The 52,267-nt window shown below is 69.4% G+C and carries 46 protein-coding genes; 25 read left to right on the plus strand and 21 right to left on the minus strand.

Translation table 11 applies throughout. The features are described from left to right. Positions 1-368: 368 nt before the first annotated feature. From L880_RS0130365 to L880_RS0130400, 8 genes are all read right to left on the minus strand, one after another. The gene (locus tag L880_RS0130365) at positions 369-3,446 is read right to left on the minus strand and encodes an MdtB/MuxB family multidrug efflux RND transporter permease subunit (protein WP_027478804.1); all 3,078 of its coding nucleotides are present in this window, start codon (positions 3,444-3,446) and stop codon (positions 369-371) included. Positions 3,447-3,499: 53 nt separating this feature from the next. Then, positions 3,500-5,131, minus strand: coding sequence for an MdtA/MuxA family multidrug efflux RND transporter periplasmic adaptor subunit (locus tag L880_RS0130370; protein ID WP_027478805.1), 1,632 nt, complete (start codon positions 5,129-5,131; stop codon positions 3,500-3,502). 100 nt (positions 5,132-5,231) lie between these two features. Then, positions 5,232-5,705 (minus strand): MarR family winged helix-turn-helix transcriptional regulator, encoded by a 474-nt coding sequence (locus L880_RS0130375; RefSeq protein WP_027478806.1) that lies wholly within the window; start codon positions 5,703-5,705, stop codon positions 5,232-5,234. A gap of 177 nt (positions 5,706-5,882) precedes the next feature. Next, positions 5,883-6,077 (minus strand): DUF2905 domain-containing protein, encoded by a 195-nt coding sequence (locus L880_RS0130380; RefSeq protein WP_019575982.1) that lies wholly within the window; start codon positions 6,075-6,077, stop codon positions 5,883-5,885. Next, on the minus strand, positions 6,074-6,898 hold the full coding sequence (locus L880_RS0130385) for a sterol desaturase family protein (protein WP_051443707.1): 825 nt from the start codon (positions 6,896-6,898) through the stop codon (positions 6,074-6,076). The genes L880_RS0130380 and L880_RS0130385 overlap by 4 nt, the downstream gene beginning before the upstream one ends. Positions 6,899-7,008: 110 nt before the next feature. After that, positions 7,009-8,427, minus strand: coding sequence for an ATP-binding protein (locus tag L880_RS0130390; RefSeq protein WP_027478808.1), 1,419 nt, complete (start codon positions 8,425-8,427; stop codon positions 7,009-7,011). 3 nt (positions 8,428-8,430) lie between these two features. Beyond that, entirely contained in the window at positions 8,431-9,087 is a 657-nt protein-coding gene (locus tag L880_RS0130395; protein ID WP_027478809.1) for a response regulator, read from the minus strand. 63 nt (positions 9,088-9,150) lie between these two features. Further along, positions 9,151-10,275 (minus strand): class I SAM-dependent methyltransferase, encoded by a 1,125-nt coding sequence (locus L880_RS0130400; RefSeq protein ID WP_425389220.1) that lies wholly within the window; start codon positions 10,273-10,275, stop codon positions 9,151-9,153. A gap of 94 nt (positions 10,276-10,369) precedes the next feature. Here L880_RS0130400 and L880_RS0130405 point away from each other — a divergent pair, with 94 nt between their 5' ends. The 8 genes from L880_RS0130405 to L880_RS0130440 all read left to right on the plus strand — a co-directional run bounded on the left by L880_RS0130405 (position 10,370) and on the right by L880_RS0130440 (position 19,294). Then, positions 10,370-11,152 carry an SDR family oxidoreductase gene (locus L880_RS0130405; protein ID WP_027478811.1) on the plus strand — a complete coding sequence of 261 codons (783 nt, stop codon included), beginning with the start codon at positions 10,370-10,372 and terminating at the stop codon, positions 11,150-11,152. A 26-nt stretch (positions 11,153-11,178) separates the two neighbouring features. After that, entirely contained in the window at positions 11,179-11,553 is a 375-nt protein-coding gene (locus L880_RS0130410) for a dihydroneopterin aldolase (protein WP_019575988.1), read from the plus strand. Between the two features lie 60 nt (positions 11,554-11,613). Further along, positions 11,614-12,558 carry a tRNA 2-thiocytidine(32) synthetase TtcA gene (ttcA, locus tag L880_RS0130415; protein ID WP_027478812.1) on the plus strand — a complete coding sequence of 315 codons (945 nt, stop codon included), beginning with the start codon at positions 11,614-11,616 and terminating at the stop codon, positions 12,556-12,558. A gap of 40 nt (positions 12,559-12,598) precedes the next feature. Beyond that, positions 12,599-13,249 (plus strand): DUF4136 domain-containing protein, encoded by a 651-nt coding sequence (locus L880_RS0130420; protein WP_051443708.1) that lies wholly within the window; start codon positions 12,599-12,601, stop codon positions 13,247-13,249. Positions 13,250-13,290: 41 nt separating this feature from the next. Next, complete coding sequence (locus L880_RS0130425) at positions 13,291-13,929, plus strand: histidine phosphatase family protein (protein WP_027478814.1); 639 nt, start codon at positions 13,291-13,293, stop codon at positions 13,927-13,929. After that, complete coding sequence (locus L880_RS0130430; RefSeq protein ID WP_027478815.1) at positions 13,913-15,076, plus strand: DSD1 family PLP-dependent enzyme; 1,164 nt, start codon at positions 13,913-13,915, stop codon at positions 15,074-15,076. Before L880_RS0130425 ends, L880_RS0130430 begins: the two co-directional genes overlap by 17 nt. A 66-nt stretch (positions 15,077-15,142) precedes the next feature. Then, on the plus strand, positions 15,143-16,852 hold the full coding sequence (locus tag L880_RS34005; RefSeq protein ID WP_051443723.1) for a lysoplasmalogenase family protein: 1,710 nt from the start codon (positions 15,143-15,145) through the stop codon (positions 16,850-16,852). 96 nt (positions 16,853-16,948) lie between these two features. Next, positions 16,949-19,294 (plus strand): hypothetical protein, encoded by a 2,346-nt coding sequence (locus L880_RS0130440; protein ID WP_157463124.1) that lies wholly within the window; start codon positions 16,949-16,951, stop codon positions 19,292-19,294. 35 nt (positions 19,295-19,329) lie between these two features. Here the strand turns inward: L880_RS0130440 and ruvB are convergent, their stop codons facing one another. After that, a complete protein-coding gene (ruvB, locus tag L880_RS0130445; protein ID WP_027478817.1) occupies positions 19,330-20,394 on the minus strand; it encodes a Holliday junction branch migration DNA helicase RuvB in 1,065 nt (354 codons plus the stop codon). A 246-nt stretch (positions 20,395-20,640) separates the two neighbouring features. On the opposite strand from ruvB, the gene L880_RS34670 reads away from it, so the two are divergent. After that, positions 20,641-21,780 (plus strand): carbonic anhydrase family protein, encoded by a 1,140-nt coding sequence (locus L880_RS34670; protein ID WP_169737822.1) that lies wholly within the window; start codon positions 20,641-20,643, stop codon positions 21,778-21,780. Between the two features lie 556 nt (positions 21,781-22,336). On the opposite strand, the gene L880_RS0130455 is transcribed toward L880_RS34670, so the two are convergent. Together L880_RS0130455 and L880_RS0130460 are read right to left on the minus strand one after the other, a co-directional pair. Further along, positions 22,337-23,944 carry a sensor domain-containing diguanylate cyclase gene (locus L880_RS0130455; protein WP_027478818.1) on the minus strand — a complete coding sequence of 536 codons (1,608 nt, stop codon included), beginning with the start codon at positions 23,942-23,944 and terminating at the stop codon, positions 22,337-22,339. Between the two features lie 77 nt (positions 23,945-24,021). Continuing rightward, complete coding sequence (locus L880_RS0130460) at positions 24,022-24,882, minus strand: LysR substrate-binding domain-containing protein (protein ID WP_027478819.1); 861 nt, start codon at positions 24,880-24,882, stop codon at positions 24,022-24,024. A gap of 176 nt (positions 24,883-25,058) precedes the next feature. Here L880_RS0130460 and L880_RS0130465 point away from each other — a divergent pair, with 176 nt between their 5' ends. From L880_RS0130465 to phnX, 5 genes are all read left to right on the plus strand, one after another. Further along, positions 25,059-26,099: a putative 2-aminoethylphosphonate ABC transporter substrate-binding protein gene (locus tag L880_RS0130465; RefSeq protein ID WP_027478820.1), complete on the plus strand. Its 1,041-nt coding sequence runs from the start codon at positions 25,059-25,061 to the stop codon at positions 26,097-26,099. Positions 26,100-26,139: 40 nt separating this feature from the next. Further along, the gene (locus L880_RS0130470) at positions 26,140-27,225 is read left to right on the plus strand and encodes an ABC transporter ATP-binding protein (protein WP_027478821.1); all 1,086 of its coding nucleotides are present in this window, start codon (positions 26,140-26,142) and stop codon (positions 27,223-27,225) included. Next, positions 27,222-28,931, plus strand: a complete 1,710-nt coding sequence (locus L880_RS0130475; RefSeq protein WP_027478822.1) for a putative 2-aminoethylphosphonate ABC transporter permease subunit — start codon at positions 27,222-27,224, stop codon at positions 28,929-28,931. The genes L880_RS0130470 and L880_RS0130475 overlap by 4 nt, the downstream gene beginning before the upstream one ends. Positions 28,932-29,092: 161 nt before the next feature. Beyond that, positions 29,093-30,220, plus strand: a complete 1,128-nt coding sequence (locus L880_RS0130480; protein WP_027478823.1) for a TIGR03364 family FAD-dependent oxidoreductase — start codon at positions 29,093-29,095, stop codon at positions 30,218-30,220. A 19-nt stretch (positions 30,221-30,239) separates the two neighbouring features. After that, the gene (gene phnX / locus L880_RS0130485) at positions 30,240-31,058 is read left to right on the plus strand and encodes a phosphonoacetaldehyde hydrolase (RefSeq protein ID WP_027478824.1); all 819 of its coding nucleotides are present in this window, start codon (positions 30,240-30,242) and stop codon (positions 31,056-31,058) included. A gap of 23 nt (positions 31,059-31,081) precedes the next feature. On the opposite strand, the gene L880_RS34015 is transcribed toward phnX, so the two are convergent. From L880_RS34015 to L880_RS0130500, 3 genes are read right to left on the minus strand one after another with little or no spacing between them, the layout of a single operon-like run. Next, the gene (locus L880_RS34015) at positions 31,082-31,984 is read right to left on the minus strand and encodes an ABC transporter substrate-binding protein (RefSeq protein WP_051443710.1); all 903 of its coding nucleotides are present in this window, start codon (positions 31,982-31,984) and stop codon (positions 31,082-31,084) included. A 4-nt stretch (positions 31,985-31,988) separates the two neighbouring features. After that, on the minus strand, positions 31,989-32,618 hold the full coding sequence (locus tag L880_RS0130495; RefSeq protein ID WP_051443711.1) for a c-type cytochrome: 630 nt from the start codon (positions 32,616-32,618) through the stop codon (positions 31,989-31,991). A gap of 14 nt (positions 32,619-32,632) precedes the next feature. Continuing rightward, positions 32,633-34,006, minus strand: a complete 1,374-nt coding sequence (locus L880_RS0130500; protein WP_027478826.1) for a hypothetical protein — start codon at positions 34,004-34,006, stop codon at positions 32,633-32,635. A 272-nt stretch (positions 34,007-34,278) separates the two neighbouring features. Here L880_RS0130500 and L880_RS0130505 point away from each other — a divergent pair, with 272 nt between their 5' ends. From L880_RS0130505 to L880_RS0130520, 4 genes are all read left to right on the plus strand, one after another. Beyond that, positions 34,279-34,740 carry a (2Fe-2S)-binding protein gene (locus L880_RS0130505; protein WP_027478827.1) on the plus strand — a complete coding sequence of 154 codons (462 nt, stop codon included), beginning with the start codon at positions 34,279-34,281 and terminating at the stop codon, positions 34,738-34,740. After that, positions 34,737-37,037, plus strand: coding sequence for a xanthine dehydrogenase family protein molybdopterin-binding subunit (locus tag L880_RS0130510; protein ID WP_043331152.1), 2,301 nt, complete (start codon positions 34,737-34,739; stop codon positions 37,035-37,037). Before L880_RS0130505 ends, L880_RS0130510 begins: the two co-directional genes overlap by 4 nt. Before the next feature lie 45 nt (positions 37,038-37,082). Then, positions 37,083-37,514 carry a MarR family transcriptional regulator gene (locus tag L880_RS0130515; protein ID WP_043331155.1) on the plus strand — a complete coding sequence of 144 codons (432 nt, stop codon included), beginning with the start codon at positions 37,083-37,085 and terminating at the stop codon, positions 37,512-37,514. 271 nt (positions 37,515-37,785) lie between these two features. Beyond that, the gene (locus L880_RS0130520; RefSeq protein WP_157463126.1) at positions 37,786-38,580 is read left to right on the plus strand and encodes a Crp/Fnr family transcriptional regulator; all 795 of its coding nucleotides are present in this window, start codon (positions 37,786-37,788) and stop codon (positions 38,578-38,580) included. A 26-nt stretch (positions 38,581-38,606) separates the two neighbouring features. Here L880_RS0130520 and ruvA read toward each other — a convergent pair whose 3' ends face one another. Further along, the gene (gene ruvA / locus L880_RS0130525) at positions 38,607-39,182 is read right to left on the minus strand and encodes a Holliday junction branch migration protein RuvA (protein ID WP_027478831.1); all 576 of its coding nucleotides are present in this window, start codon (positions 39,180-39,182) and stop codon (positions 38,607-38,609) included. A 49-nt stretch (positions 39,183-39,231) separates the two neighbouring features. Here ruvA and L880_RS0130530 point away from each other — a divergent pair, with 49 nt between their 5' ends. The 3 genes from L880_RS0130530 to L880_RS0130540 all read left to right on the plus strand — a co-directional run bounded on the left by L880_RS0130530 (position 39,232) and on the right by L880_RS0130540 (position 42,477). Further along, positions 39,232-40,194 carry a PhoH family protein gene (locus L880_RS0130530; protein ID WP_027478832.1) on the plus strand — a complete coding sequence of 321 codons (963 nt, stop codon included), beginning with the start codon at positions 39,232-39,234 and terminating at the stop codon, positions 40,192-40,194. Positions 40,195-40,244: 50 nt separating this feature from the next. After that, positions 40,245-40,697 carry an rRNA maturation RNase YbeY gene (ybeY, locus tag L880_RS0130535; RefSeq protein WP_027478833.1) on the plus strand — a complete coding sequence of 151 codons (453 nt, stop codon included), beginning with the start codon at positions 40,245-40,247 and terminating at the stop codon, positions 40,695-40,697. 88 nt (positions 40,698-40,785) lie between these two features. Continuing rightward, complete coding sequence (locus L880_RS0130540; protein WP_211245375.1) at positions 40,786-42,477, plus strand: SulP family inorganic anion transporter; 1,692 nt, start codon at positions 40,786-40,788, stop codon at positions 42,475-42,477. 1 nt (position 42,478) lies between these two features. Here the strand turns inward: L880_RS0130540 and dtd are convergent, their stop codons facing one another. Further along, on the minus strand, positions 42,479-42,934 hold the full coding sequence (gene dtd / locus L880_RS0130545; RefSeq protein WP_027478835.1) for a D-aminoacyl-tRNA deacylase: 456 nt from the start codon (positions 42,932-42,934) through the stop codon (positions 42,479-42,481). 168 nt (positions 42,935-43,102) lie between these two features. Between dtd and L880_RS0130550 the strand changes: the two genes are divergently transcribed. Together L880_RS0130550 and L880_RS0130555 are read left to right on the plus strand one after the other, a co-directional pair. Next, a complete protein-coding gene (locus L880_RS0130550) occupies positions 43,103-43,642 on the plus strand; it encodes a FecR family protein (protein WP_084461783.1) in 540 nt (179 codons plus the stop codon). Continuing rightward, complete coding sequence (locus tag L880_RS0130555; RefSeq protein ID WP_027478837.1) at positions 43,639-44,262, plus strand: OmpA family protein; 624 nt, start codon at positions 43,639-43,641, stop codon at positions 44,260-44,262. The genes L880_RS0130550 and L880_RS0130555 overlap by 4 nt, the downstream gene beginning before the upstream one ends. Positions 44,263-44,266: 4 nt before the next feature. Here L880_RS0130555 and L880_RS0130560 read toward each other — a convergent pair whose 3' ends face one another. The 3 genes from L880_RS0130560 to L880_RS0130570 are packed head-to-tail and all read right to left on the minus strand — an operon-like array spanning position 44,267 to position 46,939. Then, positions 44,267-45,103: an amidohydrolase family protein gene (locus L880_RS0130560; RefSeq protein ID WP_043331158.1), complete on the minus strand. Its 837-nt coding sequence runs from the start codon at positions 45,101-45,103 to the stop codon at positions 44,267-44,269. 29 nt (positions 45,104-45,132) lie between these two features. Further along, positions 45,133-46,143 (minus strand): tripartite tricarboxylate transporter substrate binding protein, encoded by a 1,011-nt coding sequence (locus L880_RS0130565; protein ID WP_027478839.1) that lies wholly within the window; start codon positions 46,141-46,143, stop codon positions 45,133-45,135. A 31-nt stretch (positions 46,144-46,174) separates the two neighbouring features. Further along, a complete protein-coding gene (locus L880_RS0130570; protein WP_027478840.1) occupies positions 46,175-46,939 on the minus strand; it encodes a GntR family transcriptional regulator in 765 nt (254 codons plus the stop codon). A gap of 164 nt (positions 46,940-47,103) precedes the next feature. On the opposite strand from L880_RS0130570, the gene L880_RS0130575 reads away from it, so the two are divergent. After that, positions 47,104-48,498: a CoA transferase gene (locus L880_RS0130575; RefSeq protein ID WP_051443726.1), complete on the plus strand. Its 1,395-nt coding sequence runs from the start codon at positions 47,104-47,106 to the stop codon at positions 48,496-48,498. A gap of 23 nt (positions 48,499-48,521) precedes the next feature. Beyond that, on the plus strand, positions 48,522-49,766 hold the full coding sequence (locus L880_RS34020) for a citrate synthase (RefSeq protein WP_043331159.1): 1,245 nt from the start codon (positions 48,522-48,524) through the stop codon (positions 49,764-49,766). 23 nt (positions 49,767-49,789) lie between these two features. Here L880_RS34020 and L880_RS0130585 read toward each other — a convergent pair whose 3' ends face one another. Then, on the minus strand, positions 49,790-50,554 hold the full coding sequence (locus L880_RS0130585; RefSeq protein WP_084461785.1) for an SDR family NAD(P)-dependent oxidoreductase: 765 nt from the start codon (positions 50,552-50,554) through the stop codon (positions 49,790-49,792). Beyond that, entirely contained in the window at positions 50,551-51,966 is a 1,416-nt protein-coding gene (gene dbpA, locus L880_RS0130590; protein ID WP_027478843.1) for an ATP-dependent RNA helicase DbpA, read from the minus strand. The genes L880_RS0130585 and dbpA overlap by 4 nt, the downstream gene beginning before the upstream one ends. Positions 51,967-52,267 lie beyond the last annotated feature (301 nt).

The following is a 52,267-nucleotide window of genomic DNA, read 5'->3' on the forward strand; positions in this document are numbered from 1 at the left end:
TGAAACACAGAGCTGGAGCATCAGAGCGAAGCGATAACCCTGATTCACATCAGCATCAGCTGACGCCGCTGCGCAGCAGCAGCCGTCGGTTCCCGCTCCCCACCTCCCGTCGGGCACGGCGAGCAGCGCAGACTTGGGCGGATAAAGGGCTCGCGTCTGTTTGAGCGCAGCGAGTTTAGCGAGACCCCGCCCAAGTTGAGCAGCGCAGCGGACCCTGCGCAGCAGGGCGTGCACGTCGGGTCGCCTTTTTTTGCTTACTTTTTTTGGCGAAGCAAAAAAAGTGAGGCGCCCGCCGGGGCGCAATCCCGGCCTCCGACCTTCAACAAGGCATGCGCCTAAAAGAGCGCAGCGGCGCAAACGAACAGCGCTCATGCCGACGCCCCCCGCCACCGCCGAGCCAACCCTGCAAACGCCAGATAAATCACCGGCGTGGTGAACAAGGTCAGCATCTGACTGACGATCAGCCCCCCCACCATCGTGACCCCCAACGGATGCCGCAGCTCACTCCCGGTGCCCGTGCCCAACATCAGGGGCAAGGCGCCCAACAAGGCGGCCAGGGTGGTCATCAGGATGGGCCGGAAGCGCAGCAGGCAGGCCTGGTAGATGGCCTCACGCGGGGCCAGGCCCTGCTCGCGCTCGGCCTCCAGGGCGAAGTCGATCATCATGATCGCGTTCTTCTTCACGATGCCGATCAGGAGCACGATGCCGATGATGGCGATGATGCCCAGGTCCAGCCGGGCCGCCAGCAGGGCCAGCAGCGCCCCCACCCCGGCCGAGGGCAGGGTCGACAGGATGGTCACCGGGTGGATGTAGCTCTCATACAGCACGCCCAGCACGATGTACATCGTCACCACCGCGGCCAGGATCAGCAGCAAGGTGTTGGTCAGCGAGGCCTGGAAGGCCAGGGCCGCGCCCTGGAAGCCGCTTTCCACACTGGCCGGCAAATCCATGGCCGCCTGCTCGGCCTTGATCGCCTCCACCGCCTCGCCCAGCGAGGCCCCGGGCCCGGCGTTGAACGAGATCGTCACCGAGGGGATCTGCCCCGCGTGGTTGACCGCCAGCGACACCGGGCGCTCGCTCACCCGCGCCACCGTGCTCAGCGGCACCACCCCGCCCGCACTGGTGGGCACGTACAGGCGCGACAGCGCCTGCGGGCCCAGCTTGTCGGCCGGTTTGACCTCCAGCACCACACGGTACTGCGTGGTCTGGGTGAAGATGGTCGAAATCAGGCGCTGGCCGTAGGCGTCGTACAGCACGGCATCGATGCTGGCCACCGTCACGCCCAGGCGGCCGGCCGCGTCGCGGTCGATGTCGACCCAGGCCTGCAGGCCCTGGTCCTGCAGGTCGGTGGCCACGTCGGCCAGCTCGGGGCGCTTTTTCAGGCGCGCCACCAGATCGCGGGCCACGCGGGTCAGCTCGTCGATGTTGGGCGACGACAGCATGAACTGGTACTGCGTGCGGGCCACCCGGTCTTCGATGGTCAGGTCCTGCACCGGCTGCATGTACAACGCGATGCCGGGCACGGCCTTCAGGTTCGCCGTCAGACGCCGGATCACCTCGCTGGCTGTCACATCGCGCTCTTCACGCGGCTTCAGGTTGATCAGCATGCGGCCCGCATTGAGCGTGGCATTGGCCCCGTCCACCCCGATGAAGGACGACAGGCTGGCCACCGCCGGGTCTTTCAGCACCTGCTCGGCCAGGGCCTGCTGGCGCTCGGCCATGGCAGCGAACGAGGTGTCTTGCGAGGCCTCGGTGATGCCCTGGATGACCCCGGTGTCCTGCACCGGGAAAAAGCCCTTGGGCACCCACAGGTAGAGCAGCGCGGTCAGGCCCAGCGTGGCGGCAAAGGCCAGCAGGGTCAGGGCCTGGCGGTCCAACACCCAGCCCAGCATGCGGCCGTAGCCGGCGATCATGCGGTCGAAGAAACGGCCCGTGGCCTGGTACAGGCGGCCATGGCTTTCCTCGGGGGTGTGGCGCAGCACGCGGGCGCACAGCATGGGCGTGAGCGTGAGCGAGACCACGGCCGAGATCAGGATGGACACCGCCAGCGTGATGGCAAATTCATGGAACAGGCGCCCCACCACATCGGCCATGAACAAGAGCGGGATCAGCACCGCGATCAGCGAGATGGTCAGCGAGATGATGGTGAAGCCGATCTGCTTGCTGCCCTTCAGGGCCGCCTCCAGCGGGCTCTCGCCCTCTTCGACATAGCGTGCGATGTTCTCGATCATCACGATGGCGTCGTCCACCACAAAGCCGGTGGCGATCGTGAGCGCCATCAGCGTGAGGTTGTTGATCGAAAAGCCGGCCAGGTACATCACCCCGAAGGTGCCCACCAGCGACAGCGGCACCGCCACCGCCGGGATCAGGGTGGCCGACACGCTGCGCAGGAACACGAAGATCACCATCACCACCAGGGCCACGGCCAGGGCCAGCTCGAACTGAACGTCCTCGACCGAAGCGCGGATGGTGGTGGTGCGGTCGGTCAGCACCTGCACCTCGACCGAGGCGGGCAGTGTGGCCTTGAGCTGCGGCAGCAGGGCCTTGATGCGGTCCACCGTCTCGATCACGTTGGCGCCGGGCTGGCGCTGCACGTTCAGGATCACGCCGGGCTGCAGATCGGCCCAGGCGGCCAGGCGCAGGTTTTCGGCGTCGTCGACCACGGCGGCGATGTCCTTGAGGCGGATCGGGTTGCCGTTCTTGTAGGCCAGGATCAGCTGGGCGTACTCACGCGCTGATTTGAGCTGGTCGTTGGCGTCCACAGTCGAAGCACGCGAGTAGCCGTCGAAGCTGCCCTTGGCCTGGTTCACGTTGGCCGCGGTGATGGTGGTGCGCACATCTTCCAGCGTGAGGCCGGCCGCGGCCAGCACCGCCGGGTCGGCCTGGATGCGCACGGCCGGGCGGCGCCCGCCCGCGATGCCCACCATGCCCACGCCGGCCACCTGCGAGATCTTCTGCGCCACGCGCGACTCGACCAGGTCGTGCACCCGGATCACCGGCAGCGTGGGCGAGGTGATGGCCAGGGTCAGGATGGGGGCGTCGGCCGGGTTCACCTTGCTGTAGGTGGGTGGCATGGGCAGGTCGCTGGGCAGCAGGTTGCTGCCGGCATTGATGGCCGCCTGCACCTGCTGCTCGGCCACGTCCAGCGTGACATCGAGCGTGAAGCGCAGCGTGATCACCGAGGCGCCGCCCGAGCTGGTGGACGACATCTGCGACAGCCCCGGCATCTGGCCGAACTGGCGCTCCAGCGGCGCGGTGATGGACGAGGTGACCACATCGGGGCTGGCGCCCGGGTACAGGGTGGTGACCTGGATGGTGGGGTAGTCGACCTCGGGCAGGGCTGACAGCGGCAGCAGGCGGTAGGCCAGCAGACCGACCAGCAACAGGGCCACCATCAGCAAGGAGGTGGCCACCGGCCGCAGGATGAAAAGGCGCGACAGGTTCATGCGGCGGCGCTCCACCGAAATGCCGGCTCAGGCGGGACGAGGCGGTTCATGACTCAGCCCCCGCTTTCGCGCTGCTGGCGACGCTCACGCAGCTTTTGCAGGTAGGCGCGACGCTCTTCGGGCGGCATGGCCTTGAGCTTTTCGACCAGCTCGGGCGGCAAGGCGTCCATCCAGCGCGGGCGGGCTTCGCCTTCGGCGCTGGCCCCTGCTGAGGGGGCGGAGGATGCGGCTGCCGATGCTGTGGCCGGGGCGGCTGCCTCAGCCTTGGGGGATGCAGCGGGGGCACCGGTCTTGCCCTGGGCCGGGGCTGCCGCAGGCTTCCCAGCACCCGCCTCAGGGCTCGCGGCGGCACCTGCTGGGGCCCCAGAGGGCGCGCCGGCACCGGGCCGGTTGCCGCGCTTGGCTTCGATGACCTCGACCTTGGCCCCCTCGCGCAGGCGGTCGGCGCCGTCGGTGACCAGGCGATCGCCCGGCTCGACCTCGCCCTCGATGGCCACCCAGTCGCCATCGACCGCGCCGGTCGTGACCTTGCGCAGGGTGACGCTGCCGTCCTCCTTCACCAGGTACACAAAGGTGCCCATGCTGCCGCGCTGGATGGCGTTGTTGGGCGCCACCAGGGCGTTGGGCAGGGTGTCGAGCTGCAGCCGGATGTTGACGAACTGGTTCGGGAACAGCGTGCCGTCGGCATTGGGGAACTCGGCCTTGAGCTTGATGGTGCCGGTGGTGGTGTCGATCGCGTTGTCGGTTGTCAGCACCCGGCCCTGGGCCAGGCGTTTGCGTTGCTCGCGGTCCCAGGCCTCCACACCCAGCACGCCGCCCTTGGCCTGCAGGCGCTGGTTGATCTGCGGCAGGTAGGCCTCGGGCACGGCAAACACCACGGCGATCGGCTGGGTCTGGGTGATGGTGACCAGGCCGGTGGTGTCACTGGCGTGCACGATGTTGCCCAGGTCGACCTGACGCAGGCCCAGGCGGCCGCTGATGGGCGCCGTCACCCGGGTGTACGAGAGTTGCAGCCGGGCGTTGTCCACCTGGGCCTGGTCCGACAACACCGTGCCCTTGAGCTGGCCCACCAGGGCTTCCTGGGTGTCCACCTGCTGCTTGGCGATCGAGTCCTTGGCCAGCAGGTCGCGGTAGCGCGCCAGGTCCAGCTCGGCATTCTTCAGCTGCGCGGCATCGCGCTGCAGCTGGCCCTGCATCTGGGCCAGCGCCACCTCGTAGGCACGCGGATCGATCTCGGCCAGCAGATCACCGGCCTTCACCTGCTGCCCCTCGCGGAACAGGATGCGGCGCAGCTCACCGTCGACCCGCGCCCGCACCGTGGCGGTGTTGAGCGCCGTGATGGTGCCGATGGCATTCACCGACACCCGCAGGTCCTGCCGCTTGGCCGCCCGGGCCGACACCGGCTGAGGGCGGTTGCCAGCCCCGAAGCGGCGCGCACCGGCGCCAGCCGCGCCTGGCGCGCCAGGGGCGGCCCCCTCGGCCGCGCCCTCCGGGGGCGTTGCGCCCTGCTTCTTCCAGTACCAGGCGCCGCCGGCACCCAGGCCCAGCAGCAGGATCAGCAAGCCGACCAGCCCGGCGCGGGAGCGGCGCCGCGGTGGTGACAGGCTGGCGGCCGGGGTCGGCAAAGGGGCGGCAGACACGGGTGACAGGGCGCTGGGTTCGGAGTGGGCGTTGGGGTCGGTCATGGAAGATCAGCCAAGATTCGGGGCAGGCCCGGTGCAAAAGGGAATGAAAGCCATGCCGCCCAACGGAGGCACAGACAGCAAGTGGGGATGACGCCGGCGCTCATTCGCTGAGTTGGGCACGAAAGCCTCCGGTGGCGCTGAGCGCGTGTTCCAGCTGGTCCAGCAGGCCGCAGGCGCGCTGCAGCAAGACCAGCTCATCGGCGGGCAGGTCCTGCAGGTGGGCGGCCATGGCCTGCTCAGCCGCCTCCACCGCGGCCCGCAGGCCCGCCGCGCCTTGCCGGGTGAGGGCCAGCAGCGAGCGGCGCCCGTCGGCCGGGTCGTCGGAGCGGCGCACCCAGCCCTCGGCCTCCAGCTCGGCGATCAGGCGGGTCAGCGACTGCAGGCGCACGCCTTCGCCACGGGCCAGCTCGGTCGGGCTCATGGCGCCCTGGCGGCCCAGCCGGCTGAGCACGCTGAGCTTGAGCGTGCCCATGCCTTCGGCCTCCAGCCCGGGGCGCAGACGGCGCGCCAGCTGCAGCACGCTGGCACGCAGTTGGACCGCACATTGAAGAGGAGACAGGACAGGGGAACTCATGCCAACACCCGCGAACACCTTGATTACCAAGCTTTGACTTGGCAATTATGGTAAGCGTTTTCTTACAAACACAAGTCAGAGAAACCCCGCAGAAGCTGCAAGGCCGAGCGCGCATCTTAGGGAAAGGGCCCCGGCCGATGGGCAGGGGCGAGGCTCTTTTACGCGGAATTTACCTGCTCAAAGCCAGCGTGCCGCAACGCTGAGCGCCAGGCTCAGCACCACGGTCGAGGCGAGCGGAATCGACCATTCGCGGCCGAACAGGCGAAAGCGGAAGTCGCCCGGCAGGCGACCGAAACCCAGGCGCTGCAACCAGGGCGTGATGCCGCTGATGAGCACCAGCACCAGAAAGACGACGATGAACCAGCGGATCATGCCGCTGAGTGTAGGGCCTGTTCCGTGTCTCCCTCGGGTCGGGCGGCAGTCACCGCGTCAAAACGGGCCAGGTAGTGCGCTTGTTCTGTGCCGCACCAGCGGTCCCACCAGGTGAACCACAGCCCGTAATTGCCACGGCCGTTCTCGTGGTGCATGTGATGGTGGGTGGTGGTGGTGAAGTGCCTGCCCAGCCAGTGACGGGCAAAACCCCGAGGCAGGGTCTCGATCGAGAGATGCCCGTGCGCGTTGCGGATGATCTGGTGCAGCGAAAACACCAGCAGCACCCCGCCGTGCACGGGCACCGCCCACAGGATCAGGGGGGTGACCAAGCCATTGATCAAGGCCTCGACCGGGTGGAAGGCATAGGCCGCCCAGGGCGAGGGGTTGCGCGAGCGGTGGTGCACCCCGTGAAAGCGGCGAAACAGCCAGCGCGAATGCAGCAGCCGATGCGTCCAGTAGAAGTAGGCATCATGGATCACCAGCATCAGCGGCAGGCTGAGCCAGAACCAGGCCCAGCCGTATTGGCCGGGCTGCCGGTACACGACGAACTGGCCGTTCCAGATCAGGGCCACCACGCCCAGGCTGACGCCGGCGAACACCGCCATCGACAGCAGCGAGTAGCCGATCTCGCGCCTCAGATCGGCGCTGCGCGGCCAGCCTGAGATGACGCGGTGCGCCAGGCGTCGGCGCAGCAGGCCGTGCACCCCGCCCCACAGCAGCAAGGCCACAAGCAAGTAGCGCCCGGCTTCCATCAGGTAGCTGCCACTCCACACTTGCAGCAGCAGGCGGCTGCTGTCGGCATCCATGCCCGGAAAATTCATATCGGCTCCTTGTTCAGCGTGTCATGCGGCGGTCTGCGAAGGCTTGAGCCCCACCAGCGCCACCGGTCTGAATCAATTCTGCCCAGCGCCACCTTGGGCCCAGCTGAAGATCAGACCTGGCGTGGCAACGCCGGCAAACGAACCTCAAAGCCGACGCCCGCCCCCGCCAGACCCGGCCCCAGGCGGGCGTCGCCGCCCAGCGAGCGCGCCGCCTGGCGCACGATGGCCAGGCCCAGGCCGGCCCCGCCCGCGCCCCCGGCCTGCTGGCCCCGGCCCCGCACAAAGCGCTCGAAGATCTGGGCCTGCTCGGCCTGTGCGATGCCCGGCCCGTCGTCGCGCACCGCTAGGCCCAGCGCGCCGTCCGCTTGCAGGGCCAACGTGACCTGCACCCGCCCGCCATGGCGCGCGCCATAGCGCAAGGCGTTGTCCAGCAGGTTGTCGAGCATCGATTGCCAGGCGCTGGCCGGCAGCGGCCAGGCCAGGCTGTCGGGGCTGTCCAGGTCCAGCTCCACCCCGGCGGCCAGGGCACGCGGGCTGAAGGCGGCCAGGCTCTGCCGGCACAACTCGGCCACATCGACCCGTGCCGCATCGGGCGCCGGCTGGGACTCATCCAGGGCGGCCAGCACCAGCAGTTGCTGGGTCAGGTGCGAGGCGCGCTCGATGGCCTGCTGCAAACCCGCGTGCGCGGCCTGGCGCTCGGCCTCGCTGTCGGCTTGCAGCAGCCAATGGGCCTGGGCAGCCATCACGGCCATCGGGGTGCGCAATTCGTGGGCCGTGTCCTGCAGGCGGGCGCGCTCCAGGGCCAGGCGCTCACGCAGGCGGCCCAGCACCGCGTTGAAGGCCACGCCCACGGTGCGGATCTCGGTGTAGCGATCGTCCACCACCAGGGGCGAGAGGTCATCCCCCCGGGCTTGCTGCAGCTGGGCGCTGAGCTGGCTCAAGGGCCGCAGGCCGCGCCACACCACCAGCACCACGGGCAGCAGGGCAAACGGAAAAGCGATCAGCAGGTTGGGCAGCAGGTCGCTGGCGATCCAGGCCAAGGCCGTGCTGTCGGCCAGGCCCACCGTGGCCAGGCGCAGCGACCAGCGCGCGTCGTCCACCTGGGCCACCCAGTACAGGCGGCCCTGCAAGGTCTGCTCCTGCACCCGGCCGGGCTGGCCCAGCAGGGCCTGCTCGCCGAGGGCCGCGCTGGCATACAGGCGCTGCCCGCCCTCGCGGGCGCGCAGCTCCAGCCACAGCGGCGCCAGCGCGTGGCCCTGGTTGCTGGCCGGGTCGGCGCGTGAGGCGTTCAGCATGATGTCGGCCGTGGCCGCCACGGTGGCGGCGTCGGCCGGCTGCTCGATGATGCGCAGGCCCTGCACCATCACCTGGGCCAATTTGAGCAAGGCCGCATGGTCGCTGACCGAGTGTTTGAAGCGGGCGTAGTTGTAGCCCGTGAGCACCAGTTGCACCAGCACAAAGGCCAGGCCCAGGGCCACCATCAGGCGGCGCATCAGGGAGACGGGCTGGGTGGGTCGGCGCGTGCCCACGGCTCAGGCCTTCAGCAGGTAGCCCACGCCGCGCACGGTGTGGATGCGCTCCGGCCCCAGCTTGCGGCGCAGGTTGAACACATGCACCTCCAGCGCATTGAAGTCGATGGCCTCGCCCAGCGGCTCCAGGCGCTGGGCCAGAAAACCCTTGGGCACCACCGCGCCGGGCTCGCGGGCCAGTTCGAGCAGCAGCTTGAACTCGCGCGGGGTCAGCTCCAGCGGCTGACCGGCCAGGCGGGCCACATGGGCCCGCGGCTCCAGGGTGAGCTGCCCCACGGTCCAGACCTCGCTGGCTTGGCGGGCGTAGCGGCGCAGCACCGCGCGGATGCGCGAGATCAGCTCGGCCGGGGCAAAGGGCTTGACCAGAAAGTCGTCGGCGCCGCCGTCCAGGCCTTCGAGCCGGTCTTGCAGGGCCGAGCGCGCCGTGATCACGATCACCGGTACCGCACTGGCCTGGCGCCGCCACTGCGCCAGCAACTGCAGGCCGTCGCCATCGGGCAGGCTGAGGTCCAGCAGCACGCAGTCGACCCAGGCGTGGTCGACCACCGCAGGCGCATCGGCCACGCGGCGCAACCACTCGCAGCTGAAACCTTCCAGCTTGAGTGCCGCCTGCAGGGCACGCCCCAGGTCCAGGTCATCTTCGATCAGCAGCAGGTGCATGGCGGCAAGGGTGACACAGACAAGCTTGGCGCTGGCTTAAGACCAAGAAGACCCTTGAGAGCCTCAGAGCCGGTGCGTGCGGTCGCCCCGGGCAAAGCCCAGCGGCTGCCAGTCGGCCCCACGCCCCAGGGCGATGACTTTGAAGAACTCGCCCATCTCGTGCTCGGTGATGAGCTTGATCGTCATGCTGCGCAGGCCCAGGTCGTCGGCCGGCATCAGCTCCAGCAGGCCGCAGTTGATCAGGAAGTGCGCCTGGGTGGTGTAGCCCAGCACGTCCAGCCCCGACTCCTGCGCCGCCAGCGCGATGCCCGTGAAGTTGACGTGGGCGGTGATGTCCTTCAGGCCCGGGTCGGCCAGGGGGTCGCTGTCGGCGCGGTGGCCGCGGTGGCACATCACCGTGCCCATGTGGCGCTGCGGGTGGTAGTACTCGCTCTCGCCAAAGCCGTAGTCGATCAAGAAGATCGCGCCGCGCTCCAGGTGGTCCGACAGGGTGCGCACAAAGGCCTCGCCCTGGGGGTGGATCTCGGTCAGGTAGTCGTGCGGGCCCTCGATGTCCAGCGGAGGGCGCAGTTCGGTCGGGCGGTCGGCCCACACCAGCTGGCCTTGCTGCACCGCCACGCCGCGCTCATGCCAGGCCCCGCCCACGCGGGCCAGCAGCTGCACCGGCATGGCGTCCAGCACCTCATTGCCCACCACCACGCCGCTGAAGCGCTCGGGCAGTTCGGTGGCCCAGTGCACCCGGTCGCCAAAGGCGGCCAGGGCTTGCCGTTGGCGCTCGCGCAGGCTGCCCGACAGGTCGACGATGGTGTAGCGGCGCACCCGCTCGCCCAAGGCAGTCAACAGCTGCAGCGCCAGCGCGCCCGAGCCGGCGCCGAACTCCCACAGTTCATCGGTGCCGGTGGCGTCGAGTGCCTGCGCCAGTTGGGCGGCCAGGGCCTGGCCGAACAGCGGCGACATCTCGGGCGCGGTGACAAAGTCGCTGCCCGAGCCCGGCAGGGTGCCGAACTTGCGGCTGTCGTTGGCGTAGTAGCCCAGGCCGGGGGTGTAGAGGGCGGCCGCCATGAAGGCGTCAAAGCCCAGCCAGCCGCCGGCCGCCTCGATGTCGCGCTGCAGGCGGCTCAGCAAGGGGTTGTGGGTCGGCACATCGGCTGCTGCGTGGGAATCGGTGGGGGAATCGGTGGGGGACATGGGGTTCGTGCTCACCCGCCTATTGTCCACGTTCGCTCTAGCCCAATGGCCTTGGCCCGTGCGCGGTGGGGCGGCGCCGTGGACAATCGCCCCCATGACCGAAGCAAGTGTTGAATCCGTCGAACTGCCGCGCACCGTGCTGATCACGGGCGCCGCCCGGCGCCTGGGCCGCGAAATGGCGCTGGACCTGGCCCGCCACGGCTGGCGCGTGGCCGTGCACTACCGCCACTCGCGCACCGATGCCGAGGCCACCGCGCAGGACTGCGCCGCCCTCACCCCAGGGGCCACCGCCTTCGCCGCCGACCTGCAGGACGAGGCCGCCGTGCGCGACCTGGTGCCGCGCGTGGTGGCGGCCCTGGGGCGGCTCGACGCGGTGGTCAACAGCGCCTCGCTGTTCGAGCACGATGACGTGGGCACCTTCAGCTTTGCCGCCCTGGAGCAGCACCTGCGCAGCAATGCCGGCGCCCCCATCCTGCTGGCCCAGGCCCTGCATCAACATTTGCAAACGCGCCAGGCCCAGGGGGCGGTGGTCAACCTGCTGGACCAGAAGCTCTGGAACCAGAACCCCGACTTCCTCAGCTACACCTTGTCCAAAGCCGCGCTGGAGGCCGCCAACACCATGCTGGCGCACGCGCTGGCCCCGCGCCTGCGCCTGGTGGGCGTGGCCCCCGGGCTGACCCTGACCAGCCACATGCTGAGCGACGAAAAATTTCAGCAACTGCACAGGCTGTCGCCGCTGGGGCGATCGTCCTCCAGTGCCGACGTGGCCGCCACGGTACGATTCGCGCTGGAAAACGCCTCCATCACCGGCACCACGCTGCTGGTGGACGGCGGCCAGCACCTGATGCGCTTCGAGCGCGACTTTTCGCTCATGTGAATGAGCCCTTACATCGCCTGTTCACCATGAGCTACAACACCAAAGGCACCCAGATCCTGACCCTGAGCGGCCTGCGCTTCGACGCCAACCTGGGCATCCTGGAGCACGAAAAGACCAGCCCCCAGCCGATCCAGGTCGATGCCGAACTCAACCTGGGCACCCAGCCCCTGCTGCCCACCGACGACGACATCCACCATGTGCTCGACTACCGCAAGGTGCGCCAGATCATCATCAACGAGTGCACGGCCGAACACGTCAACCTGCTGGAGAGCCTGATCGGCAAGCTGGCCCACCGCCTGATGCAACTGCCCGGCGTGCTGGGCGTGCGCGTGAAGATCGCCAAGCTGGAGATCTTCGAGGACTGCGAAGTGGCGATCCGGGTGGAGACGGGGCATTGGTGAGCCCTGCCTGCGTCAACCTGAAACAGAGCCGCTTTCGGCTCCAATGCGACAATAAGCCCCATGAATGCCGTTTGGATTGACCCCGAAAACACCGCCTCCACCGAGGAGGCGGACGCCCAGAAGCGCGAGCTGAAGATCGAGCGCGAGACCCACAAGCTGGAAAAGCGCCTGTGCCGCCAGGTGGGCCAGGCCATCGTCGACTTCAACATGATCGAAGCCGGTGACCGCATCATGGTGTGCATGTCGGGCGGCAAGGACAGCTACGGCATGCTCGACATCCTGCTCAAGCTCAAGGCGCGTGCGCCGATCAGCTTCGAGCTGGTGGCCGTCAACCTCGACCAGAAGCAGCCGGGGTTTCCCGACCACATCCTGCCCGAGTACCTGGCCGGCCTGGGCATTCCCTTCCACATCGAGACCCAGGACACCTACTCCATCGTCAAGGAGAAGGTGCCCGAAGGCAAGACCATGTGCAGCCTGTGCAGCCGGCTGCGCCGCGGCATCCTGTACCGCGTGGCGCGCGAGCTCAAATGCAACAAACTGGCCCTGGGCCACCACCGCGACGACATGCTTCAGACCTTCTTCCTGAACATGTTCTTTGGCGGCAAGCTCAAGGGCATGCCGCCGAAACTCGTCAGCGACAACGGCGAGTTCACCGTGATCCGCCCCCTGGCCAATGTGGCCGAGAAAGACCTGATCCGCTGGGCCGAACACCGCCAGTTCCCCATCATCCCCTGCACCCTGTGTGGCAGCCAGGAGAACCTGCAGCGCAAGCAGGTCGGCAACATGATCCGCGACTGGGAAAAAAAATACCCTGGCCGCATCGAGAACATGTTCACCGCGCTGCAGAACGTGGTGCCCTCGCACCTGATGGACGGCAAACTGCACGACTTCAAGAACCTGCGCCCCACCGGCATCGCCGACGACGAGGGCGACAAGGCCTTTGACCACGAAGAGTTTTCCACCAGCAGCCCGGCCCTGAATGGCCTGCAGGTGGTGCAACTCTGAGGTTCAGGCATCCCACACCCACCGGGGTCAGGAGATCCACATGACGAGCAAACGCGCAACAACCCGCTGGCCTCTGCTGCTCTGGCTGGGCCTTCTGGGCCTGCTGCTGAGCGGCTGTGCCAGCACGCACTGGCAAGTCGAGAGCGACGTCGAAACCTATGCCAGCACCCCGGTGGTGGCGCCGGGCAGCCGCTTCCGCTTCGAGCGCCTGCCCTCGCAGGAGCAGGCCACCCCGCCTGAAACCCAGGCCCGCATCGAGGCCCTGGCCCAGAAGGCGCTTGAAAAGGTGGGCCTGCAGCGCGATGACGCCAACGCCCAGTTCAGCGTGCAGGTGGGCGTGCGCACCACCACCGTCACCGATCCGTTTGCGCCCTACCCCTTCGGCGGCTGGCCCGGCTATGGCTGGTCGGGCCGGGTGTGGGCCGGACGCGGCATGTACTACGGCTCGGGCACGCGCGGCCTCTGGGGCGGCATGCCCTATGCGCCGCCGCGGGTGCTGCGCGAGGTGGCCCTGCTGATCCGCAGCCACACCGATGGCAAGCCGGTGTACGAGACCCATGCCGCCAGCGATGGCCTCACCCGCAGCGAAGAAGTCACCCTGGGCGCGCTGTTCGAGGCCTCGCTGCAAGGCTTTCCGACCCCGCCCAAAGGCCTCAGGCGCGTCAACATCGACGTGATGATGCCGCCCTGAATGCAGGCTCTGGCTCCAGCCCGGGGCCTAGAATCGCCGCCATGGACGTCACCCGAATCATTGCCATCCGACATGGCGAAACCGCCTGGAACGTGGACACCCGCATCCAGGGCCAACTCGACATTCCCCTCAACGACCAGGGCCTGTGGCAGGCGCGCCGCGTGGGCGCCGCCCTGGCCTCGGAGTCGCTGCACGCCATCTATGCCAGCGATCTGACCCGGGCCTGGCAGACGGCCGGCCAGATCAGCGAGCACACCGGCCTCAGCGTCACCCCGCACACCGGCCTGCGTGAACGCGGCTTCGGCACCTTCGAGGGCCGCACCTTCGCCGAGATCGAAACTGAACTGCCCGACCAGGCCTACAAATGGCGCACCCGCGACCCCGAATTCGCACCCGAGGGCGGCGAATCGCTGCTGAGCTTTCGCCAGCGCGTGGTCAGCACCGCGGCCGAGCTGGCCGAGCGCCACGCTGGCGAGCAGATCGTGCTGGTGGCCCACGGCGGCGTGATGGACGTCCTGTACCGTGCCGCCACCGGCCAGGAACTCCAGGCCCCGCGCACCTGGGCCCTGGGCAATGCCGCCATCAACCGACTGCTCTGGACCCCCCAGGGCTTCACCCTGGTGGGCTGGTCCGACACCCAACACCTACAAGACGAGTCCCTGGATGAAAGCACCCCCTGAGGCGCTGCTGGCCCTGCGCGGCCAAGGCGTCGACGCGATAGACACCCCGGCCCTGGTGGTCGACCTCGACGCCATGGACCGCAACATCCAGCGCATGGTCGATTTCAGCGCAAAGCACCAGATCCAGTGGCGCCCGCACGCCAAGATGCACAAGAGTGCCGAGCTGGCCCGCCTGCTGATCAGCGCCGGCGCCACCGGCTGCTGCGTGCAAAAGACCAGCGAGGCCGAGGCCCTGGCCGCCGGCGGCGTGAACGACATCTACATCAGCAACCAGGTGATCGCGCCCGCCAAATTGGCCCGCGTCGCCGCCTTGGCGCAAACCCTGGCCACGCGTGGCGGCTGGCTGACGCTGGCGGTGGACAGCGCGCTCGGCATCGAGCGCCTGGACCAGGCCCTGGCGCTCAGCAGCGCCCGCGTGCGCGTGCTGGTCGAGATCGACGTGGGCCAGGGCCGCTGCGGTGTGGCGCCGGGCGAAGCCGCCGTGGCGCTGGTGCGCGACATCAAGGGCCGGCCACGCCTGCAGTTCGGCGGCCTGCACGCCTACCACGGCGGGGCCCAGCACCTGCGCAGCGCCAGCGAACGCCGGCTCACCATTGCCAACGCCGTGCAGGCCGTGAATCGAACCTGCGAGGCCTTGCAGAGCGCCGGCTTCCAGATCCCCCTGATCACCGGCGCCGGCACGGGCACCCTGGTGCTGGAGGCCGCCAGCGGCGTGTACGGCGAGTTGCAGGCCGGCTCCTTTCTGTTCATGGACGCCGACTACGCCCTCAACGAACGCGACCCGGCACAACCCCAGTTCGAACACGCCCTGTTCATCAAGACCCAGGTCATCAGCGCCCGACACAGCCATGCGGTGTGCGACGCCGGCCACAAGAGCCATGCCGTCGACAGCGGCATGCCCCGCGTGCACACGCCCCCCGGGGCCGAGCCGCTGGTGTTCAGCAACGGCGGCGACGAGCACGGCCTGCTGACCACCGTGCGCCCCGCCGCCGCGCTGCCGGCGGTGGGCCAGACCCTGTGGCTGATCCCCGGCCATTGCGACCCCACCGTCAACCTGCATGACCACCTGGTGGGCGTGCGCGGCGGGCTGGAGCACGGCGTGGTCGAACGCATCATCACGGTGGATGCGCGCGGCGCACTGACCTGAAGCCGGGGGCCTGCCCCCGGGTTGATGCGGAGCCGCCCGACGGACGGCAGCGCCAACAATGCGGGCATGAACGCCACCCAGATCATCGTCCTGGCCACCCCCGTGTTCTTCGCGCTGATGGCGCTGGAATACGCCTGGGGCCGGCACACCGGCCGCAACACCTACCGCCTGCACGACACCCTGAGCAGCCTGGCCCTGGGCGTGCTCAGCCAGCTGAGCGCCGTGTTCATGGTGGGCCTGACGCTGGGCCTGTACACCTGGGCCTGGCGGCATGCGGCCCTGTGGCGCGTCAATGACTTCTGGCTCAGCCTGCCCGGCTGGGGGCTGGCCCTGCTGTTCTACGATTTCTGCTACTACTGGCTGCACCGCATGGGCCATGAGGTGGCCCTGCTGTGGGCCGCGCACGTGGTGCACCACCAGAGCCAGCACTACAACCTGTCGACCGCGCTGCGCCAGACCAGCAGCGGCCCCCTGCTGGCCTGGTTGTTCTACCTGCCGATGGCGCTGGCCGGCGTGCCGCCCCAGCAGTTTGCCGTGGTGGCGCTGATCGACCTGCTCTACCAGTTCTGGATCCACACCGAGCATGTGCCGCGCCTGGGCTGGTTTGACAGGGTCTTTGCCTCGCCCTCCAACCACCGCGTGCACCACGCCGTCAACGACGCGTACCTGGACCGCAATTACGGCGGCATCCTGATCCTGTGGGACCGGCTGTTCGGCACCTTCCGTGAAGAGACCGAGCCCTGCGTGTACGGCACCCGCAGCCCCTTGAACAGCTGCAACCCGTTGTGGGCCAATGCCGAGGTCTATGCCGGCCTGCTGCGCTCCAGCGCACTCACCCCGCGCTGGGGCGACAAGCTGCGCCTGTGGTTCAAGCCGCCGGGCTGGCAACCGCCCGGCCTGGGCGCCGTGAAGCCCACCTTTGACGCCGCCACCGTGCCCCGCTTCGATCCACCTTTGTCGGGGCCGCAGGCCCTGTTCTGCGGCGCGCAGTTTCTGGCCCTGCTGGGTGCCTCGGCCAGCTTTTTATGGCTGGCCGAGGGCCATGGGCTGGCGCAGCTGCTGCCGTGGGCCGCGGCGTTGGTGCTGGGCTGGTGGTGTCTGGGCGCGGCCCTGCAAGGACGCCTGGCATGGCTGGAGGTGGGCATGCTCGAAGCCGCGGCGCTGGCCACCCTCACGGGGGCCGAGGGCCTGCAGGGCTGGCACCACCTGTTCAAACCGTTGGCCATGGCCCTGGCCTGGCTGTGGGTGCTGCGCCGCACCCCGCCGGGCCAACCCGAAGGGCGGCTGCTGCTGGCCCTGGGCGCCTGCCTGGTGGGCGACGTGATGCTGATGCTGCCCGGCCTGTTCCTGCCCGGCCTGGCCGCCTTTCTGATCGGCCACCTGGCCTACCTGGCGCGCTGGCGCCAGGACGCCTCCTGGCTGGCCAGCCGCCCGGCCCTGCTGGGCTGCGCCAGCGCCGGGGCGCTGATGCTGGCCGTGCTGTGGCCGCACCTGGACCCGGTGCTGCGCGTGGCCGTGCCCGCCTATGTGTGCGTGATCGTGCTGATGGCCGCCCAGGCCCTGGGCCGGGCCACCGTGCTGCGCACCCCGGCCGCCTGGGGCGTGGCCGCCGGCAGCGTGTGCTTCATGGTCAGTGATTCGCTGCTGGCACTCAACCGCTTCGTCAGCCCACTGCCTCAGGCCACGCTGTGGGTGCTGGGCAGCTATTACCTGGCGCAGTGGCTGCTGGTGCACCACGCGGTACCGTCCGCACAGATCTGCCCTGAGCAAGGCTGATCAGGCATCAAAGCCTCAATAAGATCCCGCCCCGATCACGCGAGCTCGTGATTGGCAGTGGCACGTCAGCCACTGCCGACCTCCAGGGATTTTTCCATGAAACAAGAAAAGGCCAAGGTAATCGGCCAGGGACTCACCCGTCGCAAACTCGGCACATGGCTCGGAGGAGCCAGTGCATTTGCCCTGGCGGGCTGTGGCGGTGGATCAGAGTCCCGTAGCAACGCCGACTCGGGGGAGAACAACAGCGGAGACCAGACAGCCACCACGGCCCCCGTCATCATGCGTTTTCCAAGCAATGTGGTCGGAACGGTCGGCTCGCCTCTCACCCTGTCAGCCCAGGTGACCGGAAAACAACTGCGCTTTCAATGGGTCCGCAATGGACTTGACGTCCGTGGAGCCACCACCCCGGAATACAGCTTCATTCCTGCACTGGCTGACGATGGTGCGATCTTCGGGATCCGAGCCTGGAACAGCGTCGGACAAACCAGCAACAGTGGCACGGAACTGAGGCTCCAATCAGGTGGCACTGGAACATTGCTGGGGCTAACCGGGGCCATGGGCGGGCGAGGCCGCATGGATGGCATTGGCACCGACTCCCGTATCGCACCTATATCCTTCCTGCCTCAGGTCGATGGGTCCTTGCTCGTCAAGGAGTTCAGCCCTTACGACAAGAAGCCGACTTGGTCGCGCCTCAGCAGCACAGGACAGCGCGAGCCTCTGGGTCTCAACAACCTGGCGCCGTTCGAGGGAAGGCCCCATTTGCCTGTGGCCATGATTCAAACAGAGACTAGCGAAATGGCCTTCCGTTGGAATGGATCTTCATTGGGTGAGCTTCTGCTCAGCCGAAGGATCCCCAATGTTCCGGACATTCCGGCATCGGTAGACGGTCACCGCGACACTGAGGCGTTCGTGGGATCGGTAACCTCTCCCGTTCTGATGGACGACGGGACCCTGTATTTCATTGACTATCAAGTCAGGGCTGTGCGCTGCCTCACGCCAACGAAGCAGGTTGTGACCTTGTCCAAGCTGCCCAGCAACTCCATGTTCGACAAGATGGTGGTGCTGGCTGATGGGCGCTTTTTGGTGCTGGGTCAAGACTTAATCAACTTTGGATGGAAAAGAACACTGTGGCGCCTGGAGTTGGCAGTCACAGACACGCCGCGCTGGGTCTGGACTCCGCTGCCCACCACCGGCCTGCACATGGCTTTGGCGACTGACCGCAGTGGCAACAGAATCTACAGCGCGCAGGGCAACGCTCTGATCGAATTGACAGCAGACGGCACTGTGACAGTGCTGGCGGGCTCGATCACAGCCAGCCCTGCGACATATGACGGGCCAGCCGGTGAAGCCAGATTCGAATTGTGGAACAGCATCGACTTCGCCACAGAAGTTCGAGTGGGACGAGATGGCCTGTTGTGGGTCATGGAAGGAGCCAACGCGACTTTGCGACAGTTCAACACCAACAGCGGCCAAGTCCAAACTGTTCTGGGCCGGAGCACAAAAAGCGGTTTCGCCAATGGCGACAGCCTTTCTGCAGGCTTCGAAAATCGTGACATCCAAGCTTGGGCTACAGACACCTCAGGCAACCTTTTTTTGATCGACCGAAAGCACAATGTCTTGCGCCAAGTGGCCCCTACGGGAAAGACGGAAACAATCCTCAGTCATTTTCCAGCCGATGGTGGGCTGGCAGTCGGGCCAGACGGCTCGTACTATGCCATCCAGGGCTATGCCATCCTGAGGATCAGCCCCACAGGGAGGCAATCGGTGCTGGCCGGCCAGCTGCAACAGTCCGGCTATGTCGATGCGCAGGGATCGAGTGCACTTTTCCTTCGCCCCCGCGATCTTTGCTGGGACGCCGACGGTTGTCTGCTGATCGCCGATGGGTGGGTTGACACTGACCCAGACCAGTACACCGCCATCATCCGTGGAGGGACTGTGCGAAAGGTCACGCAGGACGGCCACGTGAGTACTTTTGCTGACCCGCCGTGGTCTGGGCACACAATGAGCAACAGCTTTCCCAGCACCCAGCTCCTGGCACCAAGCTCCATGGCCTGCAACGGTTTGAGCCAAATCGCCATCGCCGACGTCAGCTTCGTCAGGCGTCAGATCCGTGTCTACGACAACCGTGGCCGCTTACTGAAGCTTCTCACGTTGCCCAGCCCCAACGAACCCTACAGCGACTTGGAATCGCGTTGGTCCGCGCTCACCTACCTGGCCTGGGCCGACAACACCAGCCTGTTATGGGGTGAGAACAACCTGATCCAGCGCATCGACCTGAACGGCCAGACCCAGATCGTGGCCGGCACGCCAGGCCAGTGGGGTGTCCGCCGAGGAGCCCTGCCCGGATGCCTGAATCTGGTGGCGGGCCTGTTGCGCAACCCTGCCAAGCCCAACGGGTATTTCGTACTCAGCGAGAACTTGGTGCTGCAAATGACGCCTTGAGCGTTCCGCCTGCGGTTGATCGCCGCCATTGCACTTCAGCCGCCCGACAGATCGCTCGCGTTCTTCGAGGGCGTCACGCCCAGGTGGCGGTAGGCGGCCAGGGTGGCGATGCGGCCGCGCGGGGTGCGCTGCAGGTAGCCCTGCTGGATCAGGTAGGGCTCGATCACGTCTTCGATGGTGCCCGACTCTTCGCCGATGCTGGCGGCGATGTTGTCCAGCCCGACCGGGCCGCCGTCAAAGCGGTGGATCACGGCCTCCAGCAGCTTGCGGTCCATCACGTCAAAACCCTGCGGGTCGACGTCGAGCATGGTCAGCGCACGTTCGGCGATGGCCCGGGTGATGCGGCCGTCGCCCTTGACGTCGGCGTAGTCGCGCACCCGGCGCAGCAGGCGGTTGGCGATGCGGGGGGTACCGCGTGAACGGCGGGCGATCTCGAAGGCGCCGTCGTCATCGATCGGGGTGTTGAGCAGGCCGGCGCTGCGCCGCACGATGCGGGTCAGCTCTTCGGCAGTGTAGAACTCCAGCCGCGCCACGATGCCGAAGCGGTCGCGCAGCGGGTTGGTCAGCATGCCGGCCCGGGTGGTGGCCCCCACCAGGGTGAAGGGCTGCAGGTCGAGCTTGATGCTGCGCGCCGCCGGCCCCTCGCCGATCATGATGTCGATCTGGTAGTCCTCCAAGGCGGGGTAGAGGATTTCCTCCACCACGGGCGAAAGCCGGTGGATCTCGTCGATGAACAGCACATCGTTCTTCTCGAGGTTGGTCAGCAGCGCGGCCAGGTCCTTGGGCTTTTCGAGCACTGGGCCACTGGTCTGGCGCAGGTTGACGCCCAGTTCGGCCGCGATGATGTGGCTCAAGGTGGTCTTGCCCAGGCCGGGCGGGCCGAACAGCAGCACGTGGTCCAGCGCTTCGGATCGCTTGCGCGCCGCGCCGATGAAGATGTCGAGCTGCTCGCGCACCTTGGCCTGGCCCACGTACTCGTCGAGCAGCTTGGGGCGCAGGGCGCGCTCGATGGCCTCTTCATGGGGCGAGGTCGGCGCCGCCGACACCACACGCCGGTCGGGGGCGGGAACAGGGGCGAAATCGTCGGTCTGGATGGTCACGGCGGCTCAGGACAGGTCAGGGCTTCAGAAAAAACGGGTGGGGCCGCAAGCCGGCCCACCCGGGTGCTGACTATATAGCGCCGCCCCGGCAAAGACAGCGTGGGCGACTCAAGTGAGGGCGCCGGATGCCGATAAAGCAAGTAACCTTTACTGACATTCAAATCAGAACGGTCACAAACAACGGGTCCGATGATGACGAAGAACCAAGAACACACCAGAACCCTCCTGCCGATGGACCGATCCGGCATGAATCGACCCTTGACCCTGTCTCTGCTCTTGCTGACCTGCGCCCTGGGGCTGGGCATGGCGGGCACCGCCCGCGGGGCGGATGACCATGGCGATGCCCATGGCAAGCCCGCCGCCAAAGCCACTGAGAAGGCTGAAAAAGCCAGCCCGGCCACCAGCCCGGCCGATGTGGCCGCCCGGATCCGCGAAGGCGTGGAGCGCAACAACCAGGCCGGCCGCGGTGCCAAGGGCGAAGGCGCCACCGTGATCGAGGTGCGCATGCCCAAGGCCACGCCCACCAAACCCTCCGGGGCCCTGGCCAACCCGATCGATGCGCGCAGAATGGCCGCCGCCGACAAGGAGGGCAACAGCCGCGAGTACATCCGGGCCAAGGCCGCAGCCATGGCCGGGGGCGACGATGGGCACGGCAAGGCCGAAGGGGCCGCCGCCGAGGTGCACGGCCAGCACGGCAGTGCCCACTGGGAGTACGAGGGCGAGAACGGCCCGGCGGCCTGGGGCAAGATGCAGCCCGAGTTCAGCACCTGCAGCCTGGGCCGGCGCCAGTCGCCGGTGCACATCACCGATGCCGACACCCTGGTGGGGCCGGCCGAACCGCTGCAGCTGCGCTACATGCCCAGCACGGCCTCGGTGGTGAACAACGGCCACACCATCCAGGTCGACCTCGACCCCGCCAGCCCCAACACCTTGACCGTGCGCGGCTCGACCTACAAGCTGCTGCAGTTCCACTTCCACCACCCGGCCGAAGAACGCATCAACTACAAGGGCTACTCCATGGTGGCCCACCTGGTGCACAAGAACGACCAGAACCAGCTGGCCGTGGTCGCCGTGCTGATGGACCCGGGCCCGGCCAGCGCCTTCATCAACAAGGTCTGGACCTACATGCCGCTGGACAACCAGGACCGCGTGCAAATGCCCCCCGGCGCCCTGAACGTGGCCGACCTGCTGCCACCCGACCTGCGCTACTACCAGTTCCTGGGCTCCCTCACCACGCCCCCCTGCACCGAAGGCGTGCTGTGGCTGGTGCTGAAAACCCCCGTCACCCTGAGCTCAGAGCAACTGCGCCTGTTCTCCAAACTGTTCCCCAACAACGCCCGCCCCACCCAACCCCTGAACAACCGCGTGGTGCGCGAAGTGCAATGACACCCGCAGCAGCGTAAAAACGAGGGAGCCACCAGGCCCCCTTCTTTTTTCTGCAAAAGTGCAAGCCTGACAGCCCGGGCCAGGGCTGGGCAGCAGAACAGCGCCTGAGTCACGCGTCTGCACCCGCACCCAACAAAAGCCAAAACGGATCCCTGCCCGATCAGGCACGCACTGCAACGAAGAGGTCAGGCCGGCGCCGGGCCGCCCCAAGGCGGCCTGCGGCCCCCTCGGGGGGCTGAGCCCTGCGGCTCCAGGCCTGCCTGCGCAGGGCTGGACAGGGCGAAGGGCGTCCGCGTCTCGCGGCCGCACGTGGGAGTGACCCGACATGAGGGGGCCCTACAGGCCCCCTTCTGAATTCAGCCAGCTTTAAACGAAGAGGTCAGCCCGCCGCCCGGCCGCCCGAAGGCGGGCTGCGGCCCCCTTGGGGGGCAGGGAGTGACACGAAGTGCATGACCGTGGGGGCTCACAGCCCAGGCCGGCGCCGGGCCGCCCCAAGGCGGCCTGCGGCCCCCTCGGGGGGCAGCGACCACACGAAGTGAGGGAGCGTGGGGGCCACTCACACTCCAGCAAAGCGGATCTGGTTCGTCCCCGCCCGCTTGGCCGCATACATCGCCGTGTCGGCCCGGGCCAACAGGTGGTCGCGGTCGCGCGCATGCTCGGGATACAAGGCCAGGCCGGCGCTGGCGCTGATGCGGATCTCCTGCTCGCCCAGGTGGTAAGGCTGGGCCAGCTGATCGATCAGCTTGCGCGCCAGCTCAGCCGCCACCTCACGGCTGGCGACATCGAACATCACCAGCACGAATTCGTCGCCACCGATGCGGGCCACCACATCGGCCTGGCGCACACCGCTGCGCAGGCGGGTGGCAATGGCCTGCAGCAGGCGGTCACCCATCTCATGGCCCAGGTGGTCGTTGACCGGCTTGAAGCCGTCCAGATCGAAGAACATCACGGCCAGGCGCCGGTCCTGGCGTTGCGCCAAGGCCAGCAACTGGGTCAGGCGGTCCATCAGGCTGCGCCGGTTGGGCAGACCGGTGAGGGCATCATGGTGGGCCAGGTGCTCCATGCGGCGCTCGCTTTCCTGCAGCTTGTCCAGCAGGGTGTTGAAGCCCACCACCATCTCACCCACCTCGTCCTGGCGCACCACAGGCAGCGGGGCCAGGGGCTCCAGCCGATCCGCCATGCGGTGCATGCGCCGGGCGCTGTCAATCAGCGGCTGAAACTGCCGGCGCAACACGACGGCCAGTGCCACCAACACCACCGTGGCAATCACCAGGCTGGAGCGCAAGGCCAGCTTCTGCACGGCCCCCATGGCCTCAAAGGCCACATCGGCCGGGATGCCCGCCACCACAAACCAGCCGGCCGAGGGCACGCTGGCCACTCCGACAATCTCTTCGCCGCCCCGGGCGTTGGTGCTGACGCCTGCGCCGCGCCAGCCCTCCATGGCCCGGTCGTGCAGCGGGTTGACACCCGCCGTGGGCGTGCGCTGCAGGCGCAGCTCGGGCACCGAGGCCGCCACGAACATCTGCTCGGCCGGTGAAATCAACAGAAAGTCGGCCCCCTTGTCAGACCGGGGGCGCTGGAGCAGGTCCAGAAAACCCGGGGCATCCAGTTCGGTGACGCCGGCCAGCACGGCCAGCAGACGCCCTCGCGGGTCTTGCACCGGCACGGCCATCAGCAGTTCGGCCGCACCGGAGGCCTCCGAAAGCCGGGGCCGAGCCAGCACAAAGCCGGGCTGCTGCACCAGCCGCCGGAACCAGTCGGTGTCATGGAACGCGCTGCTGCGCTGGCGCGGTCGGGGCGGAAAGTCGGCCCAGGCGCCGCGCCCGTCAGGGCGGATCACGATGAAGCCGTGCGAGAACAAAGGCGCCAGCATCTGGCGCTCGGCCAGCCAGGCCTGCAGGGCCTCGGGCTGGCCCAGCAGAGCCGGCGGCAGTTCGATGGCCAGCCGCTCCAGCAAGGCTCGACGGGCCCGCACCTTGGCGTCGATGTCGTCGGCCACATAGTTCGCCAGGGTGGCCTGCTGGCCCATCACCACGTCTTGCAGGCTGCCGCGCACCACCCAGGGCAGCAAGGTCATGCGCATGACCAGGCCCAAGGCGACCGTGGCGATGCTGATGACAATCAGTCGGGTGGCGAGGCTATTGGCGAATCGGCGAAAGGCCATCCAGAGGTTCCTGCTGCGGATTCACGGTGGTGCAATTGAAAAGAATGGCCGTCAGTATACGGAGCCACAACCGTCCGTCAGCCTGCGGCGCAGCTTTCCAGGAAGGCAGCAATCAAGCGCGCCCCACGTCTGTCGCGCAGGCAATACAGATACTCGACCAGGCTGGGCACCTCGTCCTCAAACGGCAGCACCACCAGTTCGGGGTGGGCGCTGGCCTCGTGGCGGGCAAACACGCTCACCCCCATGCACCGGATCACCGCCTCGCGGATGGCCTCGCGGCTGGCGATCTCCATGCTGCGGCCCACTGCCACGCCGGCCCGGGCCAGGGTCTCCTCGGTGAGTTGACGGGTGGTCGAGCCGCGCTCGCGCACGATCAGCTCGCAGCCGGCCAGGTCACTCAGGCGCAGCGCCCGGCGGGCTGCCAAGGGGTGGCTGCGGTGCAGGATCAGCACCAGCGGGTCGGAGCCCAGGGTCAGCCGGTGCAGACGCACATCGGTTTCCAGGTGGGACGAGGTGGCCAGGTCCACCTGGTAGGCCAGCAGCGCATCCACCATCTGCCGTGAATTGCCCGCCCCCAGGCTCAGGTCGACCAGCGGGTAGCGCTGGCGAAAGCGCTGCACGATGTCCAGCACGTAATACGGCGCCGTGGCCCCCAGCCGCAGGTGGCCGCGCGGTTGATCGCCCGAGTTTCGCAGTGCGAACTCGACCTGGATCTCCTGCTGCAGCAACTGGTCGACATGGGGCAGCAGTTGCACCCCTTCGTCGCTCAGGCTCAGGCGCCCGCCCTGGCGGCGGAACAGCTCCACCCCGTAGTGCTCCTCCAGGGCCTTGATCTGGGTGGTGACGGTGGGCTGGCTCAGCCCCAGCTGACGGGCCGCCTGGGTCACGCTGCCCAGGCGGGCCACGGTGAAGAAGGATTTGAGTTGGCTGACGAACATGACCCAAATCTACCAATGGTGGCTTCAGGATTTTGCGGCTTCGTGACACCGGCGTTTCACACAGGCTGCCTAAATTAGCGCCCAGAGCCCCGGCTGGCGGGCTCCACCCCCCCGGTCAGGCGCTTCTCGCCACCGGCCTCGCAATGACTTCGCAACGACTTTTCAGGACTCTCACCATGCGCACCACCTTCTCCACCTGGGCCCGCCGACTGGGCCTGCTCGGCACCGTGCTGGCCACCGCCCTGGCCGCCTCGCCCGCCCTGGCCAAGACCGAACTGCTGGTCTACACCGCCCTGGAAGCCGACCAGATCAAGGCCTACAAGAGCGCCTTCGAGCAGGACCACCCCGAGATCGAACTCAAGTTCGTGCGCGACAGCACCGGCATCGTCACCGCCCGCCTGCTGGCCGAAAAAGCCAATCCGCAGGCTGACGTGGTGTGGGGCCTGGCCGCCACCTCGCTGATGCTGCTGGACAAGGAGAACATGCTGCAGCCCTACGCCCCCAAGGGCCTGGAGGCCGTGCGCGCCAACATGCGCGACCCGCGCGCCACCCCCACCTGGGTGGGCATGGACCTGTGGTCCTCGGCCGTGTGCTTCAACACCGTGGAAGCCGCCAAGCGCAAGCTGCCCACCCCCACCAGCTGGGCCGACCTGACCAAGCCTGAGTTCAAGGGCACCCTGACCATGCCCCACCCCGCCTCCAGCGGCACCGGCTTTCTGATGGTCTCGGCCTGGCTGCAGATGATGGGCGAGGAAAAAGGCTGGGCCTTCATGGACGCCCTGCACCAGAACATGGGCGTGTACACCCACAGCGGCTCCAAGCCCTGCCGCCAGGCCGGCGCCGGCGAGTTCCCGGTGGGCCTGAGCTTCGAATACCGCGCCAACAAGACCAAGAAGGACGGCGCCCCGATCGACATCATCTTCCCCAAGGAAGGCCTGGGCTGGGACGTGGAAGCCACCGGCGTGATGAAGACCACCAAGAAGCTGGACGCCGCCAAGGCCCTGGCCGACTGGTCGGTGACCAAGAAGGCCAACGAACTGTACGCCGCCAACTTTGCCGTGCTGGCCCTGCCGCAGGTGCAGGAGCGCCTGGAGTTCGTGCCCTCCGACCTGGAAAAGATGCTGGCCAAGAACGACTTCGTCTGGGCTGCCGCCAACCGCGACCGCATCCTGACCGAGTGGGCCCGCCGCTACGAAGCCAAGGCTGAGAAGAAGTAATTCCCCCGCCCTGACCCTTGCCTGAGATCCGAGCCCCCGCATGCTGTCCATCCAACACATCACCAAGCGCTACCGCGCCCAACCCGTGCTGCGCGGCATCGCGCTGGACGTGGCCGCCGGTGAGTTCATCAGCCTGCTGGGGCCCTCGGGTTGCGGCAAGACCACCTTGCTGCGCATCCTGTGCGGCATCGAGACCCCCGACACCGGCAGCCTGACGCTGCGCGGCCAGGACATCACCGCCTGGCCGGCGGCGCAGCGCCGCTTCGGCGTGGTGTTCCAGAGCTATGCCCTGTTCCCCAACCTCACGGCGGCGCAGAACGTGGCCTTCGGCCTCCAAGGCGCGCCACGTCCACAGCAGGCCGAACGAGTGGCCGAGATGCTGGCCCTGGTCGGCCTGGGTGAGCAGAGCCACAAATACCCGGCCCAGCTCTCGGGCGGCCAGCAGCAGCGCGTGGCCCTGGCCCGCGCCCTGGCGCCACGGCCCGAGCTGCTGCTGCTCGACGAGCCCCTGAGCGCGCTCGATGCCCAGGTGCGCGGCAGCCTGCAGGCCGAAATCCGCCGCCTGCAACAACAACTGGGCATCACCACCGTGATGGTCACGCACGACCAGGACGAGGCCCTGTCGATGGCCGACCGGGTGGTGGTGATGCACGAGGGCCGGATCGAACAGCAGGGCTCGCCCCAGCAGCTGTACGCCCGCCCCGAAACCCGCTTTGTGGCCGGCTTTGTCGGCCGCATGAACCTGCTGCCGGCCCGCGTGGTGGCCGCCGGCTGGCTGGAGGCCGGCAGCACCCGCCTGGCCTGCGACACCAGCGCCTACCGCACCGGCAGCCCGGTGCTGCTGGGCCTGCGCCCCGAAGCCGTGGTGCTGCAGGCGGCCCCTGCCGCAACCCAAGCACTGCCCGCCAACAGCGTGCGCGCCCGCGTGCTGGAGACCCAGTTCCACGGCCCCACCGCCTTGCTGCGCCTGCACTGCGACAGCCTGCAGGCCACGCTGGACGCCCAATGGCCCACCGGCGTCGACGCCCGCCTGCCCGAGTGGCTGCACAACGAGCTGCTGCTGAGCCTGCCGGCGCCCGCCCTGCACGTGCTGCCGCTGCCCGAATCGGTGAGGCGCGCCGCATGAGCACGCTGCCCCTGACCCAGGCCCCAGCGTCAGCGCCCCCTGCAGCCACGGCCACGCCCGAGAAGCCCTGGCTGGCCGCCCTGCTGGGCGGAGCCCTGCTGCTGCTGGCCGTGGGCATTGCCCTGCCGGTGCTGGCCCTGCTGGGCATGAGCCTGTGGGGCAGCTCGGGCGAATTCGTGGGCCTGGCCCACTTTGCAGCCTATGCCCGCAGCCCCAATGTGCTGAGCTCGCTGTTCAACAGCCTGTGGCTGTCGGCCCTGAGCGCCAGCGTGTGCGTGCTGCTGGCCTATGGCTATGCCTATGCGCTGACCCAGTCCTGCGTGCGGGGCGCGCGGCTGTTCCGCGCCGTGGCCCTGATCCCGCTGCTGGCGCCCTCGCTGCTGATGGCCATCAGCCTGATCTACCTGTTCGGCAACCAGGGCCTGCTCAAGGGCGCGCTGCTGGGGCTGCCGGCCTACGGGCCCTTCGGCATCGTCACCGGCTCGGTGCTGTGGACCTTTCCGCACGCCCTGCTGATCCTCAGCACCGCGCTGGCCACCAGCGACGCTCGCCTGATCGAGGCCGCCACCACCCTGGGCGCCAGCCGCTGGCGCGTGTTCTGCCAGGTCACCCTGCCGGGCAGCCGTTACGGCCTGATGATTTCTTGGATCGTGGTGTTCGTGCTGGTGATCACCGACTTCGGCGTGCCCAAGGTGATCGGGGGCAACACCCAGGTGCTGGCCACCGACATCTACAAGCAGGTGATCGGCCAGCAGAACCTGCCCATGGGGGCCGTGGTGGCGCTGATCCTGCTGCTGCCGGCGGCCCTGGCCTTTGCCGCCGAACAGCACCTGCGCGCACGCCAGAGCGCCAGCCTGGGCGTGCGCTCGGTGCCCTACCAGCCACAGCCCCACCGGGTGCTGGACCGCGCCCTGTTCGCCTACTGCGCCCTGATCGCCCTGGCCCTGCTGGGCGTGCTGGCGGTGGCCGTGTTCGCCTCGCTGGCGAGCTTCTGGCCGTACAACCTCACGCCCTCGTTCAAGAACTACGACTTCGACATGATGGACGGTGGCGGCTGGGCCAGCTACGGCAACTCGCTGCGCATGGCCGCCGGCACCGCCGTGCTGGGCAGCGCGCTGAGCTTTCTGACCGCCTACCTGGTCGAGAAGCCACGCGCCTTTGCCACGGCGCGCCAGGTGCTCAACGGCATCGCCTCGGTGCCCATGGCGGTGCCGGGCCTGGCGCTCGGCCTGGGCTACATCCTGTTCTTCAACGCCGGCTGGAACCCCTTGCACGGCCTGTACGGCAGCCTGACGCTGATGAGCCTCTGCACCGTGGCGCATTGTTTCTCGGTGGCCCACATCACGCAGCTGACCGCGCTGCGCCAGCTCGACCGCGAGTACGAGCTGGTGGCCGAATCGCTGGGCGTGCCCTTCTGGAAGACGCTGTGGCGCGTGCACCTGCCGGTGTGCCTGCCCGCGCTGCTGCAGGTGGCGGGCTACTTCTTCGTGAGCGCCATGACCACCGTGTCGGCCGTGGTCTTCATCTACTCGCCCGAGACCACCCTGGCCTCGCTGGCCGTGCTGGCCATGGACGACGCGGGCGACATCGCCCCGGCCGCGGCCATGGCCACGCTGATCTTCATCAGCGCTGGCCTGGGCCGTGCCCTGCTGGGGGCGCTGGAGCGCCTGCTGGTGACGCGCACCCAGCGCTGGAGACGCCGTTGACGCGCCACAGCCCGCCCCCCGACAGCAGCTGAACGGCCGCAGCCTCCCCCACGCCGAGCCCCCCGTTGCCCGCGAATGTCCGCCAATGCCCGTTGAATTGGCCGGCAGGGGCGTACTCGGCCCATCCCTTTGTTCACAACCCTCAACCTGTCCACTTCACCATGAACAACAACCCCGAATCCTGTGACCTGCTCGTGGTCGGCGCCGGCATTGTCGGCCTGGCCCACGCCTACTGGGCGGCCCAACGCGGCCTCAAGGTGGTGGTGGTGGAGCGCGATGCCCAGTGCATCGGCGCCTCCATCCGCAACTTCGGCTTTGTCACCATCACCGGCCAGAAGGCCGGCGCGAGTTGGGGCCGCGCCCTGCGCTCGCGCCAGGTGTGGGCCGAGCTGGCCCCCCAGGCCGGCATCCAGGTGCTGCACCAGGGCCTGTGGCTGCGCGCCCAGCGGCCCGCCTCGCATGCGGTGCTGGAAGCCTTCATGCGCACCGAGATGGGTGAGCACTGCGAGCTGCTGAGCCCGGCCGAAGCCGCGCGCCGCCACCCGGCGCTGCAGACCGAGGGCCTGCAATCGGTGCTGTACAGCCCGCACGAGCTGCGCGTGGAGTCGCGCAGCGCCATTCCGCAACTCACGCAGTGGCTGGCCGAGGTGCTGGGCGTGCAGTTCCGCTTCGGCGAAACCGTGCAATCGGTGCAGACGCCGCGGGTCGAGACCTCGCGCGGACAGTACCGGGCCGAGCGCGTGGTGGTGTGCACCAATGCCGAACTCAACGGCCTGTTCGCCCCGCAATGGACGCCGCACCAGATCCGGCTGTGCCAACTGCAGATGCTGCGCGTGCAGCCCCAGCCCGGCTTCAAGCTGCAGGGCTCGGTGATGGGTGACCTGAGCCTGGTGCGCTACGAGGGCTATTCCGAGCTGCCCGAAGCCCAGGCGCTGCGCGAGCAACTGCTGCGCGAAGAGGGCTTGAGCCTGCAGCACGGCATCCACCTGATCGTGGTGCAGAGCGCCGACGGCTCGCTGGTGGTGGGCGACTCGCACCACTACGGGCCGGTGCTGCCGCCCTTCGCGCTCGAAGCGGTGGACCAGCTGATCCTGCGCCACCTGCGCGAGGCCCTGCACCTGAGCCAGGCCGAGGTGACCGAACGCTGGGTGGGCACCTACCCGTCCTCGGCCACCGAGCCCTGCATCGTGCAGGCCCCCGACGCCCACACCCGCCTGGTGACCGTGACCAGCGGCACCGGCGCCAGCACCGCCTTCGGCCTGGCCGAAGAAGTCTTCAACGCCTGGTGAACCCCACCGGAGGTAGCGCATGAACCACCCCTCTCTTCCCCTGCAAGCCGTCGTGTTCGACTGGGCCGGCACCGTGATCGACTTTGGCAGCCTGGCCCCCATGGACGCCTTTGTGCAGCTGTTTGCCCGCTACGGCGTGCGCATCGACGTGGCCGAGGCGCGCGTGCCCATGGGCCTGGCCAAGTGGGACCACATCCACGCCCTGGGCCACACCCCCCGCATCGCCGCCGAATGGCAGCGCGTGCACGGCCGCCCCTTTGACGACGCCGACTGCGACACGCTGTACGAGGTCTTCACGCCCATGAACGCCGCCAGCGTGCGCGACCATGCGCAGCTGATCCCGGGCGCGCTGGCCACCGTGCAGGCGCTGCGTGCACGCGGCCTGAAAATCGGCTCGACCACCGGCTACAACCGCCCCATCATGGCCGTGGTACAGCCCCTGGCCGCGGCCCAGGGCTACACGCCCGACAACCTGGTCTGCGCGGGCGACATGGTCAGCGCCCGGCCCGGCCCGCTGATGATGGTGCGCACCCTGTCCGACCTGCAGGTGTGGCCGCCCGCGGCCATGGTCAAGGTGGACGACACCGTGCCCGGCCTGCAGGAGGGCCGCGCCATCGGCTGCTGGGTGGTGGGTCTGGCCATCAGTGGCAACACCCTGGGCCTGAACGAAGCCCAGTGGCAGGCCACCCCGCCCGCCGAGCAACAGGCCCTGCGCGAACAGGCCACCGCCGAGCTGCTGGCCGGCGGCGCGCACTATGTGATCGACAGCGTGGCCGACCTGCTGCCGGTGCTGGACGCCATCGAAGCCCGCATGGCACGGGGCGAGCGCCCCGACTGACACCCGCAGGGGCCCACCGCCCCTCACCAGCTGGCGCGGTATTGCATGCGCTCCTGCCGCCCCTGGGTGGCCGGCAGGTAGCGCCGGCGCAGGGCGGCCACGGTCAGCATGCCCTGACGGTCCACCGCCAGATCCGGCGTCAGACCATGGGTCGGGTCCATCAGCAGGCCGTAGGCGGCCCGGGCCAGCGGCGGGTCCAGGCCTGGCACGTGGGCCTGCAGCAAGGCGCACGCAGCGGCCGGCTGACGCCGGCACCAGGCCAGTCCTTGGCGGTACGCCTGCAAAAAAGCCTTGAGTTCAACCGGGTGCTGCTCGGCCCAGGCCTGGCGCGTGGCGCCCACCGTGCCCTGGTAGTGGGGCAAGGCGTCGGCCGAACGGGCCAGCACCCGGCAGCCCTGCTGGGCCGCCAGCAGCTCATAAGGGGTGCGCAGCAGGGTGGCGGCGCAGCGCCCGGCCAGCAGCGCCTGGTAGCGCTGCTCGGTGCTGCCCTGCGGCTCGATGTGCAGCGCATCCTTCGGCAGGCCCGCCCGTGCCAGCAGCTCGTACAGCACCAGCGCAAAGCCGGTGTCGGGCGCGTCCACCGCCAGCACCCGGCCCTGCAGATCGTCCAGCGTGCGGATGCCGGGCGCCGCCACCAGACTCAGAAAGCCGGCGTCGCCACCGAGCACGATCACCGCATCGGGCTCACCCGGCACCGGCACCTCGGCCAGCTTCTGCTGGTAGGCCACCACGTTGTCGGCACTGACCAGGATCAGGGGGTAACGCCCCTCGGCAAAGCCCTGCATCATGGCGCGCGAACTGGGCGTCAGCGTGAGCTCGATCGCCAGGCCCCGCACTTCGAAAAAGCCTTGCTCGATGGCCGCCCACAGGGGCAGGTTCCAACCGCCATCGAACACACACACGGGCAAGGTCTGCAGCGTGCCCATGGCTTCAGAGGGCCTGCAGGTACAAGGCCAGGTCGTGCACCTGCTCGGGCGTCAGCGGGCCGGCCTCAGCCGCCATGGCCGCGCCATCGGCCCGGTCGTGGCCCTTGAACACCGCCAGTTGCTGGGTCAGGTAGCGGGCGTTCTGCCCGGCCAGACGCGGGATGGCGCCCAGGCCCTGGGCCTGCGCACCATGGCAGGCCACGCAGGCCAGCACGCCCCGGGCCGGCTCACCGGCCTGGAACAAGGCCTGGCCGCGCGCGTAGGCGGCCTGCTGCTCAGGGGTGCGGGCCGCAGCGCGGGCGGGTGCCGGCGGCTGGGCCGCGTAATAGGTGGCCAGCGACTGCAGGTCGGCCTCGCTGAGCCAGGACGCCACGCCCCACATGAAGCGCTGGGCATTCAGGTTGGCGCGGCTGTGGTCGCGGTAGGCCTTCAGTTGGGCCAGCAGGTAGGCCTCGCTTTGCCCGGCCAGGCTGGGGAACTGGCCCGAATCGGTGCGACCACCCGGGCCGTGGCAGCTCACGCAGACCTGGCGCGCCAAGGCCGGGGCTTCGTGGCCAGGCACGGTCTGCGCACCGGCCTGAGCCACCATCCAGGACAAGGCCATCGCGCCGGCGGCCAGAAAATGCTTTTTCATAGGATGTGCCCCCTTCAGAACAGAAACCACAAACCCAGGAACAGGGTGTTGTTGTCGGAGGGCTTGCGGCCCCGGCCGTCGATGTTGGCCGTGGCGCCATTCCACTTCAGGTAGCCGGTGTACTGCAGCATCAGGCGCATCTGCGGGTTCAGGTTGTAGTCCAGCTCGGCGATGAGGCTGCGGGTGTCGGGCCGGTCACTGACCGGGGCGCCCGTGGCGCTGTCGCGTACCCGGCCGTACAGGCCGGCGTCGCGGCTGCCGCGCACGTCCACATAGGCCAGCGAGGCGCCATAGGTGCGCTCGTACAGGTAAGAGGCCTTGAGCCGCAGGGCCTGCAGGTGGTTGTCGGGGTGGCTGGCCGCGCCGCGGGCAAAGCTGGCGCGCAGGTTCTGCCGCTCATGGCCCAGCGAGCCCTGCAGCGAGAAGATCGACGGGTCGGACAGAACCTGGTACTGCGCATCCAGCCCCAGGTCGGTGAAGCGGTCGGTGTCGCCGTGCGGTGTGCCGGGGTCGGGGTATTTGTCGGCCACCATGCCGTAGTGGCCCAGCATCAGCGAATGCGCGCCCCACTCGCGGTTCCAGGCCAGGCGCCAATACGGGTTGTTGTGGCCGCGCAGGCGGTTCATGCTGTCCAGCGAGACCCCGGTGCTCAGCACCCGCCAGGTGTTGACCGCGCTGCCGTAGGTGCTGAGTTCGCCATACCACTGGCGATCCCACCAGGCGTAGGCCCCCAGGCCCACCACTTTCTGGCCCAGCCCGCCGTCGAGCAGCATGCTGCCCATGGCCTGGGGCCGCGGCAGGTTGGAACCCGTGAACGGAATGCCGCGCCACACCGGCGTGCTGTTCCACACGTCCTGCAGGCTCGGGTTGTTGTTCAGGTTGAAGCCCAGCACCAGGTCCTTGCCCCCGAGGCGCAGGCGCTGGATCGCGCGCAGATCGAAGTCATGGATGCCGACATGCCCCACCGTGCCGCCGTCCTGGCCCGGCACGCGGTTGTTGTTGTAGGCCCACTGGGTGTAGCCGCCCACATGGTCGTTGATCTTGCCTGCGGCGAACACCGAGAGGCGGTCAAACTGCAGATCGCCTTCGTGCGGCATCAGCGTGCGGCCGCCCGCATCCTGCGACTGGGCCATCTGGGTCAGCGAGGCCTGCATCATCACCGCCAGCGGCACCGCCGCCCGCTCGCCCCAGGTGTAGCCGTTGAGCTTGAATTCGCGTCCAAAGGGCGTCAGCTCGGGGAAAGCGGTGTGGCAGGCCACGCAGTTCTCGCCGGTCTGACGGGCAAAGGCGGGCACGGCCTGGGCGGGCGCCGCCAGCAGGGCGCACAGCACCAGCCCCCAGGCGATGAGCAGAGGGCGGATCAAGACAAGGGGGCGTCTGTTGGGCATGGGCTGTGCTCCTGGTGGCTGCACCGACGGCGTGGCGCAGGGGCAGAGGATGCAAGCAGCGACAGCGCCCGTGGCCCGCCATTTGCAAACAAGCGTTTCATGCCCGCCCCCCCTGCAGGCGGCGACAGCCACCGAAGGCAATCCCGGATTCGCACCGCAGCGGACCTTCAACGCACACACAAAGGTTTCATGAAAAGGGCCAAAAGCACAAAATGTGACTTTGCGGCCAGCCCAAGCTGTCGCACCGTGCCCCCAAGAATGCAGGAGACACCATGAAGCTGCGGGTCAATGACCACGAGACCGAATTCGATGCCCCACCCGACATGCCCCTGCTGTGGGTGTTGCGCGATGAGTTGGGCCTGACCGGCACCAAGTTCGGCTGTGGCGTGGCGGCCTGCGGGGCCTGCACGGTGGAGGTCGACGGCGTGGCCCTGCGCTCCTGTGTGCTGCCGGCCAGTGCGCTGGCCGGGCGCTCGGTGCGCACCATCGAGGGCTCGCCGGACCGCATCGTGGCGGCGCTGCAGGCGGCCTGGGTGCGGCACCAGACACCCCAGTGCGGCTACTGCCAGGGCGGCATGATCCTGGCGGCGGCCTCGCTGCTGCGCCAGAACCCGACCCCCGGCGATGCCGACATCGACCAGGCCATCACCAACCTGTGCCGCTGCGGCACCTACCAACGCATCCGCGCCGCCATCCACGATGCGGCCCAAGCCCTGCAGGGAGCCCGCGCATGAACCGCAGCCTGCCCCCCACCCTGAACCGCCGCCGTTTTCTGCTCGCCGGCGCTGCGCTCGGAGGCGGCCTGCTGGTGGGCTGCAGCGGCCAGCGCCTGGGCGAGGGCGCCACCTTCGACCCCGTGGACGGCCAGGTGGCGCTGAATGCCTGGGTCAAGATCACCCCCGACGACCGGGTGATCGTCGCCGCCCCCCGCTCGGAGATGGGCCAGGGGGTGCACACCGGCCTGGCCCAGTTGCTGGCCGACGAGCTGGACGCCCGCTGGGACCAGGTCAGCGTCGAGGCCGCCCCGCTGGCCCGCGTGTACGCCAACACCGCCTTGCTGCTGAATGTGTCGCCCCTGCTGCCCGACGACGACGGCCTGCTGGCCCGCCTGACCCGGGCCTCGCTGCAGACCGTGGGCTATGCGCTGGCGCTGCAGGTGACGGGGGGCTCGTCCAGCATCCGCGATGCCTGGGAGCCCCTGCGCCTGGCCGGCGCCACGGCGCGCCAGCAACTGCTGGCCGCCGCCGCCGCCCGGCTGCAGCTGCCGCTGGCCGAGCTGACGGTGCAGGACGGCCTGGTGCGCCACGCCGCCAGCGGCCGCACGCTGCGCTTTGGCGAGCTGGCCCAGGCCGCGGCGGCCCTGCCGGCCCCCAGCGACGTGAGCCTCAAGCCGGCCTCGGCACGCCGCCTGATCGGCCAGCCCGTGCCGCGCACCGACATCCCGGTCAAGGTCAACGGCCAGGCGCGCTTTGGCATCGACACCCGCCTGCCCGGCCTGCTGTATGCCGCCATCCGGCAATGCCCGGTGTTCGGCGGCCCGGTGTTGGGAGGCCGTCTGCGCCCCTTCGACCTGCCGGCGGCCCGCGCCCTGCCCGGCGTGAAAGACGTGATCACCCTGAACGAAGAGGCCGTGGTGGTGCTGGCCGCCAACACCTGGACCGCACAGCAGGCCGTGAACGCCCTGCCCTTGCAATGGGACGAAGGGCCGCATGCCCAGCTCGATTCGGCCGCCGTGTCGGCCCAGCTGCGCGCCGCGCTGCAAGACAGTGGCCTGCACGGCGGCACGCGCTTTCGCCACCAGGGCGATGCCGACGCCGTGCTGGCCCAGACCCCGGCGCAGCGCCGCCTGCAGGCCGAGTACGAAGTGCCCTTTCTGGCCCACGCCGCACTCGAGCCCGTGAACTGCACGGCCCAGGTCAAGGGCGGGCAGGTCACGGTGTGGTGCGGCACCCAGGCGCCCTCGCTGGCGCAGCTGCTGGCCGCGCGCGTGGCCGAGGTGGACACCGACCAGGTCACGGTCCATGTGCCTTTGCTGGGCGGGGGCTTCGGGCGCCGGCTCGAGTCCGACATGGTGGAGCAGGCCGTGGCCGTGGCCCTGCGCACGCAGGGGGCCCCGGTCAAACTGACCTGGTCGCGTGAGGAAGACCTGCAGCACGACATGTACCGCCCCGCCGCCATGGCCCGCTTCGAGGCAGCGCTGGACGAGCAGGGTCGCCCCCTGGCCTGGCGCAACAGCGTGGCCGCGCCTTCGGTCGGGCTGTCGACGATGCAGCGTCTGCTGCCGTCCCTGGCCATGGACATGCCCGACAAGAACCAGATCGAGGGTGCCTTCGAGCTGCCCTATGCGGTGCCCAACCTGGAGGTGCGCCAGTTCCGCTGCGCCACGCCCGTGCCGGTGGGCAGTTGGCGCAGCGTGGGGCACAGCTACAACGCCTTTTTCACCGAATGCTTTCTCGACGAGCTGGCCCATGCCGCCGGGCAAGACCCGGTGGCCTACCGCCTCAGCCTGCTGGCCCAGCAGCCGCGCCACCAGGCCGTGCTGAAGGCCGCGGCCGAGCGCGCTGGCTGGGGCCAGCCGTTGCCGCCGGGGCGGGCCCGGGGCGTGGCGCTGCATGAGTCCTTTGGCTCGGTCTGCGCCCAGGTGGCCGAGGTGGCCCTCGAAGGCGGCCGGCTGCGCGTGCACCGGGTGGTGGTGGCCCTCGACTGCGGCACCGTGGTCAACCCCGACACGGTGGACGCGCAGTTGCAAAGCGCCGTCGTCTACGGCCTGAGCGCCGCGCTGATGGGCGAGATCACGCTCAAGGACGGGCGCGTGCAACAGCACAACTTCCCCGACTACGACGCGATCCGCCTGGCCGACATGCCGCGCATCGACACCGTGCTGCTGCCCAGCGCCTCGGCACCGGGCGGCGTGGGCGAGCCCGGCACACCGCCGGTGGCCCCGGCGGTGGCGAATGCCTGCTTCGCCCTGAGTGGCGAGCGCCTGCGCCGGCTGCCGCTGAGGCCTGCGCAACAGGTCAAGACCACCTGACAAACCCGAAGCTGTGCGACCCGCAAACCGGGCCACAATCGCGCCATGAAAGCGCACAAGAACCTGCTGCGGCACCTGCTGCTGAGCCGTTACGAATGGATTGAACAGCGCATGCTGGCGCGTGCTGCCCGCAACGGCTATGGCGAGGTCACGGCTGCCATGAGCCGCCTGTTCACCCACCTGGGCGGCCGGCCGGTGGGCCTGTCGGAGCTGGCGCGCAGGCTCGGCGTGTCGCGCCAGGCCGTGCACCAGCTGGCCCGCGAGGCCGCGGCCCTGAACCTGGTGGAGTTCGTGCCCAGCGAGACCGATGGCCGGGTCAAGCTGCTGCGCTTCACCCAGCGCGGCTGGGCCATGTCGGACAGCGCGGCCGAAGAGATAGCGGCCATCGAAGCCGAGATCGCCCAGCAGATCGGCGCCCCCGCCCTGCAGACCCTGCGCGAACTGCTGTCCCAGCCCTGGGGGCCAGGCGAGCGTTGACGCCCCGACCCCGGGTAAACACCCAGGCCAGATCAAGCCCGGCAGATTGACAGCCCTCGGCTGAGGCTGAAGAATCGAATGTTCGTCAATAACGTTGACATTCAGCCCCTCCCGCGGGATGCCAGGACGCTGCCAGCGAGGCGCTCTCAGGGGCCATGTCTCGCCGCAGACCTAGGTAGTGATGCCGCCGATCCGGCTGCCGGCGCACGGAGGGCCGCTGTGCGGGTTCAATCAGCCGGCTTGTCAGCCATGACCTCAAGGAGATCACGCCGTGTCCAGTAACGCCATGCGGGCTGCCCACCACCAGGGGGCTTACTTCCAGCTGCCCGACGAAGCCCCGCGCCTGCACCGCGACGAGCGTGAGGCCCTCGAGCGCGATGCCTGGTTCGCCTCGCTGCCGCCGCTGCTGCGCCACGACATCCTGCGCGTGCTGCAGGTCGACCGCTACCGCGACGGCCAGCCCCTGGCCGACCCGCTGGGCGGGCAGCACCACCCCTGGATGGGCTGTGTGCGAGGGGCGGTGCGCATCTGCAGCGAAGCCTTCAGCGACCTGCCGCACACGCTCGACTTCGCCGGCCCGGGCCAATGGTTCAGCCTGGGCCCTGCGGGCGATGCGGCGGGCGATGACCTGGGCCCCGACGAGCCAGCGGTGTACGCCGTGGCCCACCGCGATACCACCGTGGTGCGCATTCCGCGCGCCGCCATGGCCGGCCTGCTGCAGCGCCACCCCAGCTTCGGCCCCTCGCTGCTGCGCCAGTCCGCGTTGCAGACCCGGCGCCTGATGGAGCGCACCGACGACCTCAAATCACTCAGCCTGGGTCAGCGCCTGGCCAAGCAACTGGCCCTGATGGCCGGCCAGGCGGGCCCGCTGGGCGAAGGCGGGCCGGCCCGGGTGGTGCTGGACATGGCACAACACGAACTGGCCAGCCTGCTCGGGGCCTCGCGCCAGCGCATCAACCAGCAACTCAAGCGGCTGGAACAGCTCAACGCCATCCAGGTGGCCACCGGGCGCCTGCTGGTGCGCGACCACCGCATGCTCCAACGCATCGGCGAGCAAGGCTGCTGAGGCCCCAAGGGGCCTCAGCGTGGCGCTTACCTTGCCAGGGCTTTCAGGGCCAGTTTGATGCCTTCGCTGACGCCGACGTCGGGGGGCAGGGCTTTCAGGGCGGCGGCGGCCTCCTTGTCGTTGTAGCCGAGCGCCAGCAGGGCCTGCTGGATGTCGGCCTGGGCATCGCTGGCCGCGGCGGGGCGCAACAGGTCGATTTCGGCGCCGAGCTTGCCCTTGAGTTCGAGCAGCAGGCGCTCGGCCGTCTTCTTGCCGATGCCGGGCACCTTGACCAGGCGGCCCGACTCCTGCTGGGTGATGGCCTGGGCCAGCTCGTTCACGCTCATGCCCGAGAGCACGCTCAAGGCGGTGCGCGGGCCCACGCCGCTGATCTTGATCAGCTGGCGAAAGGCATCGCGTTCACCAGCGGTGCCGAAGCCGTACAGAATCTGCGCATCCTCGCGCACCACGAAGTGCGTCAGCAGCGACACTTTCTCGCCCAGGCCGGGCAGGTTGTAGAAGGTGCTCATGGGCACGTCCACTTCATAACCCACGCCGTGACAGTCCACCAACAGCTGCGGCGGGTTCTTGTCTGAGAGGGTTCCGGTCAATTTGCCTATCATTGCAGTCCTTGCGGCCCCGTCTCGGGGCCCTTCGGCCGGAATTATCAGCTTGATCGTCAGACACACCTTCACTCCCCACAACAACCTGCGCCTGGGCCACCTGTGCGGCGCGATGGACGAGCACCTGCGCACCATCGAGGCGGGGCTGCAGGTCAGCATCGCGCACCGGCACGAGCAGTTCAAGGTGGACGGCCCCAAGGCCCGGGCCACCCAGGCCATGGAGGTGCTGCAGGCCCTGTACGAGATCGCCGAGCGGCCTATTCCCGCCGAAACCGTGCAGCTGATGCTGGCCGGCGACACCGCCCTGCCCGAGGCCCCGGGCGCGGGCGTGGTGCTGAGCACGCGGCGCGCCGACCTGCGCGCCCGCACGCCCACCCAGGGGGCCTATCTGGACAACATCGCCACCCACGACATCACCTTCGGCATCGGCCCGGCCGGCACCGGCAAGACCTACCTGGCCGTGGCCTGTGCGGTGGACGCACTGGAGCGCAGTGCGGTGCAGCGCATCGTGCTGACCCGCCCGGCCGTGGAGGCCGGCGAGCGCCTGGGCTTTCTGCCCGGCGACCTGACGCAGAAGGTCGACCCCTACCTGCGTCCGCTGTACGACGCGCTGTACGAGCTGATGGGCTACGACAAGGTGCAAAAGGCCTTCGAACGCAACGCGCTCGAGATCGCTCCGCTGGCCTTCATGCGCGGGCGCACGCTGAACAACGCCTTCGTGATCCTGGACGAGGCCCAGAACACCACGCCCGAGCAGATGAAGATGTTCCTCACCCGCATCGGCTTCGGCGCCAAGGCGGTGGTGACCGGCGACGTGAGCCAGATCGACCTGCCCAAGGGCGCGCCCAGTGGGCTGATCGACGCCGAGCGCGTGCTCAAGCGTGTCAAGGGCATTGCGGTGACCCGCTTCACCAGCGCCGACGTGGTGCGCCATCCGCTGGTGGCCCGCATCGTGGACGCCTACGACGCCGTGGGCCGCACGGGCACGGCAGCCCGGCGCCATGCCGAGTGAGCCCTGAAGCCCTGAATACGCCCCGAGTGCCCCACCGCCAAGCCCCCACCATGTCCCTGCCCGAACTCTCGCTGTCGCTGCAATTCGCCCGCTTCCCCGAGGCCGCCGCCCACCGCGCCGCCCTGCCCCGCGCCCAGGTGGCGCGCTGGATCCGCCATGCCCTGCCGCGGCCCGGCGAGATCACGGTGCGCATCGTGGGCACCGAGGAAGGGCGCGAACTCAACCTGGCCTACCGCGGCAAGGACTACGCCACCAATGTGCTCACCTTCGACTATGCGCAAAGCCCGGTGGTGATGGCCGACCTGGTGCTGTGCGCCCCGGTGGTCGAGCGTGAGGCCCAGGAGCAGAACAAGCCGCTGCAGGCCCACTACGCCCACCTGCTGGTGCATGGCGCCCTGCATGCCTGTGGCTACGACCACGAGACCAACGAACGCGACGCACTCGAGATGGAAACCCTCGAGATCCTGCTGCTGGGCGCGCTGGGCTTCCCAAACCCTTATTGACGCCCCCGGCGCGACGGGCCATCCTGGCCCGGAGCGCCGTGATCCATCTCATCCGGCTCTGGCCAGTGCTGGGGCGGCGCCCGTTTCCATGTCCACACCTGATCCCGCACCACCGTCCCTGTCATCGCAACCGGCGGTGCACGAACCTGCGCCCGCAGGGCTGCTGCGCCGCCACGGCGCCGACCTGCTGGCCGGCCTGTCGGTGGCCGGCGTGCTGCTGCCCGAGGCCGTGGCCTATGCCGCCATTGCCGGGGTCGAGCCCCTGCATGCGCTGATCGCCGCCCTGGTGGGCCTGTGCATCTACCCGCTGCTGGGCAGCAGCCGCTTTGCCATCGTGGCGCCCACCTCATCGGCCGCCGCGGTGTTTGCCTCGGCCGTGGCCATCGGCGGGCCGGCCATGGGTTACGCCCTGGTGGGCCTGACCGGGCTGATGTTCATCGTGGCCTCGGTGCTGCGCGCCGGCTACCTGGGGGCGTTCATCTCACGCCCTGTGCTGCGGGGCTTTGCCTGGGCCCTGGCGGTGACCATCGTGATCAAGCAGCTGCCCCACATGGCCGGCGTGGCGGCCCACGGCAGCCTGCCGCTGCCCCTGCTGTGGCACTGGCTGCACGAATCCGCCCTGTGGCACCAGGCCAGCCTGGCCCTGGGCTTTGGCGCCCTGGCCCTGTGGCTGACGCTGCGCCAGGTGGCGCAGCGCTGGGTCTTTGTGCCGCCCTCCCTGCTGGTGTTGGGCCTGGGCATCGCGCTGTCGGGGGGGCTGGGCCTGGGCGATCAAGGGGTGAAGCTGGTCGGCGACATCGACTGGCAGGGCCTGGGCTGGCAATGGCCCGAGCTGCGCACCGAACAATGGCTGCGGGCAGCCGAAATCGCCCCGGCGCTGCTGCTGATCCTGTTTGCCGAATCCTGGGGTTCGGTGCGTTCGCTGGCGCTGCAGCACGGCCACACCGTGCGCGCCAACCGCGAGCTGATGGCGTTGGGCGCGGCCAACCTGGTGAGCGGTCTGGTGCAGGGGCTGCCGGTGGGGGCGGGCTTTTCGGCTGCCATGGCCAGCCACTCGGCTGGTGGGCGCAGCCAATGGGCCGGTGTGGGCGCCGCGCTGGCGCTGGCCTTGCTGCTGTGGCTGGCCCGCCCCTGGCTGGCCCTGATGCCGGTGCCGGTGCTGGCCGCGGTGGTGACGGCCATCCTGTCGCACAACCTGTGGCCCAAGGCCCTGATCGCCACGCTGCGCCTGGGCAGCGATGCCTGGCTGGCGCTGGTGGCGGGCGCGGGCGTGCTGTGGTTCGGCGTGCTGTTCGGCATGCTGCTGGCGGTGGCCCTGTCGCTGCTGCTGGCGCTGCGCCGCTTTGCCCAGCCCCTGGTGTCCGAACTGGGCCTGCTGCCCGGCACGCGCGACTACCTCGACTGCGAGCGCCACCCCGAAACCCGGGTGCAGGCCGGCATCCTGGTGATGCGGCCCGAAGAGCCGCTGTTCTTTGCCAACGCCGAGCAGGTCTTCAGCCTGGTGCGACAGCGCGCCGGTCAGCGCCAGGCCCAGGTGGTGGTGCTGAGCCTGGAGATGAGCGACGACTTCGACACCACGGTCATGGAAAGCCTGGCCGAGTTCACAGCCGGGCTGAACCAGAGCGGTGTGGGGCTGCTGCTGGCGCGGGTCAAGGACAAGCCGCGCGAAGCGCTGCTGCGCCAGGGCCTGGCCGATGGCCGCCAGGGCCACCCCACCCTGTACTGGAGCGTGGACGACGCCATGAAGGCCGCGCAGCGCCTGCTGCAGAAAAACGGTTGAGTCAGACCATGCGCAAGGGGATGGTGATCGGGCCGTCGTTGACCAGGTGCACCTTCATGTCGGCGGCAAAGATGCCCGTGGCCACCTCGGGGTGAAGACTGCGCGCCTGCTGCACCAGGTGCTCATAGAGGCGGCGCCCGTCATCGGGGGCGGCGGCCTGGGTGAAGCTGGGGCGGTTGCCGCCGCTGCAATCGGCCGCCAGGGTGAACTGGCTCACGATCAGCAGGCCGCCGTGCCGGCCCTGGCCATCCAGGTCCTGCACCGAGCGGTTCATCTTGCCGGCCTCGTCGCTGAAGATGCGCAGCTTGAGAATCTTCTGCAGCAGCCGCTCGGCCACCGCCTCGGTGTCGCCGCGCTCGGCACAGGCCAGCACCAGCAGCCCCGGCCCGATCTGGCCCACCGTCTGGCCCTCCACCACCACCCGTGCCTCGCTGACACGTTGAATCACACTGATCAAAAACTCACCTCTTCAAGCCAGTTGCTGACAAAAATCGAAAAAAAGTGCTGCCGTTAACATACCGTTAATCGGAAATGTTACCGTTTACCTTATTTTTCAACGCTTCTTCCAGATCAGGTCGCAGTTTGCCATTGGGCACCCTGGCCTGTTCTCTCAACGACCGCACCGATGATCAAGCCTCTCCAATCTCCTGCGTGGCCCGTGTGGGCCTCACTGCTGACCCTGCTGCTGGGTCTGGGCCAGGCCCGCGCGCAAAGCACACCGGCAGCGGCCAGCCCGGCCACCGCCAGCCCCAGCGCTGCCGCGGCGCCCGCCGCCCGCGAGCGGGCGGCCACGGTCAAGCTGGTCAACGGCCCGGTGCTGGCCCGCGGCCCGCAAGGCGAACGCCCCTTGAACTCAGGTGACGAAGTGGCCGCCAGCGAGCGCGTGCTGACCGGCAAGGCCGGCTCGGTCAGCCTGGTGCTGCGCGACGGCAGCACGCTGATGCTGGGCCCCGACAGTGCGCTGGACCTGAAAGAGTTCCGCTTCAACCCGACCACCAACGAAGGCAGCGTGGTGCTGTCGGTGGTCAAGGGCACGCTGCGCATGATCACCGGCCTGATCGGCAAGACCCGCCCCGAGTCCGTGCGCATCACCACCCCGACCTCGACCATCGGCGTGCTGGGCACCGACTTCATTGTCGAAGTGAGCGAGGAGGTGCAGCCATGATCGCCCGCCGCCTGGCCCTTTTGTCGCTGCTGGCCCTGACGGCCCTGGCCGGCTGCTCGACACCGCCCCCGCCCAAGCCCCCCGTGCCGCGCATGCAGGTGGTGCTGCTGCCCCAGGAAGACGGCCGCCCCACCGGCGTGGTGGTGCAGTCGGGCAACGCCAGCCAGACGCTGGTGGAGCCCTTCCAACGCGCCAGCAGCCGGGCCAACCAGGCCCCGGTGGTCGACCAGGCCGACCCCGAACAGGTGCGCCAGGCCTACGACCCGCTGTTCAAGATCGCGCCCCCGAAGCCGGTGCGCTACGTGCTGTTCTTCCAGCCCGGCGGCACCCGCCTGACGGGTGAATCGCAGGCCGAGCTGCCGCGCATCCAGGCCGAAGCCGCCCGCTACCCCGGGGTGGAGATCCTGGTGGTGGGCCACACCGACACCAAGGGCAGCGGCGACGGCAACGACGCCCTGTCGCTGCGCCGGGCCCAGCAGGTGCGCGATCTGCTGGTGCAGCAAGGCCTGCCCGCCAACCACATCGAAGCCGTGGGCCGTGGCGAGCGCGAGCTGGCCGTCGCCACCGGCGACGAGGTGGACGAGCCGCGCAACCGCCGGGTGGAAATCCAGCTGCGCTGAGGCCTCAGGCGTACAGCCGTGGCCCCGCCTCACGCACCGCCTGGGCCACGGTCGGGCCCAGGGCCTGCAGCACCGGCTGCCACACGCTGTCATAGGCCGGCAGCGCGTCGGGGGCAAACGAGGTGTGCGGCCAATCAGAACCCCAGACCAGGCGGGGCACCTCGCCCGCTGCGGCATGGCGTGCCGCCCGCTCGGCCACGCGCTGGATCGTGTTGAACAACGCGGCATAGGGCGCTTGCGCGCCCAGTCGGTACCAGCCAGAGAGCTTGACCCAGGCCCCCAGGGCCAGCAGGCGATCCAGCGTCTGCCATGCAGGGTCATCGCCCGGCAGGTCGGCGTGCAGGCCGGCCAGGTGGTCCAGCACACAGGGCAGGCCGGTGCGCTGATGCCAGGCCAGGATGGCCGGCAGATCGCTCGCGCGGGCATACCACTGCACATGCCAGCCCAGGGCGGCCAGGCGCGGCGCCAGGGCGGCCAGATCGTCCGCCCCACTGCCCAAGCCATTGCCCACCGGCGACACCAGGTTGAAACGCACGCCCCGCACGCCCAACTGCTGCATCTGCGCCAGCGCCGCGTCGGTGACCGAGGCATCGACCACCACCACCCCCCGGTGCCGGCCCGGCTCGCGCGCCAGCGCCTGCAGCAGCAACTGGTTGTCGCAGGCATACACACTGGGCTGCACCAGCACCAGGTGGCCCACGCCGTGGGCCTGGGCCAGGGCCTCGATGTCTGACAAGGGTCGGTGCACCGGCTGGTAATGACCGGCCGCCACGGGCAGATCGGCATCGAACACATGGACATGGCAGTCCCAGCCCGGGGCGGGCAGAGGCGTGGGTGCCATGGAGGGGGCAGTGACCTGACTCATCGCGCTCAACCCACCGAAATCTTGCGCTCGCGCACCACCTGGGCCCACAGCACCTGCTGCTCGCGGATGAAGCGGCCCGCACTGGCCTGCGTGGCATCGGCAAACACATCGCCCCCCAGTTGGCGCACCCGGCCCAGCACCTCGGGGTCGGCCAGGGCGCGGCGGATGCCGGCCACCAGGGCCAGGCGTGTGGGCTCGGGCAGGCCGGCGGGGGCCAGCACCGGGTTCCACTCCAGCACCTCGTAGCCGGCCACACCGGCCTGCTCCATCGTGGGCACATCGGGCAAGGAGCGCGCGCGCACCCGGCTGGTCACGGCCAGGGCGCGCAGCTTGCCGGCCTGGATGTGCCCCAGCGACGAGGCCACATTGGCAAAGAACAGGGGCACCTGGCCGCCCATCACGTCATTCAAGGCCGGGCCACCGCCCCGGTAGGGCACATGCGCCAGCTGCACGCCGGCCCGGGCCTCGAACAGGGCGCCCGCCAGGTGCTGGGCCGAGCCATTGCCCGAGGAGGCATAGGCCAGCTCGCCCGGCTTGGCCCGGGCCAGGCGCAGCACGTCGCGCACCGACTGGGCCTCGAAGCTGGACGTGCACACCAGCACGTTCGGGAAGGTGGCCAGCACCGCCAGCGGGGTGAAGGCCTTGGCGCTGTCGTAGGGCAGGCGCGGGTACAGCGAGGGGTTGACGGCAAAGGACGAGGCGTCGAGCAGCAGCGTGCTGCCGTCGGGGGTGGCGCGCGCCACCTGGCTGGCCGCGAGTTGGCCGCTGGCGCCGGGCTTGTTGTCGACCACCACGGTCTGGCCCAGGGCCTCGGCCAGGCGCGGCGCCACGATGCGCGCCATCAGGTCGGCGCCACCACCGGCCGGGTAGGACACCACCAGGGTGATGGTGCGCCCGCCGGCAATGGGCTGGGCGGCGGGTTGGGCCGCCCTCAGCCCAGGCGCCGCCAGGGTGGCCGCAGCGCCCAGACAGAAGTGGCGGCGTTGCATGCCGGCGAAAGAGGTGGATTCGGTCATGGTCTTGTCTCCTCGGTGGATGGGGTTCGGATCAGGTCAGGGTCACGGTGTAGTGAAATGCGTGGGCATCGCCCCGGGTGCTGCGCCATTCGACACAGCGGCCGCTCAGGTCGTAGGCCTGGCGGGTCACCACCGCTGCCGGGTGGCCGGCGGGCAGCTCCAGCAGGCGGGCCTGGGCGGCGCCCAGCAGGCCGAAGCCGATGTCGTCGACGGCGCGCTGCACATGCACGCCGCACACCCGGGCGTACATGGGGTAGAGCAAGGCGTCCCAGTCGGCGCAGTCGCCTTGGGCCAGGGGCGCGAACAGGTCCATGGGCAGCCACAGGTCTTCCAGCAGGCAGGGCTGGGCGTCGATCAGGCGCAGGCGCTGCAGGCGCAGCACCGGCTCGCCCGGCGCCAGCCCCAAGGCCCGTGCGGCCGCCGCCGAAGCCGCCACCCGCTGGCGCGACACGATGCGCGAGGCCGGCACCACGCCCGCGTGCTCGCCAAAGCGGAAGAAGCGCAGCATCGAAGCGCCGGCAATGCCCTGACGCACAAAGGTGCCCTTGCCATGCACCCGCTCGATCAGGCCCTGCTCGGCCAGCAGCTCCAGGGCCCGGCGCAAGGTGCCCAGGGCCACGCCGTGCTCGGCCGCCAGCAGTTGCTCGGCCGGCAGGGCGCTGCCCGGCGGCCACTCGCCCGCCACCACCCGGCTGCGCAAGGCGGCGGCCAGGGCGCCATAACGGCTTTGCCCGGGCACCGGCGCCGCAGCGCTCACGCCGCCAGGGGGCACAACCTTCAGATGCTGCTTGTTCATTTTTTCATCAACTCATCTAGAGGACCAGAAGTCTAACCGAGTTTGAAAAATGCACTCTTGCGCGTTTCGGCCACCTGTTGAGGGTTGCCATCAATCTGTTCAAACCGCCCGGGGCCGGGCCCAATGGCAGCCATCAGCCCTTCTTGATCAACTCGATGCCCACCATGAGCCTCTCACCGGACACCTTCTTTCTGCAACAGATCTGGCAAGCGGCCGGCGGGGCACCCGCCGCCGTGGAGCGCGTTCGCTTCCAGGGCGAGGGGGCCCTGGCCTCGGTCTTCGAGGTCACCCCCCTGGCGGCGGCCTCGATGGCGGCCGCCGGCCTGGCCGCGGCCACGCTCGAACAGGTCTTGCACGGGCTGGACACCCCCCCGGTGGTGACGGTGGACCGGCGTCTGGCCTCGATGTGGTTTGCGCTGTCGGTGCGCCCCCAGGGCTGGGCCCTGCCCCCGGCCTGGGACGCCGTAGCAGGCGACTACCGCTGCGCCGATGGCTGGATCCGCCTGCACACCAATGCCCCGGCGCACCGGGCTGCCGCCCTGGCCGTGCTGGGCGTGCCGCCCGACCGCGCCGCCGTGGCGCAGGCCGTGCTGGCCTGGCCCGCCGAAGCCCTGGAGAGCGCCGTGGTGGCGCAAGGCGGCTGCGCCGCCGCCCTGCGCAGCACCCGCCAGTGGCAGGCCCACCCGCAGGGGCAGGCCGTGCGCGCCACACCGCTGCTGGAGCAACTGCCCGGCCTGCCCGCAGCAGCGCCAGGCTGGCTGCCAGTGCGCGGCCGCCCGCTGCAAGGGCTGCGGGTGCTCGACCTGACCCGCATCCTGGCCGGGCCGGTGGCCACCCGGCTGCTGGCCGCCCTGGGCGCCGAGGTGCTGCGCATCGACCCGCCCGGCTGGGACGAACCCTCGCTGGCGCCCGAGGTGACGGTGGGCAAGCGCTGCGCCCGGCTGGACCTGAAAAGCCCCGAGGGGCAGGCCCGCTTCCAGGCCCTGCTGCAGGGTGCCGACGTGCTGGTGCATGGCTACCGCAGCGATGCACTGGAGGCCCTGAGCCTGGGCGCCGCCCAACGCCAGGCCTGGCGCCCCGGGCTGGTCGATGTGTCGCTGGACGCCTATGGCTTCACCGGGCCGTGGGCGCAGCGACGCGGCTTCGACAGCCTGGTGCAGATGAGCACAGGCGTGGCCGATGCCGGCCGGCGCAGCCAGGGCGACGACACGGCCCCGGTGCCGCTGCCCGTGCAGGCCCTGGACCACGCCACCGGCTACCTGCTGGCCTGCGCCGCCTTGCGCGGCCTCACCCAGCGCCTGCAACACGGCCAGGGCAGCCTGTGGCGGGCCAGCCTGGCACGCACCGGGCAGTTGCTGCTGGAGCGCCCCAGCACCAGCCCAGCCGCCCCTCTGCCCCCCGAAACCGAAGCCGATTTCCTGCCCACGCTCGAAGCCACCGCCTGGGGCCCGGCGCGCCGCCTGCGACCCGCCCTGAGCATCGACGGCCTGGTGTTGCAGCACGCCCTGCCCGCAGCCCCCCTGGGCAGCTCGCCCGCACGCTGGCACGATGGCGGCTGACGCCATCACCCCCTGAGGAGCCCATGGGCTGGATCACCGCCGAACAGGCCCTGCACGTGCTGCAGGTGCGCCCGCAAACCCTGTATGCCCAGGTCAGCCGCCACGCCATCCGCAGCCGACCCGACCCGGCCGACCCGCGGCGCAGCCTGTACCACGCGCAGGACGTGCAGCAGCAGGCCGCGCGACGGGCCGGGCGCCGCCGTGACCAGGCGATTGCCGCCGCCACCATCCGCTGGGGCGACCCGGTGCTGGACACCGGCCTGTCCACGGTCAGCCAGGGGCGGCTGTGCTTTCGCGGGCGCGACGCGGTGGCCTGGTCGCACAGCGCCACGCTCGAAGAAGTGGCCGAACTGTTGTGGCAGGCCAGCCCGGCTTGGCCCCCGGCCACCCCACCACGCCGCCCATGCCGACCTGCGCCGGAGGCCCCTGCCCTGACCCGGGCCCTGCAGGCCCTGGCCGAACGCGCCGCGCACGACCCGGCCACCCTGGGCGCCCCAGCCGACACCCTGGCGCCCCAGGCCGCCTCGGTGCTGATGACGGTTGCCGAGGCCCTGATCGGCGACACCCCTGCCCCAGCCCTGGGCCACCCCCTGCACCTGCGCCTGGCGCGCCAATGGGGCTGCCCCCAGGCGGCCGAGCTCATCCGCCAGGCCCTGGTGCTGCTGGCCGACCATGAGCTGAACGCCTCCACCTTTGCCACCCGGGTCACGGCCTCGACCGGGGCCGCGCTGAGCGCCTGTGTGCTGAGCGGCCTGGCCACCCTGTCGGGCCCGCTGCATGGCGGCGCCGTGGCGCGCGTGCAGGCCCTGGTGGACACGGCCCTGGCGCACGGGGCCGAGGCGGCTTTGGCGCCCGCCCTGCAAAGCGGGCGCCTGTACCCGGCCTTCGGCCACCCGCTGTACCCCGAGGGCGATGTGCGCGCCCAGACCTTGCTGGCCAGCCTGATGGCCGCCAGCGGGCGGCTGCCGCCAGGCTTTGCCGAACTGCAGGCCCTGGCCCTGCAACGCGCCGGCGAACACCCTACCGTCGACTTCGCCCTGGCCGCCCTGGCCCGGCACCACGGCTGGCCGGCCGACGGCCCCTTCACCGTGTTTGCGCTGAGCCGCTGCGTGGGCTGGCTGGCCCACGCCATCGAGCAGGTGCAGCAGGGCGCACTGATCCGCCCCCGGGCCCGCTATGTGGGGCCACCCCTGGTCAAGCCACCCGAGGCGTCAGTGCCCAGCAATACCCACCCCACGCCGCGGCTGGTCAGCCGCTGGCATCCCTGAGCCGCGCCTTCGGGCCCCAGCCTCTACCAGGGAACGGTGCTGCCGTCGTAGGCCCGGAAGCCGCCGTTGTCGGCTGGCCCCAGGGCGGCCAGGGTGTCGAGCATCTCGGCGGCGGCCAGCTCGGGCGGGCGCACGCGCAGGCCCTGCTTGGCGAAGGGGCGCGACAGGCCGGTGTCCACCGTGCCGGGGTGCAGGGCCACGCACACCGCGTTGCGGTTGTGGCGGCGCAGCTCGATGGACGCGGTGCGCACCAGTTGGTTGAGGGCGGCCTTGGAGGCGCGGTAGCCGTACCAGCCGCCCAGGGCGTTGTCCTCGATGCTGCCCACGCGGGCCGACAAAAAGGCCGCCAGCACGGGGCCGCTGCGCGCCAGGTGCGGAAAGAAGTGCTTGATCAGCAGGGCCGGGCCGATGGCATTCACGGCAAAGGCCTGCTGCAGGTAGGTGGCATCCAGCTGGCGCCAGCTGCGCTCGGGCCCGCTGCCCTGCTGGTGCAGAAAACCGCTGGCCACCACCAGGGTGCGCAGGCTCTGGCCCTGCGCGGCGCACTGGGCGGCCAGGGTGTGGGCCGCGGCCTCGATGCTGGCCTCGTCCTGCAGGTCGATCACCAGATCATCGGCCAGGCTGTCTGCGCCCTTGGGGCCGCGCACCGACACCCTGACCGCAGCCTGCGGGTGGCGTGCGCGCAGGCCGGCCGCCAGGGCCGCCCCCACGCCGCCTTGCCCGCCCACCACCAGGGCGGCAGCGCCGGGCAGGCCCAGCGCAGGCAGGGTGCGGGCGACCGGGTTCAAGCCTCGTCGCCTTCGATCAGGCGCACCTTCACCACCTTGCCCTTGATGCGGCCGGCCGAGAGGCGGCGCACCGCTTCGCGGGCGATGGCGGCATCGACCGCCACATAGGTGCTGAACTCGTTGACGTTGATCTTGCCGATCTGTTCCTTGGCAAAGCCGGCCTCACCGGTCATGGCGCCCAGCACGTCGCCGGCACGGATCTTCTCCTTGCGCCCGCCCACGATCTGCAGCGTGGCCATGGGGGCCTTGAGCGGGCCCTTGCCGGTGGGGGTGAGGCTGTCCAGCGGCTGCCAGTCGGACTCGCGGCCCTGCATCTGCTCGATGCGGCCCACGTAGCCCATCTCGTCCATGCTGACCAGGGTCAGGGCCAGGCCCTCGGCGCCGGCACGGCCGGTGCGGCCGATGCGGTGCACATGCACCTCGGGGTCGGGGCTGACGTCGACGTTGATCACGGCCTGCAGGTTGGCCACATCGAGGCCGCGTGCGGCCACGTCGGTGGCCACCAGCACGGAGCAGCTGCGGTTGGCAAACTGGATCATCACCTGGTCGCGCTCGCGCTGCTCCAGCTCGCCATACAAGGCCAGGGCGCTGAAGCCCTGGCTTTGCAGCAGGCTGACCAGGTTGCGGCACTGCTGCTTGGTGTTGCAGAAGGCCAGGCTGGATTCGGGGCGGAAGTGGTTCAGCAACTGGGCCACGGCAGGCAGGCGCTGGGCGTTGGTGGCCTCGAAGTACAGCTGGCGGATGGTGTTGCTGTCGTGCTGGGCCTGCACCTTGACCTCTTTGGGCGCGCGCATGAATTGCGCAGCCAGGCGGTCGATGCCTTCAGGGTAGGTGGCCGAGAACAGCAGGGTCTGGCGCTGCGGTGGGCAGCGGCGCACCACCGAGGCGATGTCTTCGAAGAAGCCCATGTCGAGCATGCGGTCTGCCTCGTCGAGCACCAGGGTGTTGACGTGGTTGAGCAGCAGGCTGCCGCGGTCCAGGTGGTCCATGATGCGGCCGGGCGTGCCGACCACCACATGGGCGCCGTGCTGCAGGCTGAGGGTCTGGCCGCGCAGGGCCACGCCGCCGCACAGGGTGACCACCTTGATGTTGTCGACCGAGCGCGCCAGACGCCGGATCTCCTGCGTGACCTGATCGGCCAGCTCTCGCGTGGGGCACAGCACCAGGGCCTGCACGTCGAGCCGGCCGGCATCGAGCTTCTGCACCAGGGGCAGGCCGAAGGCGGCGGTCTTGCCGCTGCCGGTGCTGGCCTGGGCGATCAGGTCGTGACCGGCCAGGGTCAGGGGCAGGCTGGCGGCCTGGATGGGGGTCATGGCGGTGTAGCCGAGCTGCACCAGGTTTTGCAGGGCGGCGGGGGGCAGGCCCAGGGAGTCAAAGCCCTGGTTGCCCGGGGCGGGGGTTGAACTGTTCATTGGGGGATTATCCCGGCTATGGGGTTTGGGGGGGATTTGGCTGCTACTGCGCCTTGGCTGGGGGGCAAATGGCTTGTGTGCTTTGTCCACTTGCTTGTGGCTTTGTTGTGCCGCTTCGCTCTGGTCCCTTTGCGCTTCGTTTGGGGGCGGAGGCCGGGATTGCGCCCCGGCGGGCGCCTCACTTTCTTTGTCTCGCCAAAGAAAGTAAGCAAAGAAAGGCGACCCGACGTGCACGCCCTGCTGCGCAGGGTCCGCTGCGCTGCTCAACTTGGGCGGGGTCTCGCTAAACTCGCTGCGCTCA

The organism is Curvibacter gracilis ATCC BAA-807 (assembly GCF_000518645.1).
Classification (GTDB): domain Bacteria; phylum Pseudomonadota; class Gammaproteobacteria; order Burkholderiales; family Burkholderiaceae_C; genus Curvibacter; species Curvibacter gracilis.

Excerpts from the sequence above, each read along its gene's own strand:
- L880_RS0130365 (WP_027478804.1), bottom strand. The coding sequence starts at position 3,446 with ATGAACCTGTCGCGCCTTTTCATCCTGCGGCCGGTGGCCACCTCCTTG.
- L880_RS0130370 (WP_027478805.1), bottom strand. The coding sequence starts at position 5,131 with ATGACCGACCCCAACGCCCACTCCGAACCCAGCGCCCTGTCACCCGTG.
- L880_RS0130375 (WP_027478806.1), bottom strand. The coding sequence starts at position 5,705 with ATGAGTTCCCCTGTCCTGTCTCCTCTTCAATGTGCGGTCCAACTGCGT.
- L880_RS0130380 (WP_019575982.1), bottom strand. The coding sequence starts at position 6,077 with ATGATCCGCTGGTTCATCGTCGTCTTTCTGGTGCTGGTGCTCATCAGC.
- L880_RS0130385 (WP_051443707.1), bottom strand. The coding sequence starts at position 6,898 with ATGAATTTTCCGGGCATGGATGCCGACAGCAGCCGCCTGCTGCTGCAA.
- L880_RS0130395 (WP_027478809.1), bottom strand. The coding sequence starts at position 9,087 with ATGCACCTGCTGCTGATCGAAGATGACCTGGACCTGGGGCGTGCCCTG.
- L880_RS0130400 (WP_425389220.1), bottom strand. The coding sequence starts at position 10,275 with ATGTCCCCCACCGATTCCCCCACCGATTCCCACGCAGCAGCCGATGTG.
- L880_RS0130405 (WP_027478811.1), top strand. The coding sequence starts at position 10,370 with ATGACCGAAGCAAGTGTTGAATCCGTCGAACTGCCGCGCACCGTGCTG.
- L880_RS0130410 (WP_019575988.1), top strand. The coding sequence starts at position 11,179 with ATGAGCTACAACACCAAAGGCACCCAGATCCTGACCCTGAGCGGCCTG.
- ttcA (WP_027478812.1), top strand. The coding sequence starts at position 11,614 with ATGAATGCCGTTTGGATTGACCCCGAAAACACCGCCTCCACCGAGGAG.
- L880_RS0130420 (WP_051443708.1), top strand. The coding sequence starts at position 12,599 with ATGACGAGCAAACGCGCAACAACCCGCTGGCCTCTGCTGCTCTGGCTG.
- L880_RS0130425 (WP_027478814.1), top strand. The coding sequence starts at position 13,291 with ATGGACGTCACCCGAATCATTGCCATCCGACATGGCGAAACCGCCTGG.
- L880_RS0130430 (WP_027478815.1), top strand. The coding sequence starts at position 13,913 with ATGAAAGCACCCCCTGAGGCGCTGCTGGCCCTGCGCGGCCAAGGCGTC.
- L880_RS34005 (WP_051443723.1), top strand. The coding sequence starts at position 15,143 with ATGAACGCCACCCAGATCATCGTCCTGGCCACCCCCGTGTTCTTCGCG.
- L880_RS0130440 (WP_157463124.1), top strand. The coding sequence starts at position 16,949 with ATGAAACAAGAAAAGGCCAAGGTAATCGGCCAGGGACTCACCCGTCGC.
- L880_RS34670 (WP_169737822.1), top strand. The coding sequence starts at position 20,641 with ATGAATCGACCCTTGACCCTGTCTCTGCTCTTGCTGACCTGCGCCCTG.
- L880_RS0130455 (WP_027478818.1), bottom strand. The coding sequence starts at position 23,944 with ATGGCCTTTCGCCGATTCGCCAATAGCCTCGCCACCCGACTGATTGTC.
- L880_RS0130460 (WP_027478819.1), bottom strand. The coding sequence starts at position 24,882 with ATGTTCGTCAGCCAACTCAAATCCTTCTTCACCGTGGCCCGCCTGGGC.
- L880_RS0130465 (WP_027478820.1), top strand. The coding sequence starts at position 25,059 with ATGCGCACCACCTTCTCCACCTGGGCCCGCCGACTGGGCCTGCTCGGC.
- L880_RS0130470 (WP_027478821.1), top strand. The coding sequence starts at position 26,140 with ATGCTGTCCATCCAACACATCACCAAGCGCTACCGCGCCCAACCCGTG.
- L880_RS0130475 (WP_027478822.1), top strand. The coding sequence starts at position 27,222 with ATGAGCACGCTGCCCCTGACCCAGGCCCCAGCGTCAGCGCCCCCTGCA.
- L880_RS0130480 (WP_027478823.1), top strand. The coding sequence starts at position 29,093 with ATGAACAACAACCCCGAATCCTGTGACCTGCTCGTGGTCGGCGCCGGC.
- phnX (WP_027478824.1), top strand. The coding sequence starts at position 30,240 with ATGAACCACCCCTCTCTTCCCCTGCAAGCCGTCGTGTTCGACTGGGCC.
- L880_RS34015 (WP_051443710.1), bottom strand. The coding sequence starts at position 31,984 with ATGGGCACGCTGCAGACCTTGCCCGTGTGTGTGTTCGATGGCGGTTGG.
- L880_RS0130495 (WP_051443711.1), bottom strand. The coding sequence starts at position 32,618 with ATGAAAAAGCATTTTCTGGCCGCCGGCGCGATGGCCTTGTCCTGGATG.
- L880_RS0130500 (WP_027478826.1), bottom strand. The coding sequence starts at position 34,006 with ATGCCCAACAGACGCCCCCTTGTCTTGATCCGCCCTCTGCTCATCGCC.
- L880_RS0130505 (WP_027478827.1), top strand. The coding sequence starts at position 34,279 with ATGAAGCTGCGGGTCAATGACCACGAGACCGAATTCGATGCCCCACCC.
- L880_RS0130510 (WP_043331152.1), top strand. The coding sequence starts at position 34,737 with ATGAACCGCAGCCTGCCCCCCACCCTGAACCGCCGCCGTTTTCTGCTC.
- L880_RS0130515 (WP_043331155.1), top strand. The coding sequence starts at position 37,083 with ATGAAAGCGCACAAGAACCTGCTGCGGCACCTGCTGCTGAGCCGTTAC.
- ruvA (WP_027478831.1), bottom strand. The coding sequence starts at position 39,182 with ATGATAGGCAAATTGACCGGAACCCTCTCAGACAAGAACCCGCCGCAG.
- ybeY (WP_027478833.1), top strand. The coding sequence starts at position 40,245 with ATGTCCCTGCCCGAACTCTCGCTGTCGCTGCAATTCGCCCGCTTCCCC.
- L880_RS0130540 (WP_211245375.1), top strand. The coding sequence starts at position 40,786 with ATGTCCACACCTGATCCCGCACCACCGTCCCTGTCATCGCAACCGGCG.
- L880_RS0130550 (WP_084461783.1), top strand. The coding sequence starts at position 43,103 with ATGATCAAGCCTCTCCAATCTCCTGCGTGGCCCGTGTGGGCCTCACTG.
- L880_RS0130555 (WP_027478837.1), top strand. The coding sequence starts at position 43,639 with ATGATCGCCCGCCGCCTGGCCCTTTTGTCGCTGCTGGCCCTGACGGCC.
- L880_RS0130560 (WP_043331158.1), bottom strand. The coding sequence starts at position 45,103 with ATGGCACCCACGCCTCTGCCCGCCCCGGGCTGGGACTGCCATGTCCAT.
- L880_RS0130565 (WP_027478839.1), bottom strand. The coding sequence starts at position 46,143 with ATGACCGAATCCACCTCTTTCGCCGGCATGCAACGCCGCCACTTCTGT.
- L880_RS0130570 (WP_027478840.1), bottom strand. The coding sequence starts at position 46,939 with ATGAACAAGCAGCATCTGAAGGTTGTGCCCCCTGGCGGCGTGAGCGCT.
- L880_RS0130575 (WP_051443726.1), top strand. The coding sequence starts at position 47,104 with ATGAGCCTCTCACCGGACACCTTCTTTCTGCAACAGATCTGGCAAGCG.
- L880_RS34020 (WP_043331159.1), top strand. The coding sequence starts at position 48,522 with ATGGGCTGGATCACCGCCGAACAGGCCCTGCACGTGCTGCAGGTGCGC.
- dbpA (WP_027478843.1), bottom strand. The coding sequence starts at position 51,966 with ATGAACAGTTCAACCCCCGCCCCGGGCAACCAGGGCTTTGACTCCCTG.